Origin of the sequence: Streptomyces doebereineriae (assembly GCF_031845645.1) — a bacterium.
Taxonomy (GTDB): Bacteria; Actinomycetota; Actinomycetes; order Streptomycetales; family Streptomycetaceae; genus Streptomyces; species Streptomyces canus.
The window spans coordinates 1-57,671 of record NZ_JAVREZ010000032.1; the positions used below are offsets into that span (position 1 = coordinate 1).

The 57,671-nt window shown below is 68.9% G+C and carries 49 protein-coding genes, 9 tRNA genes and 1 other RNA gene; 35 read left to right on the plus strand and 24 right to left on the minus strand.

Annotated features, from left to right (window positions below; all coding sequences use genetic code 11):
* The 3 genes from RNB18_RS47665 to RNB18_RS47675 form a co-directional block, all read right to left on the minus strand.
* Nucleotides 1-2,317, minus strand: a 2,317-nt coding sequence (locus tag RNB18_RS47665; protein ID WP_311720433.1) for a tetratricopeptide repeat protein, incomplete at its 3' end; no start/stop codon positions are given.
* Entirely contained in the window at nt 2,314-2,739 is a 426-nt protein-coding gene (locus tag RNB18_RS47670) for a hypothetical protein (RefSeq protein WP_311720434.1), read from the minus strand. The genes RNB18_RS47670 and RNB18_RS47665, both read right to left, overlap by 4 nt.
* 301 nt (nt 2,740-3,040) lie before the next feature.
* Nucleotides 3,041-3,484, minus strand: coding sequence for a hypothetical protein (locus RNB18_RS47675; protein WP_311720435.1), 444 nt, complete (start codon nt 3,482-3,484; stop codon nt 3,041-3,043).
* Between RNB18_RS47675 and RNB18_RS47680 the strand changes: the two genes are divergently transcribed.
* The 3 genes from RNB18_RS47680 to RNB18_RS47690 all read left to right on the plus strand — a co-directional run bounded on the left by RNB18_RS47680 (nt 3,483) and on the right by RNB18_RS47690 (nt 6,802).
* On the plus strand, nt 3,483-3,860 hold the full coding sequence (locus tag RNB18_RS47680; protein WP_311720436.1) for a hypothetical protein: 378 nt from the start codon (nt 3,483-3,485) through the stop codon (nt 3,858-3,860). The two genes, RNB18_RS47675 and RNB18_RS47680, sit on opposite strands and share 2 nt — an antisense overlap.
* 49 nt (nt 3,861-3,909) lie before the next feature.
* Nucleotides 3,910-4,239: a hypothetical protein gene (locus tag RNB18_RS47685; RefSeq protein WP_311720437.1), complete on the plus strand. Its 330-nt coding sequence runs from the start codon at nt 3,910-3,912 to the stop codon at nt 4,237-4,239.
* Between the two features lie 334 nt (nt 4,240-4,573).
* Complete coding sequence (locus RNB18_RS47690) at nt 4,574-6,802, plus strand: nSTAND3 domain-containing NTPase (RefSeq protein ID WP_311720438.1); 2,229 nt, start codon at nt 4,574-4,576, stop codon at nt 6,800-6,802.
* A 292-nt stretch (nt 6,803-7,094) separates the two neighbouring features.
* On the opposite strand, the gene RNB18_RS47695 is transcribed toward RNB18_RS47690, so the two are convergent.
* The 3 genes from RNB18_RS47695 to RNB18_RS47705 are packed head-to-tail and all read right to left on the minus strand — an operon-like array spanning nt 7,095 to nt 8,399.
* Nucleotides 7,095-7,493: a hypothetical protein gene (locus RNB18_RS47695; protein WP_311720491.1), complete on the minus strand. Its 399-nt coding sequence runs from the start codon at nt 7,491-7,493 to the stop codon at nt 7,095-7,097.
* Nucleotides 7,493-7,921 (minus strand): ATP-binding protein, encoded by a 429-nt coding sequence (locus RNB18_RS47700; protein ID WP_311720440.1) that lies wholly within the window; start codon nt 7,919-7,921, stop codon nt 7,493-7,495. The genes RNB18_RS47695 and RNB18_RS47700 overlap by 1 nt, the downstream gene beginning before the upstream one ends.
* A 46-nt stretch (nt 7,922-7,967) precedes the next feature.
* Nucleotides 7,968-8,399: an NUDIX hydrolase gene (locus RNB18_RS47705; protein ID WP_311720441.1), complete on the minus strand. Its 432-nt coding sequence runs from the start codon at nt 8,397-8,399 to the stop codon at nt 7,968-7,970.
* 85 nt (nt 8,400-8,484) lie between these two features.
* Here RNB18_RS47705 and RNB18_RS47710 point away from each other — a divergent pair, with 85 nt between their 5' ends.
* The 10 genes from RNB18_RS47710 to RNB18_RS47755 all read left to right on the plus strand — a co-directional run bounded on the left by RNB18_RS47710 (nt 8,485) and on the right by RNB18_RS47755 (nt 15,745).
* Nucleotides 8,485-9,276 carry a GntR family transcriptional regulator gene (locus RNB18_RS47710; protein ID WP_311720442.1) on the plus strand — a complete coding sequence of 264 codons (792 nt, stop codon included), beginning with the start codon at nt 8,485-8,487 and terminating at the stop codon, nt 9,274-9,276.
* 169 nt (nt 9,277-9,445) lie between these two features.
* A complete protein-coding gene (locus RNB18_RS47715) occupies nt 9,446-9,790 on the plus strand; it encodes an SCO3933 family regulatory protein (RefSeq protein WP_311720443.1) in 345 nt (114 codons plus the stop codon).
* Nucleotides 9,790-11,166, plus strand: coding sequence for an FtsK/SpoIIIE domain-containing protein (locus RNB18_RS47720; RefSeq protein WP_311720444.1), 1,377 nt, complete (start codon nt 9,790-9,792; stop codon nt 11,164-11,166). The genes RNB18_RS47715 and RNB18_RS47720 overlap by 1 nt, the downstream gene beginning before the upstream one ends.
* Nucleotides 11,167-11,251: 85 nt before the next feature.
* Nucleotides 11,252-11,881 carry a DUF2637 domain-containing protein gene (locus tag RNB18_RS47725; RefSeq protein WP_311720445.1) on the plus strand — a complete coding sequence of 210 codons (630 nt, stop codon included), beginning with the start codon at nt 11,252-11,254 and terminating at the stop codon, nt 11,879-11,881.
* A 266-nt stretch (nt 11,882-12,147) separates the two neighbouring features.
* Nucleotides 12,148-12,339 carry a mobile element transfer protein gene (locus RNB18_RS47730; RefSeq protein ID WP_311720446.1) on the plus strand — a complete coding sequence of 64 codons (192 nt, stop codon included), beginning with the start codon at nt 12,148-12,150 and terminating at the stop codon, nt 12,337-12,339.
* A 16-nt stretch (nt 12,340-12,355) separates the two neighbouring features.
* Nucleotides 12,356-12,550 carry a hypothetical protein gene (locus RNB18_RS47735; protein WP_311720447.1) on the plus strand — a complete coding sequence of 65 codons (195 nt, stop codon included), beginning with the start codon at nt 12,356-12,358 and terminating at the stop codon, nt 12,548-12,550.
* A gap of 25 nt (nt 12,551-12,575) precedes the next feature.
* Nucleotides 12,576-12,824, plus strand: coding sequence for a hypothetical protein (locus RNB18_RS47740; RefSeq protein ID WP_057608715.1), 249 nt, complete (start codon nt 12,576-12,578; stop codon nt 12,822-12,824).
* 123 nt (nt 12,825-12,947) lie between these two features.
* Nucleotides 12,948-14,267 carry a replication initiator gene (locus RNB18_RS47745; RefSeq protein WP_311720448.1) on the plus strand — a complete coding sequence of 440 codons (1,320 nt, stop codon included), beginning with the start codon at nt 12,948-12,950 and terminating at the stop codon, nt 14,265-14,267.
* A complete protein-coding gene (locus RNB18_RS47750; protein ID WP_311720449.1) occupies nt 14,260-14,493 on the plus strand; it encodes an excisionase family DNA-binding protein in 234 nt (77 codons plus the stop codon). The genes RNB18_RS47745 and RNB18_RS47750 overlap by 8 nt, the downstream gene beginning before the upstream one ends.
* A gap of 10 nt (nt 14,494-14,503) precedes the next feature.
* Nucleotides 14,504-15,745, plus strand: a complete 1,242-nt coding sequence (locus RNB18_RS47755) for a tyrosine-type recombinase/integrase (protein WP_311720450.1) — start codon at nt 14,504-14,506, stop codon at nt 15,743-15,745.
* 79 nt (nt 15,746-15,824) lie between these two features.
* Here the strand turns inward: RNB18_RS47755 and RNB18_RS47760 are convergent.
* Nucleotides 15,825-15,912: transfer RNA gene (locus tag RNB18_RS47760), tRNA-Ser, on the minus strand.
* 72 nt (nt 15,913-15,984) lie between these two features.
* Here RNB18_RS47760 and ffs point away from each other — a divergent pair.
* From ffs to RNB18_RS47790, 6 genes are all read left to right on the plus strand, one after another.
* An RNA gene (ffs, locus tag RNB18_RS47765) (signal recognition particle sRNA small type) lies at nt 15,985-16,083 on the plus strand.
* A 57-nt stretch (nt 16,084-16,140) separates the two neighbouring features.
* Nucleotides 16,141-18,681 (plus strand): DNA polymerase III subunit gamma and tau, encoded by a 2,541-nt coding sequence (locus RNB18_RS47770; protein ID WP_311720451.1) that lies wholly within the window; start codon nt 16,141-16,143, stop codon nt 18,679-18,681.
* Between the two features lie 116 nt (nt 18,682-18,797).
* Nucleotides 18,798-20,051, plus strand: a complete 1,254-nt coding sequence (gene purD, locus RNB18_RS47775) for a phosphoribosylamine--glycine ligase (protein ID WP_311720452.1) — start codon at nt 18,798-18,800, stop codon at nt 20,049-20,051.
* A 300-nt stretch (nt 20,052-20,351) separates the two neighbouring features.
* Nucleotides 20,352-22,772 (plus strand): M48 family metalloprotease, encoded by a 2,421-nt coding sequence (locus RNB18_RS47780; protein ID WP_311720453.1) that lies wholly within the window; start codon nt 20,352-20,354, stop codon nt 22,770-22,772.
* A gap of 166 nt (nt 22,773-22,938) precedes the next feature.
* Complete coding sequence (locus RNB18_RS47785) at nt 22,939-24,447, plus strand: N,N-dimethylformamidase beta subunit family domain-containing protein (RefSeq protein WP_311720454.1); 1,509 nt, start codon at nt 22,939-22,941, stop codon at nt 24,445-24,447.
* Between the two features lie 105 nt (nt 24,448-24,552).
* Nucleotides 24,553-25,452 carry a phosphoribosylaminoimidazolesuccinocarboxamide synthase gene (locus RNB18_RS47790; protein WP_311720455.1) on the plus strand — a complete coding sequence of 300 codons (900 nt, stop codon included), beginning with the start codon at nt 24,553-24,555 and terminating at the stop codon, nt 25,450-25,452.
* A gap of 38 nt (nt 25,453-25,490) precedes the next feature.
* On the opposite strand, the gene RNB18_RS47795 is transcribed toward RNB18_RS47790, so the two are convergent.
* From RNB18_RS47795 to RNB18_RS47830, 8 genes are all read right to left on the minus strand, one after another.
* Nucleotides 25,491-25,566 (minus strand) — tRNA-Gly (locus RNB18_RS47795).
* Nucleotides 25,567-25,588: 22 nt separating this feature from the next.
* Nucleotides 25,589-26,197, minus strand: coding sequence for a response regulator transcription factor (locus RNB18_RS47800; RefSeq protein WP_266562792.1), 609 nt, complete (start codon nt 26,195-26,197; stop codon nt 25,589-25,591).
* A gap of 168 nt (nt 26,198-26,365) precedes the next feature.
* The gene (locus RNB18_RS47805) at nt 26,366-27,580 is read right to left on the minus strand and encodes a sensor histidine kinase (protein WP_311720456.1); all 1,215 of its coding nucleotides are present in this window, start codon (nt 27,578-27,580) and stop codon (nt 26,366-26,368) included.
* A 14-nt stretch (nt 27,581-27,594) separates the two neighbouring features.
* Complete coding sequence (locus tag RNB18_RS47810) at nt 27,595-28,368, minus strand: ABC transporter permease (protein ID WP_311720457.1); 774 nt, start codon at nt 28,366-28,368, stop codon at nt 27,595-27,597.
* Nucleotides 28,365-29,303, minus strand: a complete 939-nt coding sequence (locus RNB18_RS47815) for an ABC transporter ATP-binding protein (protein WP_311720458.1) — start codon at nt 29,301-29,303, stop codon at nt 28,365-28,367. Before RNB18_RS47815 ends, RNB18_RS47810 begins: the two co-directional genes overlap by 4 nt.
* 124 nt (nt 29,304-29,427) lie before the next feature.
* Nucleotides 29,428-29,503 (minus strand) — tRNA-Gly (locus tag RNB18_RS47820).
* Between the two features lie 80 nt (nt 29,504-29,583).
* Nucleotides 29,584-29,655, minus strand: a tRNA-Gly gene (locus tag RNB18_RS47825).
* Nucleotides 29,656-29,779: 124 nt separating this feature from the next.
* Nucleotides 29,780-30,097: a histone-like nucleoid-structuring protein Lsr2 gene (locus RNB18_RS47830; RefSeq protein ID WP_062041418.1), complete on the minus strand. Its 318-nt coding sequence runs from the start codon at nt 30,095-30,097 to the stop codon at nt 29,780-29,782.
* Nucleotides 30,098-30,366: 269 nt separating this feature from the next.
* Here RNB18_RS47830 and purS point away from each other — a divergent pair, with 269 nt between their 5' ends.
* The 7 genes from purS to purM all read left to right on the plus strand — a co-directional run bounded on the left by purS (nt 30,367) and on the right by purM (nt 38,046).
* Nucleotides 30,367-30,630 (plus strand): phosphoribosylformylglycinamidine synthase subunit PurS, encoded by a 264-nt coding sequence (gene purS, locus RNB18_RS47835; protein ID WP_007383088.1) that lies wholly within the window; start codon nt 30,367-30,369, stop codon nt 30,628-30,630.
* A complete protein-coding gene (gene purQ / locus RNB18_RS47840; protein ID WP_057609335.1) occupies nt 30,627-31,307 on the plus strand; it encodes a phosphoribosylformylglycinamidine synthase subunit PurQ in 681 nt (226 codons plus the stop codon). The genes purS and purQ overlap by 4 nt, the downstream gene beginning before the upstream one ends.
* Nucleotides 31,304-33,562, plus strand: coding sequence for a phosphoribosylformylglycinamidine synthase subunit PurL (gene purL / locus RNB18_RS47845; RefSeq protein ID WP_311720459.1), 2,259 nt, complete (start codon nt 31,304-31,306; stop codon nt 33,560-33,562). Before purQ ends, purL begins: the two co-directional genes overlap by 4 nt.
* A 104-nt stretch (nt 33,563-33,666) precedes the next feature.
* On the plus strand, nt 33,667-34,464 hold the full coding sequence (locus tag RNB18_RS47850) for a maleylpyruvate isomerase family mycothiol-dependent enzyme (RefSeq protein WP_311720460.1): 798 nt from the start codon (nt 33,667-33,669) through the stop codon (nt 34,462-34,464).
* Nucleotides 34,465-34,557: 93 nt separating this feature from the next.
* On the plus strand, nt 34,558-35,352 hold the full coding sequence (locus RNB18_RS47855; protein ID WP_311720461.1) for an META domain-containing protein: 795 nt from the start codon (nt 34,558-34,560) through the stop codon (nt 35,350-35,352).
* Between the two features lie 57 nt (nt 35,353-35,409).
* The gene (gene purF, locus RNB18_RS47860; RefSeq protein WP_057609342.1) at nt 35,410-36,936 is read left to right on the plus strand and encodes an amidophosphoribosyltransferase; all 1,527 of its coding nucleotides are present in this window, start codon (nt 35,410-35,412) and stop codon (nt 36,934-36,936) included.
* A 45-nt stretch (nt 36,937-36,981) separates the two neighbouring features.
* Entirely contained in the window at nt 36,982-38,046 is a 1,065-nt protein-coding gene (purM, locus tag RNB18_RS47865; protein ID WP_311720462.1) for a phosphoribosylformylglycinamidine cyclo-ligase, read from the plus strand.
* A gap of 74 nt (nt 38,047-38,120) precedes the next feature.
* Here the strand turns inward: purM and RNB18_RS47870 are convergent, their stop codons facing one another.
* Nucleotides 38,121-38,372: a DUF3073 domain-containing protein gene (locus tag RNB18_RS47870; protein WP_311720463.1), complete on the minus strand. Its 252-nt coding sequence runs from the start codon at nt 38,370-38,372 to the stop codon at nt 38,121-38,123.
* A gap of 281 nt (nt 38,373-38,653) precedes the next feature.
* On the minus strand, nt 38,654-39,754 hold the full coding sequence (locus RNB18_RS47875; RefSeq protein WP_311720464.1) for a Leu/Phe/Val dehydrogenase: 1,101 nt from the start codon (nt 39,752-39,754) through the stop codon (nt 38,654-38,656).
* A 222-nt stretch (nt 39,755-39,976) separates the two neighbouring features.
* Here RNB18_RS47875 and RNB18_RS47880 point away from each other — a divergent pair, with 222 nt between their 5' ends.
* Nucleotides 39,977-40,819 (plus strand): hypothetical protein, encoded by an 843-nt coding sequence (locus RNB18_RS47880; RefSeq protein WP_311720465.1) that lies wholly within the window; start codon nt 39,977-39,979, stop codon nt 40,817-40,819.
* 513 nt (nt 40,820-41,332) lie between these two features.
* Entirely contained in the window at nt 41,333-41,539 is a 207-nt protein-coding gene (gene bldC, locus RNB18_RS47885) for a developmental transcriptional regulator BldC (RefSeq protein WP_003949541.1), read from the plus strand.
* 442 nt (nt 41,540-41,981) lie between these two features.
* On the opposite strand, the gene RNB18_RS47890 is transcribed toward bldC, so the two are convergent.
* From RNB18_RS47890 to RNB18_RS47920, 7 genes are all read right to left on the minus strand, one after another.
* Nucleotides 41,982-42,173 (minus strand): DUF6274 family protein, encoded by a 192-nt coding sequence (locus RNB18_RS47890; protein WP_311720466.1) that lies wholly within the window; start codon nt 42,171-42,173, stop codon nt 41,982-41,984.
* A gap of 213 nt (nt 42,174-42,386) precedes the next feature.
* Nucleotides 42,387-42,461, minus strand: a tRNA-Asp gene (locus RNB18_RS47895).
* A 94-nt stretch (nt 42,462-42,555) separates the two neighbouring features.
* Nucleotides 42,556-46,530: an ATP-dependent RNA helicase HrpA gene (gene hrpA / locus RNB18_RS47900; RefSeq protein WP_311720467.1), complete on the minus strand. Its 3,975-nt coding sequence runs from the start codon at nt 46,528-46,530 to the stop codon at nt 42,556-42,558.
* A 113-nt stretch (nt 46,531-46,643) separates the two neighbouring features.
* A tRNA-Phe gene (locus RNB18_RS47905) sits at nt 46,644-46,717 on the minus strand.
* A gap of 24 nt (nt 46,718-46,741) precedes the next feature.
* Nucleotides 46,742-46,816: transfer RNA gene (locus RNB18_RS47910), tRNA-Asp, on the minus strand.
* A 38-nt stretch (nt 46,817-46,854) separates the two neighbouring features.
* Nucleotides 46,855-46,927: transfer RNA gene (locus RNB18_RS47915), tRNA-Glu, on the minus strand.
* Nucleotides 46,928-47,007: 80 nt separating this feature from the next.
* A complete protein-coding gene (locus RNB18_RS47920) occupies nt 47,008-48,579 on the minus strand; it encodes a metallophosphoesterase family protein (protein WP_311720468.1) in 1,572 nt (523 codons plus the stop codon).
* Between the two features lie 85 nt (nt 48,580-48,664).
* Here RNB18_RS47920 and RNB18_RS47925 point away from each other — a divergent pair, with 85 nt between their 5' ends.
* From RNB18_RS47925 to RNB18_RS47955, 7 genes are all read left to right on the plus strand, one after another.
* Nucleotides 48,665-49,015 carry a metallopeptidase family protein gene (locus RNB18_RS47925; RefSeq protein WP_280858677.1) on the plus strand — a complete coding sequence of 117 codons (351 nt, stop codon included), beginning with the start codon at nt 48,665-48,667 and terminating at the stop codon, nt 49,013-49,015.
* Between the two features lie 90 nt (nt 49,016-49,105).
* Entirely contained in the window at nt 49,106-49,618 is a 513-nt protein-coding gene (locus tag RNB18_RS47930) for a hypothetical protein (protein ID WP_311720469.1), read from the plus strand.
* 239 nt (nt 49,619-49,857) lie between these two features.
* A complete protein-coding gene (locus RNB18_RS47935) occupies nt 49,858-52,002 on the plus strand; it encodes a DEAD/DEAH box helicase (protein WP_311720470.1) in 2,145 nt (714 codons plus the stop codon).
* Nucleotides 52,003-52,210: 208 nt separating this feature from the next.
* Nucleotides 52,211-55,315 carry an FG-GAP repeat domain-containing protein gene (locus tag RNB18_RS47940; protein ID WP_311720471.1) on the plus strand — a complete coding sequence of 1,035 codons (3,105 nt, stop codon included), beginning with the start codon at nt 52,211-52,213 and terminating at the stop codon, nt 55,313-55,315.
* 63 nt (nt 55,316-55,378) lie between these two features.
* On the plus strand, nt 55,379-56,914 hold the full coding sequence (locus tag RNB18_RS47945) for an amino acid permease (protein ID WP_311720472.1): 1,536 nt from the start codon (nt 55,379-55,381) through the stop codon (nt 56,912-56,914).
* A gap of 98 nt (nt 56,915-57,012) precedes the next feature.
* A tRNA-Lys gene (locus tag RNB18_RS47950) sits at nt 57,013-57,085 on the plus strand.
* Between the two features lie 286 nt (nt 57,086-57,371).
* Complete coding sequence (locus RNB18_RS47955) at nt 57,372-57,575, plus strand: cold-shock protein (protein ID WP_023586116.1); 204 nt, start codon at nt 57,372-57,374, stop codon at nt 57,573-57,575.
* The last annotated feature ends 96 nt before the right edge of the window (nt 57,576-57,671 follow it).

Below are 57,671 nucleotides of genomic sequence, written 5' to 3' on the forward strand. Positions count from 1 at the left end.
CGAGGGTCTGGGGGTGGGTGTCGCCGAGAGTTTGCTCGCTCTGGCTAAGGGTGGCCTCGTACAGCGGGATGGCCCGCTCTAGGTCACCCGCATCCAGGTAGACATACGCGAGGTTGTTGCGGCTCGCGAGGGTGTCAGGATGGGTGTCGCCGAGCATCTGCTCGCGCTGGGCCAGGGTGGTCTCCAGCAGGTTGATGGCCGATGTCAGATCACCCGCCTCCTGGTAGGCGCCTGCGAGGTTGTTGCGGCTGGCGAGGGTCTGGGGGTGGGCGTCGCCGAGAATCTGCTCGTGCTGGTTGAGGGTGGTCTGCAGCAACTTGATGGCCCGTGTCAGATCACCCGCCTCCCGGTAGGCGCAGGCGAGGTTGTGGCGGCCATTCAGGGTTTCGGGGTGGGTTTCGCCGAGGATTCGCTCGCGCTGTCTGAGGGTGGCCTCGTACAGCGGGATGGCCCGCTCTAGGTCCCCCGCCTCCTGGTAGGCGCCCGCGAGGTGGCTGTGGCTGGCCAGGGTGTGAGGGTGGGTGTCGCCGAGGATCTGCTCGCATTGGGTGAGGGTGGCCTCGTACAGACTGATGGCGCGTCGCAGGTTGCCCGACTCCCGATAGGCGTAGGCGAGGTGAATGCGGCTGGCGAGGGTGTGGGGGTGGGTGTCGCCGAGGATCCGCTCGTACTGGGTGAGGGTCGTCTCGTACAGACTGATGGCCCGTTCCAGGTCACCAGCCTTCTGGTAGGCGCCTGCGAGGTGAATGCGGCTGGCCAGAGTCTGGGGGTGGGTTTCGCCGAGGATCCGCTCGTACTGGGGGAGGGTCGCCTCGAATAGGGGGACGGCCCGAGCCAGATTCCCCGCCTCCAGGTAGGCGTAGGCGAGGTTGCCGCGGCTGGTCAGGGTGTCGCGGTGAGTGTCGCCGATGAGCTGCTCGCGCTGGGTAAGGGTGGCCTTCAGCAGGGGGATGGTGCGGGCGGTGTGGCCTTGCTGGTGGAGACGGTTGGCAGCTGTGGTGTACGCGTCGGTGAGGGGAGCGTTGTGGCGTCCTGGCGGGGTGGTAGCCGCGAGGGTAACCAGATGGGGGATGAGGGTGTCCCACTGGTCGTCGGCGGTGGTGTCCTGGCCCGAAGATAGGGGCAAACTGCGGAGGACTGCTTGTTCGGCGCGGTCCCGTCCTTGCAGGTGCCGGGGTGGTTGGGTGTCGTCGGCAGGCCGGGGGGCGCGCAGAATGGCTTGGACCAGGCGGTGGACGGTGACGTTGGTGCCGGTGTCGCTGACCATGCTGTAGGCGGCCAGGGTGCCGATGGCTTCTGCGATGTCGTCCGGGTCGGTGCCGGGCGGGGTGAGCAGGGTGTGGGGGATGTCGTCGGGGGCGAGCCAGGCGGCGGTGTGCAGCACCTGAACGGCCAGCGGATTCGCTCGCTCCAGGTCGTGGAGAGTGACGTCCCAGATGCGGGCGATGGTGCGTTCGGCGGGGAGGCCGTGGGCGGTCTTGGTGAGTTTGGTACCCAGGCGTCGGCGGTAGGCGTCAAGGCTGATGCCACGGTTCTGGGCCAGGTAGGCGCCGGCCTGCTTGATCGCCAGAGGGTGGTGCCCCATCTCAGCGGCGAGAGCGCGGGCATCGGCCTGCTGGCGCGCAGTGGGGGCGGTGTCCTTGAACACGAGACGGCACAACAGATTCTTTGCGTCGTCCGGGTGGAGGTCGCCCAGGGTCAGGGTGGGCGCCGTGTCGGGCCAGCCCGTGGTGCGGCGGCTGGTGGCCAGGTGGTGCCCCTGGTGCAGGGCCCCGGTATAGGGGGTGAGATCGTCGGGATTGTCCAGGTTGTCGTAGACCAGCAGCCAGCCTGGGTGCCAGGCCAACCACTGCCTCGCCCACGCCACCTGCGCCCTGCGCACGGCCGTGGCGGCCCAGCCGGGAACCAGAGTCTGAGTGAGGCTGGTGAGCGACGTCTCGATCTCGTCGGGCGAGGCGGCGTTGACCCACCAGATCAGGGTGTAATCGCCGCGGTATTGGTGGGCGTAGTGCAGGGCGAGCGTGCTCTTGCCGATCCCGCCCAGACCGTACACGGTCCCGCTCTGCGTGATCGCGCCCTCGCGCTGGCCGGTCAGGGTGCGCCGCAGCCAGGTCAGCTCCTTCTGACGGCCCAGGCACAGCGGCAACGGAGGCAGGTTCGAGACGCCCGGCGCCGCAGTGACTCGCTCCGCCGCCTGCAACGCCTCGGCAGGCAGTACGACGTCACCCGTGTAGGCGCTGCCGATCTGCCGGGCTGCGATCGACCGCTCTCCGGCCGCCTCGATCCGGGACCCGGACGCAGCCTCCTCTCCGCTCACGACCGTGGCGGGGTGTGACCGTCACCGGTGATGGCGGTGCCGATGTGCTGCGCGGCGATCGACCGCTCACCCGCTGCCGTGATGGTGACCGTGCCCGCGGCCGGGGCGGGCAGTAGGGCCGACATTTCCTCCCGTAGCCCGGGATCGTCCTGCAACGCGTGCCTCAGGAGCCGGCCCAGCACAGCCGTGGAGTAGGTGTCATCCTGCTCGTCAGCGGCCTCACCCACGACCTGTTCCAGCTCCGTCCGGCCGGCCTCGTCCCTGCGCCGCCAGACCAGTTGCAGGATCCGCTGCCCCAGACCGACCGTCGCCTCGGCAGCAGCATCCTGCGCCCGGGTCAGCACTGCCGCCCCGTAAGCACCCACCGCGGCCGTCACCGCCGGGCCCGCCTGCTCGACCAACTGCGCGATCTCAGCACTCACTTGATCCCCCGGCCTAAGCGATCCGAAAGAACACCAGGGTAGAAACCCCACCCCCGTCGTGAAGCTAAAACGCCCGAAACGCCCTCAGCGGTTCCCCGCCTCGTTCTCGGCCTCCCTCGCCTAACGCCATCAGCTTGGGAAGCTGCGGGCACTCGCTGCCGGTTTTGGCACTGACCTGGGCGAACGGCTTCGCTGCGGCCTCGCCCGGCCCGGTGGCTTTCACCGTGGTTTCCCGCTACTCCCCGCTCGTTCTGGTGCGCTAGTGGTGCGGCAGTCGCTTACGGGCGTTCTAGATGCTTCCCTACGACACGGCCGCCGTGCTCGACGAACCGGTGCAGCGCTGTGCGGTACCGGTCTCGTCGGGATTGGTACCCAGCTTCTTGCGCGTTTCCTCGGCGCCAGTACGGCTAAGGAGCCGGATCTCCTTGCGCGTGAAGTACACGGTGCCAGCGTCCCGGCCGATGTTCGACCAGGCGAGCGTCTCGTCCCCGGCCCGGCTCTGTGTGTAGCCCTTCGGGCTGCGCAGGTACCTTGCTGCGGACTTCAGGGGGAGCGTCTTCACCAGGCGGGGCGCGGTGTCCTCGGGCCAGTCGCGGCCGTAGGTGGGCGCGAGGTCCGAAGCGTCGTCCAGTGCCCCCACCGCGATGCGCAGCTCGTCGTCGTCGAGGTTCCAGTCGAGGCGGCCTTTCAGCTCGTCTTCAACCCAGCTGACAGGGTGCTGATCTTCCTGAACGATGACGGCCATGAGCGACAACGTGTTCAGTCGGGAAGTGCAGCGGCGTACCAGTGAGGGGATGAGCTATGCCCAGATGGAGGCCATGACACGGAAGATAGGAGGTAAGGAGGGAACCTTGACAGCGGCATGGTGGAACAAGGTGGCCCTTGGCGAGTCGGCCCCTCCACCTGAGCCGAAGTGCATACCTGGCGTCGCCGGGGTGCTGGAAGTTCACGATCGCGACGTGGCCCTTCTCATCTGCGAGCAGTGGTATGAGGTGAGGCCAGACGATTCCATCCGAGAACTGATGGAACGGGTCGTGGACAAGGCGGAGTCCTGGCTGAGAAGCAGCATTTCTTCGCTGCGCGAACGCCACCGATCGTCGGTGAACGGAGCGGAGGGCTAACGGACGGCGGGCCCGGCTCGCTAGCCTCTTCGCTGTTGAAGGGAGAGGCATGGCACTGGTCCGCAAGGGATCACGACAGATCGTTGTCGACGGCACGGCCTACCGCTGGCGGCTGCGTGGAAGGCCGACGTACTCCCAGGGCTTGGCCTGGTCGCCGTGCACGTTCGCGGTCGAGCATGCAGACACCCCAGGCACGACGCTCGTAATCACCACCGACCAGCCGCATTCGAGCAACTGGTTCGGCCGAGAGGCTGAGCCTGTTCTGCCGTCCGGTGTTGCCGCAGCTGTTCGGCTTGCCCTGAGTGAAGGTTGGACCCCGACGGCTCCTGGCTCCACGATTCACCTCGACCAGTCCGCCGGCTTCACGCCCTCCAACTGAACAGAGCCCGGGAATCATAGATGTCTGGACCTGAGCCGACGACAGTCAACCACCGCGGCGGGTGCGTCAACCGATTAGGCGCGCGTGTGTCTCGCTGCACCCCCACCGGCCTTAGCCACGCTGCTGTGCCGTCGATTAGCGCAAGCGGTGCCAGCCGGGCTGTAGGACGACTCCGGGGGCCGGCCTCTTCGAGCTAGCTTGGGAAGCTTCGGAGTCGATCACCTCACCGAAGCCTTGGTCAAAGTGACCGACAATCGACGGCGCCGGGGTTGGGACACGAAGCGCTACGATCTCTTGCAGGCGCTTGGGCGTCTCGTCGGGACGGGGAGGTTCTGTGGATTTACTCGATCTTCAGAAATTGTCTGATTTTGATTTTGAAAGTCTCTGCAAGGATCTCTTTGAGAGGATTCTTGGCGTACGACTGGAAATCTTCACCAGCGGCCCCGACGGGGGGATTGACCTCAGGTGTATAGGTCCGGGTAGAGAGAAAGTGGTCATCCAATGCAAGCATTGGATGAAGAGCGGTAGAAGCAAGCTTGTAAAGCATCTCATCGACAAAGAGCTACCCAAGGTTCGCCGCCTTACTCCGACACGTTATATCCTCGCCACTTCGGTTGAAATGACGCCAGCCGCGAAGGCGAAGCTGGCCACGGAGTTTCAACCATACATCGTGAACGAGAGTGACATATTCGGTATCGATGAGATCACTTCTATCTTGCGGGATCACCCAGATATCATCCGCAAACACATCAGGCTGTGGCTGAACGATGCCACGATCCTCGAAGCTGCTATTTCGAGGAACATCATTCGGCGGTCACTGCATCTAGCTGACGAGGTTAAGGATACTCTGCGGACGTATGTGCCCAGCCGAAACCTTCGACAAGCGATGCAATTCATCGAGGAAAATCACGTCGTCCTCCTCTCCGGTCCGCCTGGAGTGGGGAAAACAACGCTGGCACAGGTGATCTGTGCACATTATGCGAGCAAGAGTTTTGAGCTTGTGGAAGTATCCGAGAACGTAGAAGATATCTACAAGGTCTGGGATGACAATAGTCCTCAGCTCTTTATTTATGACGACTTCCTCGGGCAGAGCTCGCTAGGCGATAAACTATACAAGAATGAGGATGGGCGCCTCCTCTCGGTGATGCGGCGGGTGCGACGAGAGCCGAACAAGCGACTGGTCTGCACAACTCGCGGGTACATCTTGGAGCAAGCGCGCCAACGTTACGAACGGCTCGATCGCGAAAACCTGGACCCCCTGACGTTTCTGGTTGACCTAGGCACCTTCACTCTCGAAGAAAAAGCACAGATTCTATACAATCACGTGCACTGGTCTGATTGGCCGACATCCGCCAAAGAGAATTTCGCGCAACCGGAAACATATCGTCCAATTATCAGGCACAGAAAATTTAACCCCAGGGCTCTCTCTAACCTATTTTCCGTTCCTTACGATCCCGAGCAAGGCACTCCCAAGTCGCAGGTCATGGCTGTTCTTGATGATCCCATGGCGGTGTGGCGGCATATTTTTGACCATCAGTTGGGAGACAATGAGAGAAGGATTCTTGTCCTGCTCTTCTCTGTGGGATCAGAATCTTCTGCGGCCTCGCTGGAGCAGGCATTCCTTGAGTACAGGGCTGGCAGTGTGGCCAATTTCCGAAATGGCCTAAAGGTGCTTGAGGGAACGTTCGTGAAGATCGCCGCAGCGCCCTACCGTCAGCAGGTAGAGTTCGCCAATCCTTCTGTAAATGATTTCATGCTAGCCAAACTGGCAAACGAACCTGATTGGCTTCAGTGGATTCTAAGCAATCCCTACTCTTTTGACCAAGTCGTCCATCTTTGGGATGCCCACACCGGACCTTGCGATGTAGAGGCTCCGGTCAAGGTGAATTTGATGCCCCACGCTGCCGGCTTGGAGAGAGCCGCTCTAGCCACACTGGATCGGCGTGAAACGGCTAGCCACGACAAGGCCGGGCGGCTGGTTGTCTGCCTTCTAATTGCGCAAGAACTAGCTCTTTCGGAGTTGGCGCAGCAGGTTGCAGACAGGTTGTCAATTCAAGGTTGTGTATACGACGCTCGCAATCTCGACGATATTCCGCACCTAATTCGACTCACGCATGAATCACGTTATGCGAGGGTTCGAGCACTCCATGAATCCGTGAAGTTGGAAGGGTTGACCGCCCTATTTAACCGGGATCGGCAAGAATGCGGGCTTTTTAAAGCGGCAACGTATGCGCTACAGCTTTCAGGCTTTGTTGACCCCTTCGTCAAGGAGGAGATAATCCAGGCGGCCGATGAGAAATTTAAGGCCGTATTGGATCGGCATCTCTTCGATTCCGATGGCCTTGATTCCTCTTTGTTGGGATATGGCCTGGACTATGTTAGACAGTACGGAAACTGGCAAGAGCGTTGGCCCATGGCTTCTGATTTTATGACCTACCCTGACTTGGAATCGGAAGACGGGGAATTCGAGGATAGCGAGGAGGCGTTCGACGTTGATCCGGAATATATTGACGGAGATGCCTATTTGATCATGAGTTCTCTGCGAATTATAAATGGCGCGTAGAGCGTGGTGATAAGTTTCTGAATGTGCGCGGAATGTTGGCAACGTGGCTTTGGGGCGGCGCTGCTTGGGTGCGAGTGATCATTGCCCCGTAGGCGTGTGCGCAAAGCCGTCGAACCGACCGCCCCAGCCGCCATGCCCCTTCTATAACGGCAAGCGGCTGATTGCTGTGTGCGCGGCGCGGGTGCCGGCCGGGCTGGAGCGGGACGGAGGCAGGAGTGCAGGCCCGGCCGGGGGCCGGGCCGCGCGCGGGGAGCGGAGCGAGCCGCCTTGAACCAGTAGAGAAAGTTGTAACTCAGTCGGCCTGCTGGGGTGCGTGAGGCTCTGTGCGCGGTTTGAAGTTGAGGGCGCAGGATGGATGTTCGAATCCTTGGCGGTGTGCCAGCGGCAGGAAGATCACGGGTCGGATCGTCCAGGTGATGCGGGTGCGGGTCTGAGTGAGCGTCACCGTGCACGGTTCGGCGCGCAGGAGAGCTTTCCTCGTTGCGATGCGGCCGTCGTACAGCCACTCCCATGCCTCCTGGGACGCGTCGGGGTCCAGTGCCGGTGAGATCGTGCGGAGTGCGACCGCTACCCATCTGTCAGCCTGCGGTGCCGAGTACGCGTCGAAGGACGCCCGGAGGACCGGCCGCGTCTCCTTGGTGAGGTCTTCGGTCCAGCACTCGCACCAGTAGCCCCGCTGCGGCTTGTCCATCAGCACGGGTGACCCCCAGTCCCGGGATCCGTGAACAGTTCCGCGGTGACCGTGTGGCCGTCGTCGCTCTCGTGGACCACGACCCGGTGAGCGATGACGCTGACCATGCCCAGGCCCCGGCCGTGCTCGGCTTCCTGGTCCTGGCGCTCGATCTTCGGGGCGGTGCCAGCGCCTCCGTCGTCCGTGACCGACAACGCGATTGCTTGTGCCGACACCGCCAGGGCCAGATGGAAGCTGCCCGAGTCCTGGCCGCTGGCTGTGTGGAGGATCGCGTTGGCGCTCAACTCGCTCACGATCAGTTCGGCGTCCTCCGCCCATGGTGATCCGCTCAGGATGTCGCGGGTCCAGCGGCGGGCTCGGCTGACCTCTTCCGGGAAACCTGGGCGAGTGAGCCCCCAGACCCGGGCAGTACTCGTATACTCGTGCATACAAGTTCCTTCATGCTGGTAGGCCGCCATGTGCAGCGGGTTCGGGCTAGACGAGTTTCACGCCGTCATGGGCGCGGATGGCAGGTGGAGACGCCGCGTCCATCGCGTCCAGGACGCGAATGGCGTACGCCTCGTCGGCAAGCTCGGAGACTTCTTCGCGGGTGGCCCAGCGCAGCGCGCGGGTCTCGTCGCCGGTGGTGGGTGTGCCGTCGGCGGCCTGGCAGCGGAAGACCAGGGAGACGATCAGGCCCGTCATGTTCTTGTAGACGCCGGTGAGGGTCGCCGGGAGAGCGATCTTGATGCCGGTTTCTTCGAGGACTTCGCGTTGCAGGGCCTCGGGGATGGTCTCCTCGCGTTCGAGGACGCCACCCGGCGGTTCCCACTTGCCGTTGTCCCGGCGCTGGATCAGGAGGGCCCGGCCCAGGTCGTCGACGACGACTCCGGCCACACTGACGGAGTGCGGGCGTTCTGTGCTCACGTTCCTCGGCCCTCTCGGATGGCTAGGCTCTCCACCGTAGCAACAACACTCGCCCACACGTCTAGATACCTAAAGGAGTGCACTCGTGACCCCTGCTCTTCCCTCCGGCCTACTCGGTGATCTCGACCCCACGAGCGATCGTGCGGTCTTCCGGCAGATCGCCGACCAGCTGCGCGAGGCCATCGACCGTGGGCGGTTCAGGGAGGGGGAGAAGCTGCCCTCCGAGGCGGAGCTTGTGGACCACTACGGGGTATCCCGGATGACCGTCCGCAACTCCTTCTCCATCCTCCAGGGGGAAGGACTCGTACATGCCGAGCACGGCAAGGGCGTGTTCGTCCGGCCTCGGCCACCCGTACGACGGCTCGCTTCTGACCGGTTCGCGCGCCGGCATCGGGAGCAGGGCAAGTCCGCGTTCATCGTCGAGGCGGACACCGTCGGCAGCCATCCCCAGGTCGACAGCCTTGAGGTCAAGGAAGAGAAGGCCAGTCAGGACATCTCCACACGGCTCGGCTCCGTGCGGCGGGTGCTCGCTCGGCGCCGGCGGTACCTCCTCGACGGTCGGCCGGTCGAGTTCGCCACCTCCTACCTGCCCCTCGACATCGCCCGCGGTACGCAGATCGCCGAACCTAACCCCGGGCCTGGCGGCATCTACGCCCGCCTCGAAGAACTCGGCCACCGCCTGGACCACTTCGAGGAGGAGATTCGGGCCCGGATGCCCTCGCCCGACGAGGTCAAGACGCTCCGGCTGGCCTCCGGCGTACCCGTCATCCACCTGATCCGCACCGCCTTCGACTCCGAGGGACGGGCCGTCGAGGTGTGCGACACGGTCATGGCGGCAGACGCCTACGTCCTGTCGTATCAGCTTCCGGCGACCTGATCGTCATGGTTTGCGGTGGTGCGCGGGAGGCTCTCTCGAACTCGTACACCTCAGCATGCATACTCGTATAGACGAGTGGGCAAGTTGTGTGGCAGGGTGATCGTCGTGAGCCCGGGAGATCGGGTTCATAGATCGCTACATGTATAGACGAGTAGATAGGGAAACTGTCTTGCGCACCATCCGTGTTGAGACCTCCGCCGCCACGATCCTCCTCACTGAGGCTCCTGAGCCCAAGGTCCGCGACCGTCAGACCGGCGAGATCGCCAAGGACGCCGTCAGCGGTGAGGCGCTGATGACGCTCGGCGTCGTCTACATCGAGGACGGCGAGTCCTCGCTGATCAAGGTCACCGTGCCGGAGGGCGGTGTCTCCGAGGGGCTGAACCTGGGCGCTCCGGTCTCGCTGCCGGGGCTTGTCGCCCGGCCGTGGGAGTCCGTGTTCAACGGCCAGCAGCGTCACGGCATCGCCTACCGCGCCGCCGCTGTCACCCCGGCCGCCATGGGGGCCACCGCCTGATGACCGACCTGACGACGCTCCTGGAGGTGGGTGGTCCCCTCGCCGCGCTCGGCGGCGGGACCGCCTACACCCGGGCCAAGTACCCGGCGGTCTACTGGTCCGCCGTCGGCGGCCCGATATCCACCGCCCGCCTGCTCAGCTCGTACAGCTCTGTCATGGAAGCGTGCGGCCTGACCGTCGCCCCGTCCCGGCTGCGGGTCCTCGCGGTCAAGGCCACCACCCGGCGGGAGGTCCGGCCGGTCCCGCCTCGCCGGGGCATCATCCGGCCGACCTCGACCGGGCTGCGTATCCGGCTGCGGCTGGCACCCGGGCAGGAACCCGCCGACGTCGCCGCCTCGGCCGAACGGTTGCGGCACGCCTGGGGAGTTCACGCCGTCTACGTCACCACCGTGAAGCCGGGTGTCGTCGAACTGCGGCTTGTCGGCTACGACGTTCTACGGCGGGTGCGCATGCCCTGTAAGACTGACTCCGGGTTCCTCAAGGTGCCGGTCGCTCTGAGGGAGGACGCCACTCCGTTCGTACGGGACTACCGGACCGTTCCCCACCAACTCACCCTCGGCGCCACCCTGTCCGGCAAGTCCATGTACCTGCGACACCTCGTTGCCGGGCTCGCCCGTCAGCCCGTTGCCCTTGTGGGAATCGACTGCAAGCGGGGCGTCGAACTAGCGCCCTTCGCCGCTCGTCTGTCGGCCCTCGCCACCGATCCGGACGAAGCCGCAGAGCTGCTACCCGTGCTGGTCAAGGAAATGGAGGACCGATACGACCTGATCAAGGAACGGCAGGGCATCGCGCCCGACACCCCGGACGAGGAGATCACCTCCGACATCTGGGGCCTGCCCGAGGCTGAACGTCCGGTGCCCGTCGTCCTGTTCGTCGACGAGGTCGCCGAACTCTTCCTCACCGCCACCCGCAGGGACGAAGAACGCCGCGACGAGATGGTCACCCAGCTCATCCGCCTCGCCCAGCTCGGCCGCGCGGCCGGCATCTACCTGGAGGTCTGCGGCCAGCGCTTCGGCGCCGAACTCGGCAAGGGCGCCACCATGCTCCGTGCCCAGCTCACCGGCCGTGTCTGCCACCGCGTCAACGACGAAGCCTCCGCCAAGATGGCCCTCGGCGACATCGCCCCGGAAGCGGTCTCCGCTGCCTGCGCCATCGCCCCCGAACTGCCCGGCCTGGCCGTCGCTGGCGACACCTCCGGCGGCTGGTCCCGCATCCGCACGCCCTACCTCTCCCTCGGCGATGCCGCCGAGATCTGCCGGGAATCGGCGCACCTGGTGCCCGACCTGCCCGCACTCAAGCCCTTCCGGCCCGACGTCCCCGTACGCCCTGTCGAGACCCCGGCCCCGGCAGTCCTGCCGCACCCGGCGACCGACTGACGCACCCCCTCCTCACCCGGTCGGCGTGACCGCCTCACGCCACGTCTCTACCCCTGCCATGCCCGAAACCGAAAGGAGCCGGACCGTGCGCGCCCATCTGGCCCGTGTCGACGCGGTGTTGGTCCAGGCGCTCATCGCCGCCGCGCTGTCCTTCGCCCACATCCACGACATCGCCATGGCGGCCGGACAGGACGGATGGAAAGCGTGGGCCTACCCGATCAGCGTTGACCTGCTGCTCGTCGCCGCCTGGCGTCGACTCCGCACCGGTACGGCCAAAGCGGCGGCCTGGTGCTGGTTCGTCATCGCACTCACCGCCTCCCTCGGCGCCAACGTCGCCACCGCCGGACTCCTCGACATGACCGACGTGCCGGCCTGGCTGCGCATCCTCGTCGCGGGCTGGCCCGCGGTTGCCTTCCTCGGCGGGACCCTTCTCGCGCACTCGGCGCCCAAGGAGACCACCGACGAGTTCGGCACAGAGGTCATGGAGGACCAGGAGGACGAGCCCGAAGCCACACCCGGCCCGTCTGTCCAACCCACCACCGAATCGACACCGCCGACCCCGTCTGTCCCGGTCCCGGTCGCCCTGGTCGACCACGCCCGCAAGGTCGCCGCCGAACACCACACCCGCACCGGAACCCGGATCGACACCCCAACCCTCCGCGCCCGCCTGGGCGTTCCCCCACCTATGGCCGAAGCCATCGCCGCCCAACTGTGAAGGCGGGCCCTGTCGGGAGGCTTTACCGCTTCCGCGTCACTCGCCGCGTTCCGATGACGGCCGAAATGATCAGTACCTCAAGGCAGCACGTGGTGATCACGGTGGCCCAGGACTCGCCCAACCACCACCTTGCCCCGACACACGCGAGCCCGAGTACCAACGCGGCCGAACCGAAGGCGGCCAGCTGCCGCGCACCTTGTGACATGCCGCCCATCTACACACCTCCGCGCGCCCCAGACAAGCGAACTAAGGAAAGGAAACCGGCTGTGCCAGCCAACCGCCGCTTCCGCAACGTCACCCGCATCGGCCCCGTCCAGGTCGCCACCTCCTACGACGGTCGCGGCCGCGAGAAGCACACCGCCGCCTGCACCGCCCCGCGCTGCAACTTCTCCGCCGACTACGACAACCGCGCCGCCGCCGAACTGGCCGCCCGCACCCACCGCTGCCCCGTCCGCTGAAAGGACCCGTCGCCCCGTGACCGTCAGCCTGCCGCTCGTCGTCGTCCTCGGCTTCTTCGCCTGGGGAGCGGTCAAGTTCCTCGGCGTCCGCACCTGGATCGTCGTCCTGATCGCCCTCTTCGGCTTCTGGCTCTCGCACACCTTCCTCGCCCCCGCCATCGAGTCCGGCACGCGCTCCGGCGTGACCGTCATAAACCGCTCACATGACTAGACGAGTAGATAAGAAGGGCTCCGTCGTGTTCCTGCCCAAGTACCCCGACAACCCCACCCCGCCGCCCTCACACACCCACACCGCAACGACCGACCCGGCACCGGCCCGCCGCTCGCTGCCCTCGGTGTCCATCGATCAGAAGACGGTCGCGGCTCTGGTCATCGGCGGAGTCGTCCTCACCGCGCTCCTGGCCGCCGTCGCCGTCACGGCCATCTCCGTCGCCGTAGCCGCCGTGGTCCTGCGCTCCCTGCTCCGCGACCAGCAGCGCCATTAGATCCCGCCCGGCCTCCGGGGCGGCGGCACACGACCAAGCATTTCGCCGCCCCGGGGCCTGTTCCTCCCGACCGAGCCAGTCAGAAGGAGAAACGTCATCTTCACCCGCACCACCCCGGCTCCCGTGCCGGAACTCGCGAACCTGGCCGCCCAGGGAACGCTCCCCGGTATCCTCCGCCAGCTCTCCAGCCTCGGCGGCTGCACCCACCCCATCCGCCTCGACGGCCACCGCACCGAGTACGACGTCGACACCGCGACCGGCGAGATCGGCAGCGTCCTCCACCACCTCGACTCGACCAGCCTCCCCGCCGGCCAACTCCTCGTCCGCTGCAACAACCGCCGCACCACCCGCTGCCCGGCCTGCGCCGAGGTCTACCGCCGCGACACCTTCCACCTGATCACCGCCGGACTGCGCGGCGGAAAGGGCACCCCGGAACAGGTCGGCACCCACCCCCGCGTGTTCGCCACCTTCACCGCCCCCGGCTTCGGCCCGGTCCACAACCGCCGCACCGACGGCCGCCCTTGCCGCTGCGGCCTCCACCACGACCAGGAGGACGAAGCACTCGGCACCCCGCTGAACCCCGACACCTACGACTACGAAGCCGCCGTTCTCTGGAACGCCCACGCGGGCGCCCTCTGGCGCCGCTTCTCGATCTACCTCCGCCGGGAAGTCGCCAAGCGCGCAGGCATCTCACAACGCCGCCTCCGCGACCACGCCCGCGTCTCCTTCGCCAAGGTCGCCGAGTACCAGAAGCGCGGAGCCGTCCACTTCCACGCGGTCATCCGCATCGACGGCCCCGGCGGAGGCAACACCCCACCGCCCGCCTGGGCCACGGCCGAACTGCTCACCGACGCCGTAGAAGCCGCCGTCTCCAAGGTCCGTGTCGACGGCCCGGTCATCGACGGCCGCACCCACACCTTCGTCTTCGGCCGCCAACTCGACGTTCGCACCATCCGATCTGCCGACTTCAACGACGGCCAGGAGCTGACCGAGCGAGCGGTAGCCGCCTACATCGCCAAGTACGCCACCAAGGGCGCTGAAACCGCGACCGGCGCCCTCGACCGCCCGCTGAAGTTCGTCGCCGAACTCGCCCAAGTCGACATCAGCGACCACGCCCGCCAACTCATCCGAACCGCCTGGACCCTCGGCGCCCGCAAAGATCTCGAACACCTCCGCCTGCGCGCTTGGGCTCACATGCTCGGCTTCCGCGGCCACTTCTCCACCAAGTCCCGCCGCTACTCCACCACCCTCGGCGCCCTCCGCAACGCCCGCGCCGAATGGCGCCGCGCCCAAGCCAAAGAGACCAATAGCCCCACCACCGACACCACGTACGTCCTCGCCCACTGGGTCTTCGCCGGCACCGGCCTCTCCGACACCGAAGCCTGGCTGTCCGCATCCCTCGAACCCGCCCCTGGAACGGAAGGAGAACCAACTCGTGGCTGAGCCCCGAGTCCCTGCCAGCAGGCCCGAGCAGCCTGACCCCTCCCTCGTCCTCCTGACCGTCGAGGAAGCAGCCCGGCGCCTCCGCATCGGCCGTACAACGTGCTTCCGCCTCGTCCTCGCCGGAGAGATCGAGTCGGTCACAGTCGGAAGACTCCGCCGAGTCCCTGCCGACGCCGTGCCCGCCTACGTCACCAAGCTCCGCCACCGACCCGCCCAAGCGGCCTGAGGGGGACGTCATGGCAGAGAAGAACACACGCACCCGACAGCCCAATGGCGCCTCCTCCATCTACCTCGGCAAAGACGGCAAGTGGCACGGCCGAGTAACGGTCGGCGTCCGCGACGACGGAAAGCCGGACCGCCGTCACATCGAGCGCAAGACCAAGGCCGAGGTCACCAGGGCCGTCCGCGAAATGGAGCGGGCCCGAGACGACAAGAAGCTCAGGAAGCCGGGCCAAAGCTGGACCCTGCAAGCCTGGCTTGAGCACTGGGTCGAGAACATCGCCAAGCCGTACGTCTCCGAGAACACGTACGACGGCTACGAGGTCGACGTACGCGTACACCTCGTCCCCGGCCTGGGCGCTCACAAGCTCGACAAGCTGGAGCCCGAACACCTGGAGCGCTTCTACCGACGGATGCAGGAGTCTGGGAGCTCCGCCGGCACCGCCCACCACGCTCACCGGACTATCCGGGTCGCCCTCGGTGAGGCCAAGCGACGCGGTCACGTCGCCACCAACGTGGCTGAGATCGCCAAGGCACCGCGTCTCGAAGAAGAGGACATCGAGCCGTTCACGATCGAGGAGGTACAGAGTCTCCTCGTCGAGGCCGCCAAGCTTCGCAATAGCGCGCGCTGGGTCGTCGCCCTGGCGCTCGGCCTCCGCCAAGGGGAAGCCCTCGGCCTTCACTGGGAAGACGTCGACCTGGACACGGGGTACGTACGCATCCGCAAGAACCGCCTTCGTCCCAAGTACGCCCACGGCTGTGGAGACAAACCATGCGGCCGGAAGGCTGGCTACTGCCCCCAGAAACAGCAGACCCGCCGAGAGCACAAGTCCACCAAGTCCCGCGCCGGACGTCGCACCATCGGTCTCCCCGACCCGCTGATCAAGCTCCTCCGCCAGCACCAGGAGCAGCAAGAGAAGGAACGGATTGAGGCCGGTACCGACTGGGAGAACAAGGGATACGTCTTCGCCTCCCCGACCGGCGGCCCCCTCAGCCCGAACACCGACTTTCACACCTGGAAGCGGCTCCTCAAGGACGCGGGCGTTCGAGACGGCCGTCTCCATGACGCTCGCCACACCGCCGCGACCGTCCTCCTGATCCTCGGTGTCCCGGACGTCGTGGTCGACGCGATCATGGGCTGGGAGCCCGGGGGAGCGGCACGCATGCGCGCCCGCTACATGCACTTCACGGGGACGCTGTTGCGGAAGGTCGCCCAGCAAGTCGGTGACGCTCTCTGGGAGCCGCCGAAGACCAACTGAGACGGAAACTGAGACGGACAACGACGAAGGGCCCCACCGCGAACGGTGGGGCCCTTCGACATCGTGCCCGGTGAGGCACTGGCGGAGGATACGAGATTCGAACTCGTGAGGGGTTGCCCCCAACACGCTTTCCAAGCGTGCGCCCTAGGCCACTAGGCGAATCCTCCGCCGCAAACAATACAAGACGTTGAGGAGTGCTCGCGAACTCGTTCCCACCCGCTGCCATCGGGTACTGTTTGGGCAGCCCCTCACGCGGCGCTATCTGACTGAACTCCCCCAGGGCCGGAAGGCAGCAAGGGTAGGTCGGCTCTGGCGGGTGCGTGGGGGGCGCTTGCGTTCCCGGCGGAGCGCACGCGCGGGCCCCGGTGTCAGTGGGCGCCTATAACCTCGTATGCGTGTCGTCTCTCGCGTTGTACCGCCGCTATCGCCCGGAGTCCTTCGCCGAGGTCATCGGGCAGGAGCATGTCACCGACCCGCTGCAGCAGGCGCTGCGGAACAACCGGGTCAATCACGCGTACCTGTTCAGCGGTCCGCGCGGATGCGGCAAGACGACCAGCGCCCGCATCCTCGCCAGGTGCCTGAACTGCGCGCAGGGTCCCACCCCCACCCCCTGCGGTGAGTGCCAGTCCTGCCAGGACCTCGCACGCAACGGCCCCGGTTCCATCGACGTCATCGAGATCGACGCCGCCTCCCACGGCGGTGTGGACGACGCCCGTGAGCTGCGCGAGAAGGCCTTCTTCGGGCCCGCGAGCAGCCGCTACAAGATCTACATCATCGACGAGGCCCACATGGTCACGTCGGCAGGGTTCAACGCGCTGCTGAAGGTCGTCGAGGAGCCCCCGGAGCACCTCAAGTTTATCTTCGCCACCACCGAGCCCGAGAAGGTCATCGGGACGATCCGGTCGCGAACCCATCACTACCCCTTCCGGCTCGTCCCGCCCGGCACCCTGCGGGACTACCTCGGCGAGGTGTGCGGCAAGGAGGACATCCCCGTCGAGGACGGCGTCCTGCCCCTCGTCGTGCGGGCAGGCCAGGGCTCCGTGCGTGACTCCATGTCCGTCATGGACCAGCTGCTCGCCGGGGCCAAGGAAGAGGGTGTGACATATGCCATGGCCACGTCCCTCCTCGGCTACACCGACGGCTCCCTCCTGGACTCCGTCGTCGAGGCCTTCGCCACCGGTGACGGCGCCGCCGCCTTCGAGGTCGTCGACCGCGTCATCGAGGGGGGCAACGACCCGCGCCGCTTCGTCACCGACCTGCTGGAGCGGCTGAGGGACCTGGTCATCCTCGCCGCCGTTCCCGAGGCCGCCGAGAAGGGGCTCATCGACGCCCCCGCCGATGTCATCGAGCGCATGCAGGCCCAGGCCGGCACCTTCGGCCCGGCCGAGCTCAGCCGCGCCGCCGACCTCGTCAACGAAGGCCTGACCGAGATGCGCGGCGCCAACTCGCCCCGCCTCCAGCTGGAACTCATCTGCGCGCGCGTGCTGCTCCCAGCGGCCTATGGGGACGAGCGCTCGGTCATGGCCCGCCTCGACCGCATCGAGCGGGGCGTGAACTTCTCGGCCGACGGCGCCCCCGCGATGGGATATGTGCCGGGGCCGGAAGCCCACGGGGGAGCGGCCCTGGGTACCCCCGGTGTCCAGGGCATCCCTGGTGCCTCGGGTGCCTCGACGGCCGCCGTCCCGCCGCCGGCACCGGTCCCGCCCGGTGGCGGCCCGGCCGCGGCGCGCGCGGCGGTCCGGGCCTCGGGCGCGGGCACGCCCGGCGGCGGAGGCTTCGGCAGCGGCGCCCCGGGGGGCGGCATGCCCGGCGCCGGAGCGCAGGGAGTCGGCGTCCCGGGTGGCGGCGTTCCGGCCGGAGCAGGTGGCACGGGCGGATTCCCCGGGGCTACGGCCGACTCGGCGCCGCCCGCCGACCGGGCCCCTGACTCGCCCGCCGGCCCGGTCCACGGTTCGTCTCCCGACCTCCACACCGGCGACCCCCAGACCGGCCCGGCGCACGGTTCGCCCGCGGCCCAGCCCCCTGGTGCTCCCTCCGGCCAACCCTCCACCGCCCACCCGGACCAGCCCCGACCGCCCCACCAGCAGCCGTCCGCCACACCGCCCCCGGCTGCGTCGGATTCCGCTCCCGCCCCCGGCGCCTGGCCCGCCGCCGCCCCCGTCGGCGGTGGCCGGCGTCCCGGTGGCTGGCCCACCGCGGCCCCGGCGGGCGGCGGCCAACCCCAGGCGCCCGCACCGCACCGGCCCGCGACCGCCCCGGCACCGGCCCAGCCCGCCCCCGCGGCCCCCGCACCAGGACCGGGCGCCTACGCCCCGCCGACCGGCGGGCCCGACCCCCGCCAGCTCTGGCCCAACATCCTGGAAGCCGTCAAGAACCGCCGCCGCTTCACATGGATCCTGCTCAGCCAGAACGCCCACGTGGCCGGCTTCGACGGCACCACCCTCCAGCTCGGCTTCGTCAACGCCGGCGCCCGCGACAACTTCGCGAGCAGCGGCAGCGAAGAGGTACTGCGGCAGGCGCTGGGCGAGCAGTTCAACGTCCAGTGGAAGATCGAGGCCGTCATCGACCCGTCGGGCGGCGGAGGTGCGCCCCCGGCATCCGGCGGCTTCAACGGCGGCGGTGGCGGGGGCTACGGCGGAGGCGGCAACACCGGCGGCTACGACACCGGAAGCACGGCAGGCTACGGCGCCCCGGCCCCCCAGGCCCCGTCCTCCCCCCAGCCGACGCCCGCCCCGGCGGCCAGGCCCACGCCGAGGTCGGCCCCCGCACCGGCCCCTGCCCCGCAGCGGTCCGCGCCGGAACCCCCGCCGGTCTCCATCGAGGACGACATCCCCGAGGACGACGACCCCGATCTCAACGAGGCCGCCCTCTCGGGTCGCGAACTGATCGTGCGCGAGCTCGGAGCGACCGTGGTGGAGGAGATCACCAACGAATGAAGCAAATAAGGGGGCGACGGAGGGACACCCGAGAGAGGTCATCTTGGAGGAACCTACGACTCTCCTCCCTCCACCCCTTAGGAACCCCCCACAAGAACCCCGTTAGGCTGACCCCCGTGAAGGTCCTCGTCATCGGTAACGGCGCCCGCGAACACGCCCTGTGCCGCTCCCTGTCCCTCGACCCCGACGTCAGTGCCCTGCACTGCGCCCCCGGCAACGCCGGCATCGCCGAGGTCGCCGAGCTGCACCCGGTCGACGCCCTCGACGGCGCGGCGGTGGCCGCGCTCGCGCAGCGGCTCGGTGCCGACCTGGTCGTCGTCGGCCCGGAGGCCCCGCTCGTCGCGGGGGTCTCCGACGCCGTGCGCGAGGTGGGCATCCCGGTCTTCGGCCCGTCCGGGGAGGCCGCGCAGCTCGAGGGCTCGAAGGCCTTCGCCAAGGAGGTCATGGCCGCGGCCGAAGTCCCGACCGCCCGCTCCTACGTCTGCACGACCCCCGAGGAGGTCGCCGAGGCCCTCGACGCCTTCGGCGCCCCGTACGTCGTCAAGGACGACGGTCTCGCCGCGGGCAAGGGCGTCGTCGTGACCAGCGACATCGAGGCCGCGGCAGCGCACGCCAACGCCTGCGACCGGGTTGTCATCGAGGAGTTCCTGGACGGCCCCGAGGTCTCCCTCTTCGCCATCACCGACGGCGACACCGTTCTGCCCCTCCAGCCGGCCCAGGACTTCAAGCGCGCCCTCGACGGCGACGAAGGCCCGAACACCGGCGGCATGGGCGCCTACTCCCCGTTGCCCTGGGCCGACCCCAAGCTGGTCGACGAGGTCATGCAGACGGTCCTGCAGCCGACGGTCGACGAGATGCGCCGCCGCGGCACCCCCTTCTCCGGCCTGCTCTACGCCGGTCTCGCGATCACTTCGCGAGGCGTGCGGGTCATCGAGTTCAACGCCCGCTTCGGCGACCCCGAGACCCAGGTCGTCCTGGCCCGCCTCGAGACCCCGCTGGCCGGCATCCTGCTCGCCGCGGCCACCGGCAACCTGGCCGACCTGGAGCCGCTGCGCTGGAGCGAGGACGCCGCGGTCACCGTGGTCGTCGCCTCGCACAACTACCCCGCCACCCCGCGCACCGGCGACCCGATCACCGGCCTCGACGAGGTGGCCGCCGAGGACGCCCCCCACACGTACGTCCTGCACGCCGGCACCAAGCGGGACGGCGACGCCGTCGTCAGCGCCGGCGGCCGCGTCCTGTCGATCACGGCGTCCGGAAAGGACCTCACCGAGGCCCGCGAGCGCGCGTACCGGGCGGTGGCCCGCATCCGGCTCGACGGTTCCCAGCACCGGACGGACATCGCGGCGAAGGCGGCGTCCGGAGCCTGAGAAGCTCGAAAACCGGGGCGAAACCCCCGCTGCCGAACAACCTGACCGGCCCCGGATCCGTCTAAGGATTCGGGGCCTGATCTTTGCTGTACGTCATCCACCTCTCCCCAAAGCCATTCCATCGAGTGACCGGGGCTCCATACGGCTGACGGGGGCCCGGGGCCCAACTAGGGTGCGGCGCAAGCGGTCCGGCACTTGGCCCACCGGCATTGCGATGTCAGTGACGGGTGCCACAGTGGGAGTGAGCAACGCCAGGACAGCTGGGCATTCAGGACGGCAGGGAGGGGGTGAGGTCGGGTCATGACCGGTATCGGTGTCGAGGCAGCCGCGCAGGCCGCGCGCTCCCGGGCCCTCGCCGTGCTGCGCATCCGCAGCCGTGCGCTGGCCGTGGCGCTGCTGCCCGCGGCGGTGGCCGTGGTGCTGCTCGCCGGAGGTTCCACCAGTCATCTCGTGGGCGGGTTCTGGGACACCGCCCGCCTGGCCATGACCGTTCTCGGGGCCGTGGTGCTGCTCGCCGCAGGAGGGGTGGCCCTGGTCGTCGCCCGCGCCCACCCCGCCGTCAGTCCGACCGTCGCGATCGCCGAGGAGTCCGCGCCCGACCTGTACCGCATGGTGCGCGACCTCGCCGACCGCCTGGACGTCCCCGCCCCCTCCGCGATAGCGCTCACCCCGGACTGCGACAGCTGGCTGGAGGACCGCACCCACCCCGCCCACGGTCCGCCCCCACGGCAGGGCCGGGACGACGAGATCGCGGGCGTCCGCGGCTCCCACCGTCGTGTCCCGGCCGCACCGGTGCTGGTGATCGGCTCGCCGTTCCTGTGGTGGATGCGCGTCGGCGAACTGCGCGCGGTCCTCGCCCCGGTCGTCGCCGGTACGGGCCCTTCGGCCCACCCCGACATAGCGGCGGCCCGCCGTTTCGTGCGGGGTCTGGACGCGGCCGTGGCCGTCGGCTCCGTCCCGGGCCGCTGTCCGCTCACCCGTGTGATGTGCGCGGGTGTCGCCTGGGTGGCCCGCCTCCTCCTGCGCAGCTGCCGGGAGCACGCGACCCAGATGGAGCGCGGCGTCGCGGCCGCGGCCTCCGAGCGTGCACAGGCTGTGGACTACGGCCTCCGGATCGTGGCCCAGGAACAGGTGGGCCTGGCGTACGCGGGCTGGGACCGGCTGCTGACCCGGGTAGCGCTCCCCGCCTGGCGGATGGGCCGCTGGCCGTCCCGCCTGGATGCGGGCGTGGTGGCGGCCCTCACCGAACTGTCCCGCCGCGACCGCCTGGCCGAGGGTTTCGCCTCCCGCCTGGGTGAGCGCCCCGCCTGCGACCTGCTCGAAGAGCCCGGCGCGATCGACGAGGCCGCCTCCCTCCTCGCCGCCCGTCTCTTCCACGGCGGGCCTGCGGAGACCGGCCAGGACTGGTCCCCGGTGGGCTGGCAGGAGTACCCGGAAGAGGTCGTGGACCGAAAGTGGCGCCTGGACGCGGCCCGCCTCCACCGAGTCCTCGACGCCCAGGGCGTGAGCCGCACCCCGGGAGCCGCCCCGCCGGAATCCCACGGCCCCACCCTCTCCCGAGTCCTGGCCCACCTGTCGGCTCCCGGGCCCACTCCACCGGCCAACAGCGCGGCGACGGCCGGTGGACTGACCTCGGCGGACTCCGTCGGCGCCGTCGAGCTCGGCCGCGAGCAGGGGTCGACTCGACCGGACGGGGACGGTCTCGCGCCCGCCGAGCCCGCAGCACCCCCGCAGGACACCGCTTCCGCAGACCTCGCGGCGGCGGCCGGTGCACTGACCTCGGCGGAGGAGGCAGGCGCCGTCGAGCAAGGGTGTGAGCAGGGGCAGGCTCGGGCGGAGGCGGACGGTCTCGCGCCCGCCGAGCCCGCAGCACCCCCGCAGGACACCGCTTCCGCAGACCTCGCCCCTGCTCCGCCGACCGATGGCGTGGCGACGACCGGTGGACCCGCCTCTCCGGAAGGCGCCGGAGCCGCGCAGCACGAATCGGCGCAGTCGGACGCACTCGCGACCGCCGCCTCCGCACCCACCCGGCACGACCGGGCTCCCGCCGCCCCCGTATCGGCGCCACCGGAAGGCGCCATGGCGGCGGACCCGGACCGTGAACCGGCCTCGGCTGACGCCCCGGCGGCAGCCCAGCACGCCCCGGCCTCGGCTGACGCGGCGGCAGCCCAGCACGCCCCGCCCCCGGCTGACGCCCTCGCGGCCGGACAGCACAACCCCGACCCACCGGACGAGCCCGAAGCAGCCGCCGACCGCGAGACCGCCCCCCTAGGGCTCCCCGCAGCCGATGACGAAGGTGACGAGGATGGCGCGGCTGCCGAGGGCGTAAGCACAGACGGCGAAGCCGAGACCCTCGCTGCGGCGCTCACCGCCGAGCTCGCCCGGGAGGAAGCCGCCGCCCCCCAGTCCCGCAGCACGCCCGACATCACCCCCTGGGACGACACCGCCCTCCCCCTCTTCCCGCTCCAGCCACCCCGCAGCGCCCGAGAACTCCTCACCGACCACGTCACCGCGATGGTCTGCTGCGCCGCGATCGACACCGCCGGCGCCGCCCCGGGCCTGGACTGGCTCGACGGCCCGTCCCTTCTCATCAACGGTGAACGCGCCGCGGACCTCGCCCCCCGCGTCCTCAGCCTCGTGGAGGACGGCGACCCGGCCCCTCTGCGCGCCTGGCTGGTCAAGTCGGGGATACGCCCCGAGAAGCCGGTCCGCCTCGTCTGACGGATCCGGAGTACCTGCTTCCACTTTCGGCCAATTCGCAACGAATAGTGACAGTCTGAGTGCGGAATGTGATGTGCTGAGACCGATCGCGCACATGGCAAGGGCTTGTGCCGACGCAAAGCATCGCGCAGGACGAACAACGGGGGCACGAGGGAGGGGAGCGACCATGGGCCCAGGACCGGAGCACATCCGCCGCTGGGAGTCGGGAGCACTCGCGCACGCCGTGACGGACCCCTTCGGTCAGGGCCCCGTCCCCTGGCTGCGCGGCAGTGAGACGTACTTCGACGACACCGGCCAGGTGGTCCCGTGGTACGTCGAGACGGACCCCGCCCACACCCCGAAGGAGGGCGCCCCCCGCATCCCCTCCCCCCGCACCGCCCCCGGCGGCGGCCCCCGCTCCGCCGACGACGTCCGCCGTCAGATCAAGGGCTTCACCTCGACCGGCGCGGTCGCCCCCGGCGAGGCCGTCGACTTCCACATCACCGTCGACCCGCCGCAGGAGTTCGGCGTCGACATCTACCGCATCGGCCACTACGGCGGCGACGGCGCGGCGAAGATCACCACCAGCCCCCGCCTCTCCGGCATCGTCCAGCCCTCGCCGCTGACCGCGGACCGCACGGTCTCCTGCCACCACTGGTGGCTGTCCTGGCGGCTGCAGATCCCGTCCTACTGGAGCGTCGGCGCCTACGTCGCTGTCCTCACGACCGCCGACGGTTACCGCTCCCACATCCCCTTCACGGTCCGCGAGAACCATCCCGCGGACTTACTGCTCCTCCTGCCCGACGTCACCTGGCAGGCGTACAACCTCTATCCCGAGGACGGCCGCACCGGCGCCAGCCTCTACCACGCCTGGGACGAGCAGGGCCGGCTCCTCGGCGAGGCCGACGCCGCGACCACGGTCTCCTTCGACCGGCCGTACGCGGGCGCGGGCCTGCCGATGCACGTCGGCCACGCCTACGACTTCATCCGCTTCGCCGAGCGCTACGGCTACGACCTCGCCTACGCCGACGCCCGCGACCTGCACGCCGGCCACCTCGACCCCACCCGGTACCGAGGCCTGGTCTTCCCCGGCCACGACGAGTACTGGTCGACAGCCATGCGCCGCACGGTCGAGCGAGCCCGCGACAGCGGCACCTCTCTGGTCTTCCTGTCCGCCAACACCATGTACTGGCAGGTCGAGTTGGGCCCCTCGCCGTCCGGTGTCCCCGACCGTCTGCTGACCTGCCGCAAACGCAGGGGCCCGGGCAAACCGGCGCTCTGGCGCGAAGTCGACCGCCCCGAACAGCAGTTGGTCGGCATCCAGTACGCGGGAAGGGTGCCCGAGCCCCACCCCCTGATCGTCCGTAACGCCGAGCACTGGCTGTGGGAGGCGACCGGTGCGCAGGAGGGCGATGAACTCGCCGGCCTGGTCGCGGGCGAGGCCGACCGCTACTTCCCGCGCACCCCACTGCCGGAGCACGACAACCGCATCCTGCTCGCCCACTCGCCGTACGCCGACAGCGAGGGCGCCCTCCGCCACCAGGAGACGTCCCTCTACCGTGCCCCCTCCGGCGCCCTGGTCTTCGCCGCCGGCACCTTCGCCTGGTCCCCGGCACTGGACCGCCCGGGCCACGTCGACACCCGCGTCCAGCGCGCCACCGCCAACCTCCTGGACCGCATCTGCAAGCGTGACTGAGTTCACTCAGCAGCACACCCACCGCTTTCTCAGCGCACCCCAAGTCCAAGGTCAGCGCCCCGTACGGGACAATCGACCCGTTGGACATACTCACGGGGAGGAACCGTGTCCGGATTCGTAGAAAAGCCCGAGCCGCTCCAGGTTCCGGGCCTGGTGCACCTGCACACCGGCAAGGTGCGCGAGCTGTACCAGAACGAGGCGGGCGACCTCGTGATGGTCGCCAGTGACCGTATCTCCGCCTTCGACTGGGTGCTGCCGAGCGAGATCCCCGACAAGGGCCGCGTCCTCACCCAGCTGTCTCTGTGGTGGTTCGACCAGATCGCCGACCTGTTGCCGAACCACGTCCTGAGTACGGCCGTACCGGAAGGCGCCCCCGCCGACTGGGCGGGCCGCACCCTGGTCTGCAAGTCGCTCCAGATGGTCCCCGTGGAAGCCGTCGCCCGCGGCTACCTCACCGGCTCCGGGCTGCTCGAGTACAACGAGTCCCGGACGGTCTGCGGCCTCGCCCTCCCCGAGGGCCTGGTCGACGGCAGCGAGCTCCCCGCCCCGATCTTCACCCCGGCCACCAAGGCCGCCGTCGGCGAGCACGACGAGAACGTCTCCTACGAGGAGGTCGCCCGCCGGGTCGGCGCCGACACCGCGGCCCAGCTGCGCCAGGCGACCCTCGCGGTGTACTCGCGCGGCCGGGACATCGCCCGGGACCGCGGGATCATCCTCGCGGACACCAAGTTCGAGTTCGGCTTCGACGGGGAGACCCTCGTCGTCGCGGACGAGGTCCTCACCCCGGACTCCTCCCGCTTCTGGCCGGCCGATCAGTGGGAGCCGGGGCACGCGCAGCCGTCGTACGACAAGCAGTTCGTGCGGGACTGGCTGACCTCGGCGGAGTCCGGCTGGGACAGGAAGAGCGAGCAGCCCCCGCCGCCGCTGCCGCAGGAGGTCGTGGACCGCACCCGCGCCAAGTACATCGAGGCGTACGAGCGTCTGACGGGCACGAGCTGGTCGTAACGGAAAAGCCCCCCGGTGAAAACCGGGGGGCTTCTCAATGGAGCGAACGACGAGGTTCGAACTCGCGACCTCAACCTTGGCAAGGTTGCGCTCTACCAACTGAGCTACGTTCGCATGCGCCGTGGCGCGAGAACCACTATACCCAACCTCGCTCGCGCGCGAGCCGCACGGCCGTGTGACGGTTCTCCGCCCCCAGCTTGGAGACGGCCGACGACAGATAGTTCCGTACGGTCCCCTGCGACAGCGCGGCCCGTTCGGCGATCTCCGCGACGGGCGCCCCGTCGGCGGCGAGTTCCAGCACCTCGGCCTCCCGCACGGTCAGGGGGGAGTCCCCGGCGGAGATCGCGTCGGCGGCCAACTCGGGGTCGACGTAGCGGTTCCCCTCGTGCACCGTGCGGATGATCTCAGCGAGCCGCTGCGCGCTCACGGTCTTCGGAACGAACCCCCGCACACCGGCCTCCAGCGCCCGCTTGAGGTGCCCGGGCCGCCCGTGACTGGTGACGATCAGCACCTTGCACGAGGGCAGTTCGGTCCGCAGGGATGTGGCCACCTTCACACCGTCCGCGCCGGGCATCTGGAGATCGAGTACGGCCACGTCGGGCTCGTGCGCCCGGGCCATCGCCAGCGCCTCGGGACCGGTCGCCGCCTCCGCGACGATCGCGAGGTCGTCCTCCAGGGAGAGCAGCGCGGCGAGCGCGCCCCGAATCAGATGCTCGTCATCGGCGAGCAACACCCGCACACTCACGAGCCCACCTCCGCCGACACCACACGTACGGTCACGAGCCCATCCCCTCCCACACCACACCCACGGTCACGAGCCCTCCGGCACATCACGCGCACGGCCACGAGCCCATCCCCTCCAACACCCACGCGCACGATCACAAGCCCATCCCCTCCACCGCCCCGCGCACAGTCACGAGCCCCCCTCCGTAGCCACCACCGGCACCTCCGCCACCAGCCGGAACACACCCTCTCGGACAGGCCCCGTCTCCAGCGTCCCGGCCACGGCCGCGAGCCGTTCCCGCAGTCCGGCGAGTCCGGACCCGCCGGTGCCCGGCGACCGCGAGGCCCCGTCGTTCTCCACGGTCAGCACCACCCGCTCCCCCTCGCTCCGCAGAGCCACCACGCACAGCTTGGCGTCCCCGTGCCGCAGGACGTTCGTGGTGGCCTCCCGCACCACCCAGCCGAGCGCCGACTGCACCTCGGCGGGCAACCCGTTCGGCTCCCCGGTGACCACGCAGGTGATGCCCGCGGCGGTCAACACCCCTTGCGCTCCCGTGAGTTCGGTCCCGAGATCGGCCTCCCGGTATCCCCGTACGACATCCCGCACCTCGCGCTGCGTCTCGTGCGCGATCCGCTGCACCTCGGTCATCTGGTCCACGGCCTCGCCCCGTCCCCGACGCGCCAGCTGCACGGCCAGTTCGCTCTTCAGCGCGATCACGGCCAGGTTCCGCCCCATCACGTCGTGCAGGTCCCGCCCGAACCGCAGCCGTTCCTCGGCGACGGCGAGCCGCGCGCGGGTCTCGCGGGCCGTGTCGAGTTCGTAGACGGCGTTCAGGAGCCAGACGGAGAAGACGGAGGTGAAGGCGAGGAATCCGGCGGCGACCAGCACCACTATCCCGGTGACCAGTGACTCCGGGACGCCGTAACCCAGGGGAAAGCCACCGAGAGCGGCGCCCGCAGCGAAGCCGCCCACCAGCGCGAGCACACGCCGTCGCCTGCGGACGCCGAGCGCGCCGATCCCGGCCGCGAAGGTCAGCACGCCCACGAACACCGAGACCGCCGCCCTGTCGAGACCGTCGTCGTCCGGACCCCGCTCGGCGATGCCGATCACCGCGACGGAGATGACGAGCGTGACCGCCCCGAGCACCCAGAGCATCCGCACCGGCTGCTCGCGCCGCCCACGCGTCCAGTCGAGCGCCAGCGACGCGGTCACGGCACACACCACGGCATGCGCGCACACCAGCAGCACCAACCAGACCGCGAGCTGCCCCGTCACCTGCCCGAAGACCGGCAGACCGACCGAGGCGACGTAGATCAGCGCGAAGAAGTGGAACGACCAGCGCGTGTACGTCTCCACCTTCGCCGGCGTGCTCTTCCGCCGCCACCAGCCCCCTGCCTCGCGCATGCTCTCCCCGTACGTCAGCGCCTCGGCTCCCACCGGAACCACCGCTGTACAGCAAACACGGCCAGCACGGTCCAGGCCACCGCGGTCCCGATGGCGCCCAGGGCCTCGTACGCCGAGAGAGTGCCCGCCCAGCCGCCGCGGACCAGGGTGATCACGGGCGACAGCGGCAGCAGCTCGCACACCGACGCGAACTTGTCGGGCAGCAGTTCGAGGGGTACGGCGACGCCCGAGAGGACCATCGAGATCATCACGAACGGCAGCGTGGTGACCTGCGCGCTCTCCACGGTCCGGGTCACGGCCGCCGTCACGGCCGCGAGCGCGGCGCACAGCACCAGACCCAGCAGCAGTCCCAGGGCGGCGAGATGGGGTGCGTGCGGCGCGGGAACGTCGAGCAGGGCCGTGCTCGCGGCCACCAGCACCAGGGACTGCGTGAGCCCGGTCGCGCCGATCGGCAGCGCGGTGCCGCAGAGGATCTCGACGTCCCGCAGCTCCCCGGTGCGCAGCCGCTTGAGCACCAGTTCCTCGCGCCGGGAGGTGTAGATCCCGACGAGGGCGCCGTACACACCGAACAACAGGGCGAAGCCGACCGCGGCCGGCAGCAGTACCAGGCCGACGCTCAGCCCGGCCTCCTCGACGTCCATGTCGTCCACGACGGACCGCAGGCTGAACGGCAGTGCGAGGGGCACCAGCACGGCCGCGACGAGCGTGGCCTTGCTGCGTCCGAGCAGCGTGAACTCGGCGCGGGCGAGGGCGCCCAGCCTGCTCGCGGGAGTGGTGACCGTGCTCATGCCGCGACCTCCTCGCGCGCCGCTATCCCCAGGAACGCCTCCTCCAGCGAGGCCGACCGCACATCGAGCCGCCGCAGTTCGACCCCGGCCCTGTCGGCCCACACCAGCAGTTCGGTGGCCGTCCGCTGCAGCTCCCGCGTCCGCAGCCGTACGACGCTGCCGTCGACCTCGTGCCCGCTCACCCCCAGTTCCCCGAGCGGTGGCAGGTCTCCCACGAAGTACCCCTCCGGCAGCTCGAACGAGATCCGCGCCGGCTGCGCGGCGGTCACCTCGGCAGGTGTCCCGGTGGCGGCGATCCGTCCCTCGTGGAGGATCGCCAGCCGGTCGGCGAGATCCTCGGCCTCCTCCAGGTAGTGCGTGGTGAGCAGCACGGTCGTCCCGCGGTCCCGCAGCGCTCGCACCAATTCCCAGGTGTCCCGGCGTCCTTCGGCGTCGAGGCCGGTCGTCGGCTCGTCGAGGAACAGCACCTCGGGGTCGCCGAGCAGCGCGAGCGCCAGGTCGAGGCGTCGTCGCTCGCCCCCGGACAGCTGCTTGACCCGTACGTCGGTCCGGCGCGCGAGCCCGACGAGATCCAGCACCTCCAGCGGCGGCCGGGCCCCGCTGACGCAGCCCGCCCACATCCGCGCGGTCTCGTCGACGGTCAGCTCGGACGGGAAGCCGCCCTCCTGGAGCATCACCCCGGTACGCGGGCGCACGGCGGCCCGCTCTGTGTACGGATCATGGCCCAGGACGCGGATCCGCCCGTCGGTCGGCGGGGCGAGCCCCTCGAGGAGTTCGACGGTGGAGGTCTTGCCGGCGCCGTTGGTGCCGAGCAGGGCGAAGACCTCGCCGCGGTCCACGGTGAAGCTGATCCCGCGCACGGCCTCGAACCCGCCCCCGTACACACGCCGCAGGCCGGTGACCTCAATCACGTGTTCGTGTTCGTCGGTGTTCATGAAGCCAGCGTCCCGGCGGACGGGATGCGACAGCAGTGCGCGCTGTCACCACTCCGTATGACAAATGTCAGACGGAGCACCGGACATGAAAAAGACCCCGGTCGCGATGACCGGGGTCTTTTCATGGAGCGGACGACCAGGTTCGAACTGGCGACCTCAACCTTGGCAAGGTTGCGCTCTACCAACTGAGCTACGTCCGCATTGCCTCCGACCGGCTCTCACCGATCGGCGCGAGCACCATCCTACCCGATCCACCAGAGTGGTCCGGACGGCGATGCAGAGCGGGTGACAGGAATTGCACACTGCGCCTTCCCCCTGGAAGGGGGATGTTCTACTACTGAACTACACCCGCGTGTACTCCGTGAGCTGGGCCTTTTCGGCCTCGCCCCTCGGCGTGCTCCAGACTCTAGCTGACCAGGTGGGGTGCAACGCAAGTCGGTTGGTCCGAGGGGCGGGTGACCCGGCGTCGACAGGCTCTACTGCGCCTCGGCGAACGCCTCGTAGACCTTCTTGGGGATCCGTCCGCGGGCGGGGACGTCCATTTTGTTGGCCTGGGCCCAGGCCCGGACCGCCGCCGGGTCGGGAGCGACCTCGGTCTGCCGGTACGCCTTGCCGGACCTGGACCGCTTGCGGCCGGCCTCCACGTAGGGCTCGAGCGCCTTACGCAGTTTCTTGGCATTGGCTTGATTCAGGTCGATCTCGTACGACTTGCCGTCGAGTCCGAAGGCGATCGTTTCCGCCGCTTCCGAGCCGTCGATGTCGTCAAAGAGAGTGACCACGACCTTCTGCGCCACGAATATCGGTCCCTTCGTGCGGCACGTTGTCAATTCATTTGTACAGTGCCCGACAATGCATTGTGAAGCTCGACTAAATCCTTCCGCGTGTCCGAGCGCAATAGGTATCGGGTGTCGATCTGAGATCTTTCCGGGAAATTTTCACGGACGTCCGCCTCCGTGCTGGGCCGTGATGGCCGTCACGTAGATTCCTACAACTCAACGCGCGTAGAAATTTTGTGCGGGTAGTCTGAAGGAACCTGCTCAGCACCACACCACCGGGAGTGCCAGTGGCACGCGTCGTAGTCGACGTCATGCTCAAGCCGGAGATCCTCGACCCCCAGGGCCAGGCGGTGCAGCGTGCACTGCCGCGACTGGGTTTCGACGGCATCTCCGACGTACGTCAGGGAAAGCGATTCGAACTGGAAGTTGACGGACCGGTCGACGAGGCCGCGCTCGCCCGCATCCACGATCTTGCGGAATCCTTCCTCGCCAACACCGTGATCGAGGACTTCACCGTCAAGGTGGAGGAAGTCGCGGAGGCCGCGAAGTGACCGCTCGTATTGGCGTCGTCACTTTCCCCGGCAGCCTCGACGACCGCGACACCCAGCGCGCGATCCGCCTCGCGGGCGCCGAGCCGGTCGCTCTCTGGCACAAGGACAAGGACCTCCACCAGGTCGACGCCGTGGTGCTGTGCGGTGGTTTCTCCTATGGCGACTATCTGCGCGCCGGTGCCATCGCGCGCTTCTCGCCGGTGATGGAGCCCCTCATCGAGCAGGCGAAGGCCGGCCTCCCGGTCCTCGGCATCTGCAACGGCTTCCAGATCCTCACCGAGGCCCACCTGCTCCCGGGCGGGATGCTCGGCAACGACCACCTCCACTTCATCTGCCGCGACCAGAAGCTGCGGGTGGAGAACGCGGACACCGCCTGGACGACCGACTACTCGGCCGGCCAGGAGATCAACATCCCGCTGAAGAACATGGACGGCCGGTACGTCGCCGACGAGTACACCCTCGACAAGCTGGAGGCCGAGGGCCGGGTCGCGTTCCGGTACCTCGACTTCAACCCGAACGGCTCGCTGCGCGACATCGCCGGCATCACCAACGAGGCGGGCAACGTCGTAGGCCTGATGCCGCACCCGGAGCACGCCGTGGAGCCGCTCATCGGCACCGGCCGCACCGACGGCCTCCCCTTCTTCACCTCGATCCTCAAGAAGCTGGTCAACGCATGAGCCGGACGCCTCTGGACACGGTCGAGCACGCGGCCGCGACCCCCGACGTCGAGCTGCCCTGGGCCGAACTCGGCCTGAAGAAGGACGAGTACGAGCGGGTCGTGGAGATCCTCGGCCGCCGGCCCACCGGTGCCGAGCTCGCCATGTACTCGGTCATGTGGTCCGAGCACTGCTCGTACAAGTCGTCGAAGGTGCACCTGCGCCAGTTCGGCGAGAAGGCCCCGCAGAGCGACGCCCTGCTCGTCGGTATCGGCGAGAACGCGGGCGTCGTGGACGTCGGCCAGGGTTACGCGGTCACCTTCAAGGTCGAGTCGCACAACCACCCCTCCTACGTCGAGCCCTACCAGGGAGCGGCCACGGGTGTCGGCGGCATCGTCCGCGACATCATCGCGATGGGCGCGCGGCCGGTGGCCGTGGTCGACCCCCTGCGCTTCGGCGCTGCCGACCACCCGGACACCAAGCGCGTGCTCCCCGGCGTCGTCGCCGGCATCGGCGGCTACGGCAACTGCCTGGGCCTGCCGAACATCGGCGGCGAGGTCGTCTTCGACGCCTGCTACCAGGGCAACCCGCTGGTCAACGCCGGTGCGATCGGCGTCATGCGGCACGAGGACATCCACCTGGCGAAGGCCTCCGGCGCGGGCAACAAGGTCATCCTGTACGGGGCCCGCACGGGCGGTGACGGCATCGGCGGTGCGTCGATCCTGGCCTCGGAGACCTTCGACGACGCCAAGCCGTCGAAGCGTCCGGCCGTGCAGGTCGGCGACCCCTTCCAGGAGAAGCTCCTCATCGAGTGCACCCTTGAGGCCTTCGCGGAGAAGCTGGTCGTCGGCATCCAGGACCTGGGCGCGGCGGGCCTGTCCTGCGCCACCTCCGAGCTGGCGTCGAACGGCTCCGGCGGCATGCGCGTGACCCTGGACGACGTACCGCTGCGCGACTCCACGCTCTCGCCCGAGGAAATCCTCATGAGCGAGTCGCAGGAACGCATGTGCGCGGTCGTCGAGCCGGAGAAGGTCGACCGGTTCCTGGAGATCTGCGACAAGTGGGACGTCATCGCCACCGTCATCGGTGAGGTCACCGACGGCGACCGCCTGGAGATCTACTGGCACGGCGGCAAGATCGTCGACGTCGACCCGCGCACGGTCGCGCACGACGGCCCGGTCTACGAGCGCCCCTACGCCCGCCCGTCCTGGCAGGACGAGCTCCAGGCGGACGACGCGAACAAGCTGCCGCGGCCGGCTTCGAGTGAGGAGCTGAAGGACCAGGTCCTGAAGCTGGTGTCCTCCCCGAACCAGGCCTCCAAGAAGTGGATCACCTCGCAGTACGACCACTTCGTGCAGGGCAACACCGTGCTGGCCCAGCCGGAGGACTCCGGCATGATCCGCATCGACGAGTCGACGGGTCTGGGCGTGGCGATCGCGACGGACGGCAACGGCCGTTACGCGAAGCTGGACCCGTACACCGGCGCGCAGCTGGCGCTGGCGGAGGCGTACCGCAACGTGGCGACGACCGGCGCCAAGCCGCTCGCCGTTTCGGACTGCCTGAACTTCGGCTCCCCCGAGGACCCGGCCGTGATGTGGCAGTTCGCGGAGGCGATCCGTGGACTGGCCGACGGCTGCCTGCAGTTGGGCACGCCGGTCACGGGCGGCAACGTGTCCTTGTACAACCAGACGGGCGAGGTCGCCATCCACCCGACCCCCGTGGTCGCGGTCCTGGGTGTCATCGACGACGTCGCCCGCCGTACGCCGGTCGCCTTCCAGGAGGAGGGCCAGCTGATCTACCTCCTCGGCGACACGCGTGAGGAGTTCGGCGGCTCGGCCTGGTCGCAGGTCGTCCACGACCACCTCGGCGGGCTGCCCCCGCAGGTGGACCTCGAGCGCGAGCGGCTGCTCGCCGAGATCCTGATCTCCGCCTCCCGCGACGGCATGATCGACTCCGCGCACGACCTCTCCGACGGCGGCCTGATCCAGGCGGTCGTGGAGTCGGCGCTGCTCGGCGGCAAGGGCGCGCGCCTGGTCGTACCGGACGGGCTGGACGCCTTCACCCTCCTCTTCTCCGAGTCGGCGGGTCGCGCGGTCGTCGCCGTACCGCGCTCGGAGGAGCTCCGCTTCAACGACATGTGCGGTGCGCGGGGCCTGCCGGTCACCCGTATCGGAGTCGTGGACGGGGACACCGTCGAGCTTCAGGGCGAGTTCGAACTGACCCTGGAGGAGCTGCGCCGGGCGCACGAGGACACGATCCCGGCCCTGCTGAAGTAGGCCGTGGCCGTACGACTCCGAAGGCCCCGCCCGTCGTTCTGACGGGCGCGGCCTTCGCGGGGCTCCCCCCTTGTCCGACTTCCGCGCCGACTAGGCTCACCGTCATGCCCACGGCCAGGAAGCGCGCCCGCGCCTACGACCCCGCCAAGATCCGCACGGCCGTCCAGGCCCAGCTCGGGAACGTACGGGAAGCCGTACGCACGCTGACCCCCGAGCAACTGGCGCTGCGGACGCGGCTGGGGGAGTGGACCGTACGGGAGCTGGTCGCGCACATCGGGATGGCGGTCACCGCCGTCCACCGGGCCCTGGACCGGCCCGCGCCCGTGCGGCAGGACGCGGTGCTGCTCGACTGGCCGTTCGCCACCTCCGCCAGTTCCGCGGCCATCGCCGACTTCACCCGGGGCCTGGCCCAGCAGCACCCCGACCTCGACGCCTACCTCACCGACGTCGACCGGACTCTGACCGAGCTGCTGGACACCCACCCCGGCACCCGGCTCCTGGAGACCAACGCCGGCGCGCTGCCCCTCGCCGACTACCTGGTCACCCGCACCGTCGAACTCGTCGTCCACACCGACGACCTGAGCGCCGCCGTCCCCGGCCTCGACATCCCCTACGACCGTCAGGCCCTCGCCGCCTGCACGCGCCTCCTCGCCGACGCCCTAGCCGCGAAGGCGCCCGGCGGTTCGACCGAGGTGCGGGTGCCGCCGTACGCCGTCGTGCAGTGCGTCGAGGGGCCGAAGCACACCCGCGGCACCCCGCCGAACGTCGTCGAGACCGACCCGCTGACCTGGATCCGGCTCGCCACCGGGCGGCTGACCTGGAAGGACGCTCTCGACGCGGCCAAGGTCAGCGCGAGCGGGGAACGGGCGGACCTTGGCGGACTGCTGCCGGTCATGAGCTGACCCCACGGGCGCGTACGGACATACTGACGGCGAACATGACAACAGACTGATAACGGCACCGAACCCACCGCCCGCCTCATGCGTCAAAGAGTCATGAAGCGGACGACATGCGCCAAGTACGCGGCCGCAGCCCTGGCCGGGACCACCGTCCTGGCCGCCTGTGGCACGGAGACCGTGGGGACCAGGACCGAGGACGTCTCCACCATCGCGGACACTTCCTGGGTGCCCCGGAAGGTCACCGTCGACGGCAAGGACTACGTCCTGCCCGAGAAGGGTGCTCGCAGGCACGCTCACATCGACTTCGAGCCCGGCGCCGCCGAACCGGACGTCGGCGGCGGGAAGTCCGGTGGTTCGGTGGGCTGCAACAGCATCGGTGCCGATGTGGACATCCAGGGCGACACCGTGAAGGTCTCCGACCTCGCCAGGACACTCATCGGCTGCCCGGGGGCGGTGGGGACGTTCGAGGAGGAGTTCGTCGGCGTCTTCGACAACGACCTCAAGGCCGATCTGAAGGGGCCGTCAGGCGCCAGGACCCTCACGCTGACCAGCCCGCAGAACGACACCATCACCCTGCGCGAGGAGAAGGCCCCCGCCCTCAAGGGCACTCGCTGGTCCCTCGGCGAGACCGCCTACCTCACTCTCACCAAGAACAACACCGTCACCGGCAGCCTCGGCTGCAACACCTTCAACGGCAGGGCCACCGTCAAGGACGGCACCATCGAGTTCGGGCGCTTCGCCACCACGCGCATGATGTGTGAGGGCCCGGTGATGAAGGCCGAGCGTGAGCTCGCCGAAATCCTCTCCGGCAAGGTCTCCTACCAGCAGAAACAGGATTCCCTGAAGATCACCGACGCCTCCGGCGACAGCGTTACGGCCCACGTGGAGTAAGAAAGCCCACTCTCCGCGAATTCGGACCAGTGGTCGATCTCGCCTACACTCGGAGCCGTGCCACGTGGTGACGGACGACTCAACCACGACCTGCTCCCCGGTGAGAAGGGCCCCCAGGACGCTTGCGGCGTCTTCGGTGTCTGGGCTCCGGGCGAAGAGGTCGCCAAGCTCACGTACTTCGGGCTCTACGCCCTCCAGCATCGGGGCCAGGAATCCGCGGGAATCGCGGTCAGCAACGGCTCCCAGATCCTCGTCTTCAAGGACATGGGCCTCGTTTCCCAGGTCTTCGACGAGACCTCTCTCGGTTCGCTCCAGGGTCACCTTGCGGTCGGTCACGCCCGCTACTCGACCACCGGCGCCTCCACCTGGGAGAACGCCCAGCCGACATTCCGTGCCACCGCGCACGGTTCCATCGCGCTCGGCCACAACGGCAACCTGGTCAACACGGCGCAGCTCGCCGAGATGGTCGCCGACCTGCCCAAGCAGGAGGGCCGTAGCCCGCGTGTGGCCGCCACCAACGACACCGACCTGCTCACCGCGCTCCTCGCGGCCCAGGTCGACGAGGACGGCAAGCCCCTGACCATCGAGGAGGCGGCCCACTCCGTCCTCCCGAAGGTGCGCGGTGCCTTCTCCCTCGTCTTCATGGACGAGCACACCCTCTACGCCGCCCGCGACCCGCAGGGCATCCGCCCGCTGGTCCTCGGCCGCCTGGAGCGAGGCTGGGTCGTCGCCTCCGAGTCCGCCGCCCTCGACATCTGCGGGGCGAGCTACGTCCGCGAGATCGAGCCGGGCGAGTTCGTCGCCATCGACGAGAACGGCCTGCGCACCTCCCGATTCGCGGAAGCGAAGCCCAAGGGCTGTGTCTTCGAGTACGTCTATCTGGCGCGCCCCGACACCGACATCGCCGGCCGGAACGTGTACCTCTCCCGCGTGGAGATGGGCCGCAAGCTCGCCAAGGAAGCGCCCGTCGACGCCGACCTGGTCATAGCGACCCCGGAATCCGGCACCCCGGCGGCCATCGGCTACGCGGAAGCCTCCGGCATCCCCTTCGGTGCGGGCCTGGTGAAGAACGCCTACGTCGGCCGTACGTTCATCCAGCCCTCCCAGACCATTCGCCAGCTCGGCATCCGCCTGAAGCTGAACCCGCTCAAGGAAGTCATCAAGGGCAAGCGTCTGGTCGTCGTCGACGACTCGATCGTCCGCGGCAACACCCAGCGCGCCCTGGTCCGCATGCTCCGCGAGGCGGGTGCCGCCGAGGTCCACATCCGGATCTCCTCGCCCCCCGTGAAGTGGCCCTGCTTCTTCGGCATCGACTTCGCCACCCGCGCCGAGCTCATCGCCAACGGCATGACCATCGACGAGATCGGCACCTCGCTCGGCGCCGACTCCCTGGCGTACATCTCCATCGACGGCATGATCGAGGCGACCACCATCGCCAAGCCGAACCTCTGCCGCGCCTGCTTCGACGGCGAGTACCCGATGGAGCTCCCGGACCCCGAGCTGCTCGGCAAGCAGCTCCTGGAGACCGAGCTGGCCGCAGGGCCCGCCGCCACGGCCGCGGCCGACGCGATCCGTCGCCCGTAGGCAGCCCGTCATACCTGCCGTACGACACGAAGGTTCTCACTAGCCATGTCTGAGACAACTGGTGCCAGCTACGCAGCCGCGGGCGTCGACATCGAGGCGGGCGACCGCGCCGTAGAACTGATGAAGGAGTGGGTGAAGAAGACCCAGCGCCCCGAGGTCCTCGGTGGCCTCGGCGGATTCGCCGGACTCTTCGACGCCTCCGCCCTCAAGCGCTTCGAGCGTCCCCTGCTCGCCTCCGCCACCGACGGCGTCGGCACCAAGGTCGACATCGCGCGCCAGCTGGGCGTCTACGACACCATCGGCCACGACCTGGTCGCGATGGTCATGGACGACATCGTGGTGTGCGGTGCCGAGCCGCTGTTCATGACCGACTACATCTGTGTCGGCAAGGTCCACCCCGAGCGGGTCGCCGCGATCGTCAAGGGCATCGCCGAGGGCTGTGTGCTCGCCGGCTGCGCCTTGGTGGGCGGCGAGACGGCCGAGCACCCGGGGCTGCTCGGCCCGGACGACTTCGATGTCGCCGGCGCCGGTACGGGCGTCGTGGAGGCCGACCGGCTGCTCGGCGCGGATCGCATCCGTAAGGGTGACGCGGTCATCGCCATGGCGGCCTCGGGTCTTCACTCGAACGGGTACTCGCTCGTGCGGCATGTGCTCCTGAACCAGGCGGGCCTCGCCCTGGACGCCCGGATCGACGAGCTCGGCCGCACCCTCGGTGAGGAGCTCCTGGAGCCCACCAAGATCTACTCACTGGACTGCCTGGCCCTGATCCGCACGGCCCAGGTGCACGCCTTCTCGCACGTCACCGGCGGCGGTCTGGCGGCCAACCTGGCCCGTGTGATCCCCGACGGCCTGCACGCCGTGGTGGACCGCACCACGTGGACGCCGGGCCCGGTCTTCGACCTCGTCGGCAAGACGGGTCAGGTCGAGCGCCTGGAGCTGGAGAAGACCCTGAACATGGGCGTCGGCATGATCGCGATCGTCCCCGAGGAGTCGGCGGACGTCGCCCTGGCCACCCTGGCCGACCGCGGGGTCGAGTCATGGGTCGCGGGCGAGATCACAGACCGCGGTGACCACACCACGGGTGCCGAACTCGTCGGTGACTACGCCTAAGGAACCGACAGGCAGCGCAAAACCCGGTCCGGTGGTGTGGACCACCCCGGACCGGGTTACGCACAGCTGGGTCGTCAAGCTCCGCGGCGTTGAGACGCAGGACCGGACTCGTCGTCCTCGTCCTCGTCGTCGTTGTAGAGATCCGCGTACTGGGCGTACGGGTCATCTTCCTCGTCGTCGTCCTCGAACGGCTCGCCATTCGGCGGCTGATTCGAAGTCGAAGCGCCCAGCTCATTGGCCAGACGCGAGAGGTCAGTCCCGCCGCTGCTGTACTTCAGCTGGCGGGCGACCTTCGTCTGCTTGGCCTTTGCCCGGCCGCGCCCCATGGCTCGACCCCCTCGAATACGGGGCTCGGTGGCCCCAGAGTCTTGACACGCGTTCATGATCTAGAACGGACTCTCCGCAGAGAGACCGGTCCGTAGGGCTTCCACGGTACCTGAGCCCACGCCCATACGGTACGTCGCCCGCAGCACGTGCCCTGGCCCAGAACCCTCGGGGAGCCCCGTCCCCGCTGGTCAACCGCGATTTTAACCACTTCTTCGGAGCCGACCCGCCGACGAACGTGAGAGTTCTCTCTAAGTGTGCGCCGACGGGTACCGGTCAAACGTCAGCGCACCGGTTTCCTGGCCGCCTCGTGCATCCGCTGCTCGGCGATCCGGTCGGCCGCGGCGGCCGGCGGAATCCCGTCTTCCTTCGCACGTGCGAAGATCGCCAGAGTGGTGTCGAAGATCTTCGCGGCCTTCGCCCGGCACCGTTCGAAGTCGAACCCGTGCAGTTCGTCGGCGACCTGGATGACCCCGCCGGCGTTCACCACGTAGTCCGGCGCGTAGAGGATCCCCAGGTCGGCGAGGTCCTTCTCCACGCCCGGGTGCTCGAGCTGGTTGTTGGCGGCGCCGCACACGATCCTCGCGGTCAGCGCGGGCACGGAGACGTCGTTCAGGGCTCCGCCGAGCGCGCAGGGGGCGTAGATGTCGAGACCCTCGGTCCGGATCAGCGCGTCGGTGTCGGCGACGGGGGAGACGGAGGGGTGCCGGCCGGCGATCCGCTCCACGGCCTCCTGGCGTACGTCCGTGATCAGGACCTCGGCGCCCTCCTCGACGAGGTGCTCCACCAGGTGGTGCCCGACCTTGCCGACGCCCGCGACGCCGATCCTGCGGTCACGCAGCGAGGGGTCGCCCCACAGGTGCTGTGCGCTGGCCCGCATGCCCTGGTAGACGCCGAAGGCGGTGAGGACGGAGGAGTCGCCGGCCCCGCCGTTCTCGGGGGAGCGGCCGGTGGTCCAGCGGCATTCGCGTGCGACGACGTCCATGTCGGCGACGTACGTGCCGACGTCGCACGCGGTGACGTAGCGCCCACCGAGCGAGGCCACGAAGCGGCCGTAGGCGAGAAGCAGGTCCTCGCTCTTGTCGCGCTCCGGGTCGCCGATGATCACGGCCTTGCCGCCGCCGTGGCCGAGCCCGGCCATGGCGTTCTTGTACGACATCCCGCGCGCGAGGTTCAGCGCGTCGGCGACGGCCTCCTGCTCGCTCGCGTACGGGTAGAAGCGGGTCCCGCCGAGGGCGGGGCCGAGCGCGGTGGAGTGGAGGGCGATGACGGCTTTGAGGCCGCTCCTGCGGTCCTGGCAGAGCACGACCTGCTCATGGCCGCCCTGGTCCGAGTGGAACAGGGTGTGCAGCACGTCGGCGGCGGCGCCGGTTACGTCGGTCACTGTGGTGACTCCTGGGTACATTGCGGCGATGGGACACAGGCGCCCGTAAGGGTGGCGGGACCTGTGAGCACGAGATTAGGGCTTGTGGCGGCCCATGACCGTGCAGTGCTCAGGATCACCTCCTCCCGGGGGACGGGCGTGCGACGATTTGCATAGTTTTCCCGCACGTTTGTGTGCGGGTTTCGCAGGTTTTCCCGGCAGGCGGCGGGGGAGAGAGCAGGCGTGCCCAAGGTGTCCTCGGTGATCGTCCCGTACGCGACCTATCTGCGCGTGTACGAACCGCTGGCCGCCTTCCCCGAGCCCGAGCGCAGTCACTGGGCCCGTTACGCCCGCCGCCCGGACCGTCCGTCGTACCAGGACGAACTGCGTCGCTCCCTGGCCGACCTGCTGCCCATCCCGCCGGTCCCGGTGCCGGTGCACGAGAGCAGCGACGCCTTCGTGCTCGACGTGGACGGCGTGGTGTGCGTGTGCCCGTGGCGCACCCGGCTGCGTGGCTGGCTGGCCCTGGAGGAGCTCGGGGAGGAGCTGCCGGGGCCGGTCCTGGACGCGGTGCTGCCCGAGGTCGTACGCCGCCAGAGCGCCCAGGACTACGAGCGCTGGCTCGCCCGGAACCCGGACGCCCGGCCCTGGATCCGCACCGCGACCTGGCAGGTGCCGCTGAACTGGTTCGTGCTCGTCTCCGACGAGGAGCGGCGCTTCGACAAGGGTTCCGGCGAGATCCCGCCGATGCTGCGCTACCGCACGCCCATGGTGCAGGCCCGGCGGCGCGTGGCGCGGGCTCTGCGGGCCCTCAAGGACGCCATCGACGAGGGACCGCTCATCGACGGTCTGATCGACGTGGGGCGCTGGCTGGAGGAGTTCCACCCGCGCTCACTGGTCGAGCTCGACTACGGCGGTCTGGTGCATGTGCTGCCGCCCGGCGAGCTGGAGGACGACCACTCGGCGGCGGACGTGGCCGAGGGCATCGAGGCGCTGAGGCACGGCGACGGGGCCGCGGCGGGCGAGGCCTACGGGCGGCTCGTGGAGCGCTGGCGGGGCATCAGGGACCGGCGCTCGGCGAACTGAATGTGCGCCATGTCACGAACTGACGTTTGACCTGACGCCCGTTTTGGGGTTTCGTCCTCGCTCAAGGTGTCAGCTTCCCCTGAAGTCTCACCGACAAGGGACGTAGGTCCCGATCCGGGCGTACACCTCACGGAGTGTCAAGCGTGACGGACCGCACGTACCCGGCTCTTGCATCTCTTGCCCCTCCTCATGCCAAAATAGGACAAGGGGCCCGGGGGAGGTTCCGCTTTGGGGGGTCTGGTGACTCCTGATCGCCCTGTGACTGATCGTCACAGTGGCGTGACTGTCCGCTATGGCATGGTCCATCGGCTTCCGTCGCCGATGAACACCTGGGGGGCAATTCCATCGGTTTGGCCGACGCGGCTGGACGGATGGTGTAGTTGTAGTGCCGAGGACAAGCCGTTCGTCCTATAACCGACTCGACCCGCATCCGCCATTTCGGGCAACGCGGGTCAAGGTGCAGAATTTAGAGGAAAGAACCGAGAACGATCGGTTCTCCCGAGGAGGCCGCTCATGACCGCTCGCACCCCTGATGCCGAGCCGCTGCTGACCCCGGCTGAGGTCGCCACGATGTTCCGCGTGGACCCGAAGACGGTCACGCGGTGGGCGAAGGCCGGCAAGCTCACGTCGATCCGTACGCTCGGCGGGCACCGCCGTTACCGCGAGGCCGAGGTCCGCGCTCTGCTCGCGGGCATCCCGCAGCAGCGCAGCGAGGCCTGAACAACTGAATAACCGGGCAAACCGGCTGGCCCCCCAGTTGGCCGCGCCGCCCGAACCCTGGCTCCAAGCGACGCGGGTCCTGCCCCAACAGGGCCCATTCTGAACCTCGTCGTCGATCGCGCTGGACTCCGCCGAGTCCAGCGCGATCTTTTTTGTGCGTGGAGGGTGGGTGGCCGGCGGCCCTGTGAGCGGGCTTGTCGGAGTCTGGGGAGGGGTGTCGGATCTCCTGTGAGGGGCCCCTGGTGGGTGTGCGAACAGGAGTGCAATTGCACATATTAAATTGACCTGTTGTAGGAGAGGGGTAAGTTCCACGGTTTCAAAAACTCATGCGGTGACTCCCGTCACATGCCAGAGTCCTTGTTGCCCCCGGCTCCTGTGCGCTAAAGGAGACACGCGTCCCCGGACTCCCCTCGGTGGGGCGGGGGTTGGGACGGGTCGACAGTCACGCCGTGGAGGGGCTTTCGCCCTCGACGGCCTCGCCCGGGGCCGGCACGGTCCGTGGGGCGGAGTCCATCGCCAACCGCAACAGGCGGTGGCAGATCGGGCAGTGGCGGGTCAGATGCCGGTACGACGACGCAGCCGCCAGGTGTGCGCGCAACAGTGCCCGCGTCTCGTGCCTGGCCGTTGCCGCCATACGCCACCTCCGGGCTCCGCTGGGAACGGGGGCCTGGTTTCTGGGTACCGGTGCGATGCGACGCCGTCAAGATGGCGTGGACGCCGTCGGCGCCTCACAAACGGCCTCGTCCTGAAGCGTCGGACGGTCTGAGATGGCCTGGACCCGGTGTACACACACGAAGAAGGCCCGCTCCCCGTTCCCGGGTTGCGGGCCTGACTTCCACTCCAACTGCGGTCCTGACGGGATTTGAACCCGCGGCCTCCACCTTGACAGGGTGGCGAGCACTCCAAACTGCTCCACAGGACCAGGTTTTGCGGCGCTTACTGCTGCGTTGCGCTGCGAGAAGGACTGTACATGAGCAGGGAGGTCCTGGTCGAACTCACCCTGTGTGCGGGAGCCGTCACGGTGCCAGCGTGTCGATCGTCTTCACGATCCGCTTGTCGGAGATCGGGTACGCCGTGCCGAGCGCGTGGGCGAAATAGCTGACCCGCAGCTCCTCGATCATCCAGCGGACGTCCAGAACCTGCTGAGGCACCGGCCGGCCCTGCGGAAGCTGTTCCAGGAGCCAGGCGTACTCGTCCTGCATCTCGTGGACCTTCTCCATACGGGTCGTGTCCCGCTGGACGTTCGTCGGCATCTGCTGGAGACGGCGGTCCGCCGCGACCAGATACCGCATCAGGTCGGGCAGCCGGCGCAACCCCGTCGCCGTCACGAACCCCGGCTTCACCAGAGCGTCCAGCTGCGCCCGTACGTCCGCCAGGTTCGCCAGCAGCGCCGGGCTCCGTACGGCCTTCAGGCGCCGCTCACAGGCCTGCCAGGCGGCGAGCACCTGCTGCACCTGCCCGACCGTACGGACCGTGGTGTCGACGATCTCGGCGCGCACCTTGTCGTACAGCTTCCGGTACGACTCCTCGTCCCACGCCGGCCCCCCGAAGTCCCCGATCAGCTTGTCCGCCGCAGCGGTCGCGCAGTCGTCGAACAGCGCCTGGATCGAACCGTGCGGATTCGACGACAGGGCGAGCTTCTGGGGGTTCGTCAGCTTCTCGGACGCGAACTTCGCCGGGCTCACCGGGATGTTGCGCACGATCAGCCGCCGCGTGCCCTTCCACATCGCCTCGGCCTGCTCCGCCTCCGTGTCGAAGAGCCGGACCGAGACGGTGTCGCCGTCGTCCACCAGCGCCGGGTACGCCTTCACCGGCTGGCCCGCGCGACGGGTCTCGAAGACCCGCGTGAGGGAGCCGATCGTCCAGTCCGTCAGGCCCTTGCGCTCCAGGGACTCACCGCCCTCGCGGGACGCGGTCGCGGCCGCCGCCTGGGACAGGGCCTGGCGCGCCTTCGGCCTGAGCTTCAGCCGCAACGCCTCCAGATCCTTGTCCTCGGCCAGATTCCGGCGCCGCTCGTCGACGATCCGGAAGGTGATCCGCAGATGCTCCGGGACCCGCGTCCAGTCGAAGTCCTCCGCGTCGAACGGAACGCCGACCATGCGCTTCAGTTCGCGGGCCATCGTGACCGTCAAAGGCTCCTGGAGGGGGACGGCCGTATCCAGGAAGCGCTGGGCGAAGTTCGGCGCCGGTACGTAGTTGCGGCGGATCGGCTTGGGCAGGGAACGGATCAGCTCCGTCACCAACTCCTGCCTCAGACCCGGGATCTGCCAGTCGAAGCCGTCGTCCGTCACCTGGTTCAGGACCTGGAGCGGGATGTGGACCGTCACACCGTCCGCGTCCGCGCCCGGCTCGAACTGGTACGTCACCCGGAACTTCAGAGGTCCCTGCCGCCACGAGTCGGGGTAGTCGGCCTTCGTGACCGCCTCCGCCGACTCCCGGATGAGCATCGCGCGCTCGAAGTCGAGGTAGTCCTCCTGCTCGTGCCGCTTCCGCTTCCACCACGAGTCGAAGTGCGCCCCGGACACCACGTGTTCGGGCACCCGCTGGTCGTAGAAGTCGAACAGCGTGTCGTCGTCGACCACGATGTCCCGGCGCCGCGCCCGGTGCTCCAACTCCTCGACCTCGCTGAGGAGTTTGCGGTTGTCGGCGAAGAACTTGTGGTGGGTGCGCCAGTCACCCTCGACGAGGGCGTTGCGGATGAAGAGCTCACGGCTCGACTCCGGGTCGATACGGCCGTAGTTCACCTTCCGCTGGGCGACGATCGGCACGCCGTACAGCGTGACCTTCTCGTACGCCATCACCGCGGCCTGGTCCTTCTCCCAGTGCGGTTCGGAGTACGTCCGCTTCAACAGGTGCTCGGCGAGCGGCTCGACCCACTCCGGCTCGACCTTCGCGTTGACGCGCGCCCAGAGACGTGAGGTCTCCACCAGCTCCGCCGACATGACGAACCGCGGCTGCTTCTTGAAGAGCGCCGAGCCCGGGAAGATCGCGAACTTGGCGCTCCGGGCGCCGAGATACTCGTTCTTGTTGCCGTCCTTCACGTCCTTCATGCCGATGTGCGAGAGCAGACCGGCGAGGAGCGAGACGTGGACGCTCTGGTCGGGCGCGTCGTCCTCGTTGAGATGGATGCCCATCTGCTTGGCGACCGTGCGCAGTTGGGAGTAGATGTCCTGCCACTCACGGATGCGCAGGAAGTTCAGGTACTCCTGCTTGCACATCCGGCGGAAGGACGACGAGCCGCGCTCCTTCTGCTGCTCGCGGACATAGCGCCACAGGTTGAGGTAGGCGAGGAAGTCGCTGGTCTCGTCCTTGAAGCGGGCGTGCTGCTGGTCGGCCTGGGTCTGCTTGTCGGCCGGGCGCTCACGCGGGTCCTGGATGGAGAGCGCGGCCGCTATGACCATGACCTCGCGCACACAGCCGTTCTTGTCGGCCTCCAGGACCATACGGGCCAGGCGGGGGTCGACGGGCAGCTGGGCGAGCTTGCGGCCGGTGTCGGTGAGCCGCTTGCGCGCGTCCTTCTGCGCCGGATCAAGGGCGTTGAGCTCCTGCAGCAGCTGCACGCCGTCGCGGATGTTGCGGTGGTCCGGCGGGTCGATGAACGGGAACTTCTCGATGTCGCCGAGGCCGGCCGCGGTCATCTGGAGGATGACGGAGGCGAGGTTCGTCCGCAGGATCTCGGCGTCCGTGAACTCCGGCCTGCCGGTGAAGTCCTCTTCGCTGTACAGGCGGATGCAGATGCCGTCCGACGTACGGCCGCAGCGGCCCTTGCGCTGGTTGGCGCTGGCCTGCGAGACCGGCTCGATGGGCAGCCGCTGGACCTTGGTGCGGTGGCTGTAGCGGCTGATCCGGGCGAAGCCGGGGTCGATGACGTACTTGATGCCCGGGACGGTGAGGGAGGTCTCGGCGACGTTCGTCGCCAGAACGATCCTGCGCCCGGTGTGCTGCTGGAACACACGGTGCTGCTCGGCGTGCGAGAGGCGGGCGTACAGAGGCAGGACCTCGGTGAAGCGGTAGTTCTTCTTCACCAGGGCGTCCGCGGTGTCGCGGATCTCCCGCTCGCCGGAGAGGAAGACGAGGATGTCGCCCTTGCCCTCGCCCTGGAGTTCCTCGACGGCGTCGCAGATCGCGGTGATCTGGTCGCGGTCGGAGTCGTCGCCCCCAGAATCAGACTCAGCCTCTTCGAGGAGCGGGCGGTACCGCACCTCCACGGGATACGTACGCCCGCTGACCTCGACGATCGGGGCGTCGCCGAAGTGCCGGGAGAACCGCTCGGGGTCGATGGTCGCCGACGTGATGACGACCTTGAGGTCGGGGCGCTTCGGCAGCAGCTGGGCCAGATACCCGAGCAGGAAGTCGATGTTGAGGGACCGCTCGTGGGCCTCGTCGATGATGATCGTGTCGTAGGCGCGCAGCTCGCGGTCGGTCTGGATCTCGGCGAGCAGGATGCCGTCCGTCATCAGCTTCACGAAGGTCGCGTCCTGGTTCACCTGGTCGGTGAACCGCACCTTCCAGCCGACGGCCTCACCGAGCGGGGTGTCCAACTCCTCGGCGACCCGCTCGGCGACCGTGCGGGCGGCGATACGACGGGGCTGGGTGTGCCCGATCATGCCCTTCACGCCCCGGCCGAGCTCCAAGCAGATCTTCGGGATCTGGGTGGTCTTGCCGGAGCCCGTCTCACCGGCGACGATCACGACCTGGTGATCACGGATGGCGGCCGCGATGTCGTCCTTCTTCTGGCTGACCGGGAGCTGCTCGGGATAGGACACGGCGGGCACGCGCGCATGGCGCGCACGCACGCGCTCCTCGCCCTTGCCGACCTCCGCCTCGATCTCGGACAGCACGGCGGCCCGCGCCTCCGGCTTGCGGATTTTGCGCGCGCCTTCGAGCCTGCGCCCGAGCCGGTGCGCGTCGCGCAGGGACAGCTCGGTCAGGCGGGCGGCGAGATCCCCGAGGGCGGGGGAGCCGGGGGCGGGGGCAGGGTGCGTAGACATACGCGATCCAGGATCTCATCCCCGGGAAATTACTGGCGAACGGTTTTGTCCCGCGCCCGGTCTGTCACGACACATACAACAAGACCCCGATCCGGAGATCGGGGTCTGTGCTGTGGCTGGGGCCGGGGTCGAACCGGCGACCTACCGCTTTTCAGGCGGTCGCTCGTACCAACTGAGCTACCCAGCCGCGAGGCTTCCGGAGAAACCTCAGCGGTCCTGACGGGATTTGAACCCGCGGCCTCCACCTTGACAGGGTGGCGAGCACTCCAAACTGCTCCACAGGACCAAGCGTTGTGCACGAACAGTGTCGCACACGGTGATGCGTGCCCCCAACGGGATTCGAACCCGTGCTACCGCCTTGAAAGGGCGGCGTCCTAGGCCGCTAGACGATGAGGGCTATCGGCCCGCCTGGGCGCTTCTCAGCGCGTCGGGGACGTGAGAAGCATATGGGATGCCGGGAGGTATCGCCAAAACCGTTTAGGGGGTGCCCGTGGGTGAGCCGGTGGGCGAGGGTGTCGCTCCCGGCTGGTTGTCCTCCGGGAGATGGCGGCTGACCTCCGCCGTCGTGAGCCCGAGGCCGCCGAGTTTGATCTCGTCCCAGGCCTGCAGACGGCGGGTGTCGCGGTCCATGTAGAGGATCGATGCCTCGATGGGGTCGGGGTACTTGCCCTCGACGGCCCGTAGCCCGCTGCCGCCCGTGGAGCCCTCCACCCGCAGCCGCGTGCCCTTCTTCATGACCTCCATCTCCTGGTGGTGGAGATGGCCCGACAGGATCATCGGGACCTCGCCGTCGACCTCGCGGGCCGCCGAGGGCTCGTGGGCGATCGCGAGGTCGACCGGGGTGCCCGCGGCCCGCTGCTCGCGCAGAGCCGCGGCCAGGCGGTCGCCCGCCGCCTCCTGGGACTCGTCGGCACCGGGATTCGTGGAGCGGTCGGGAGTGAACTGGGGGTCGCCCATGCCCGCGAACCGCAGTCCGGCGATCGTCTCCGCCTTGCCGTTGTCCAGGACGTGGACCCGCTTCAGGCCCTCCATGTAGCGCTGGGTGGTGAGGGAGTCGTGGTTGCCGCGGACCCAGACGTAGGGCGCGCCGAGGTCGGGGATCGGGTCCAGGAAGCCGTTCTCCGCCGCCGTGCCGTGGTCCATGGTGTCGCCGGAGTCGACGATCACGTTGACCTTGTACTGCTCCACCAGCGAGGCGATGATCTTCCAGCTCGCGGGGTTCAGATGGATGTCGGAGACGTGCAGGACCCGGATGGTGGTGGGGTCCGGCTGGTAGGCGGGGAGAGTGGACGTGACGTCGTAGAGCTTCGTCACGTTCGTCACCAGGCGGGCCAACTCCTTCTGGTAGACGTCGAATTCGGTGACGATGCTGCGCGCGTTGCCCACCAGGGAAGGGGCGGAGGAGAGCAGTCCCGAGAACTTCGGCTCCAGGACGGATTCCGGGTTCCAGGTGGCGTACGCCGTGCCGCCGCAGGCCGCCAGGAGGGTCAGGGCGAGGCCGCCGGCCGCGAGGGCCCGGCGCGGTCGGCGGTAGACGGCGAGGCCGAGGGCCGTGGCGCCCGACACCACGGCGACGACGGAGCGGACGGCCAGGTCGAGGGTGCCGTGCTCGACGTCCGTCGCGACCTCGTCCTGGAGGCCGGAGAGGCGCTCGGGGTGGTCGACGAGGGCCTGGGAGCGTTCCGGGTCGAGCTGGTCGACGTTGACGTCGAGGCGGACGGGCGCATGGTGGCTGTCCAGCTGGAGCGCGCCGAGCGGGGACACGTTGATCTTCGTGCCGCCGGAGAGGGACGGGCGCAGGGTCATCGTCGTGTTCATGGGGCCGACCGGGACCCGGACGTTGCCGACGATCAGCAGACCGAGCCATGCGCCCAGAAGGACGACGGTGACCAGGCCGAGGGCGCGGGTCCAGGGGTGCGGCTGGTGGACGAGCTCGACGGACGGGTGGGATCGACGCCTGCCGTACTGGCGGGCGAGGGCTCGCGGGGGCTTGCGTAGGACGTTCAGGATGCTCCGGGCGTTCAGGACTGCGGCGGGGACGCGGGCCATTGGTCCCGTATGCCCAAGTCCGCTCGTGGATATGCGGGCGTGCTCATGACTCTCGTACGGATGAGTCGTACCGGAGAATGGGCGTGTGCTGGAGATGACGCGCGAGGAGTTCGAGGAACTGGTCGCCGAGGCCCTGGACCGGATTCCGCCGGAGTTGACGCGGCTGATGGACAACGTCGCGGTGTTCGTCGAGGACGAACCGCCGACGGACGATCCCGAGCTGCTCGGGCTGTACGAGGGCACTCCGCTGACCGACCGGGGCGAGTGGTACGCCGGCGTGCTGCCGGACCGCATCACGATCTACCGGGGGCCGACGCTGCGGATGTGCGATTCCCGGGAGGACGTCGTCGCGGAGACCGAGGTGACGGTCGTGCACGAGATCGCCCATCACTTCGGGATCGACGACGCGCGGCTGCACGCGCTCGGGTACGGCTGAGTCCGTTTCGAACGGGGCGCGTGTCCTCTTGTGGGCGGCGGGAGTTGGGCAGGTTGACTTTTTGACGACCGCCCTCGGAGGTGGCTGCTCGTGCGCCCCTTGTACGTACCCGTCCGTCTGGCCACCACGGTCATGGCCGTCGCCGCCGCCGCGGGCTGCATGAGCGTGGGCGGGGACGGCGGAGACGACAGCGCGAAGCCGTCGCACTCCGCCGGTGAGCGGGGCGATGAGGCGCCGGACGGGGGATCCGCGGGCTCGGGCGGTTCCGTGGGGCTCGGCGGGGCGGGCCCGGACGGCAAGCGCGGCAAGCACAAGGGGAAGGGCGGGGAGGAGCCGGCGTCCCCGTCGGCGTCGGCCTCGGCGCGTGCGTCGGCCTCCGCGGGGGCGAAGCCGGGGACGTCGGCCCAGCCGGTGCCGTCGGCGACGAGGAGCGACCCGGCACCCACACATACGCCCGATCCGGAGCCGCCGCCGTCCAGCGAGCCGCCCGCGTCGCCCACGCCGTCGCCGCCGCCCGCCGAACCGTCGTCGTCGGCGCAGCCGGAGACGGGCCCGCAACTGAGCGGGCGGGAGCCGGCGCCCACCGCCGGGTCGCCGGTGTGACGGACCCCTTAAAAGGCCCCGAGTGACCTCGGATACATACGAGGGGATCGGTTTGCCTTCGGGGGCGATGGGTGCGTATGGTTATAGATCGTTTGATCATTTGCCCGGCGCCAAAGCAGAAGAGCGCCGTGTGGCGCGTTCTCTCCCTTGCCGTGGCTGACCGCATAGAGGCGGTCGTATTGCGAATCACGGAGTTGACGGGCGCGTGCCGACGAGACTCCGGAAGGTTTCGCATACGCATGTCCATTTCCAGTACTGATCACGTCGTCGTGCCCGAGAACGAGGGCACGGAGGAGACTGTCGAGGTCACCTTCGCGGACCTCGGTCTCCCCGAGGGCGTTGTGCGCAAGCTCGCCCAGAACGGCGTGACCACCCCCTTCCCGATCCAGGCCGCGACCATCCCGGACGCCCTGGCCGGCAAGGACATCCTCGGCCGTGGCCGCACCGGCTCCGGCAAGACCCTCTCCTTCGGTCTGCCGACCCTGGCCCGCCTCTCCGGCGGCCGCACCGAGAAGCACCGGCCGCGCGCCGTCATCCTCACCCCGACGCGTGAGCTCGCGATGCAGGTCGCGGACGCGCTGCAGCCCTACGGCGACGTCCTGGGCCTGAAGATGAAGGTCGTCTGCGGCGGTACGTCCATGAGCAACCAGATCTACGCCCTGGAGCGCGGTGTCGACGTGCTCGTCGCCACTCCGGGCCGGCTGCGTGACCTCATCAACCGCGGCGCCTGCTCCCTGCAGGACATCGAGGTCGCCGTCATCGACGAGGCCGACCAGATGTCCGACCTGGGCTTCCTGCCCGAGGTCACCGAGCTGCTCGACCAGGTCCCGGCCGGCGGCCAGCGGATGCTGTTCTCGGCCACGATGGAGAACGAGATCTCCACGCTGGTCAAGCGCTACCTGAGCAACCCGGTCACGCACGAGGTCGACAGCGCCCAGGGCAACGTCACGACCATGTCGCACCACATCCTGATCGTGAAGCCCAAGGACAAGGCGCCGGTCACCGCGGCCATCGCCTCCCGCAAGGGCCGCACCATCATCTTCGTCCGCACCCAGCTGGGCGCCGACCGCATCGCCGAGCAGCTGTGCGACTCCGGTGTGAAGGCCGACGCGCTGCACGGCGGTATGACGCAGGGCGCGCGCACCCGGGTGCTGGAGGACTTCAAGAAGGGCTACGTCAACGCGCTCGTCGCGACCGACGTCGCCGCCCGTGGCATCCACGTCGACGGCATCGACCTCGTCCTGAACGTCGACCCCGCCGGTGACCACAAGGACTACCTGCACCGTGCAGGGCGTACCGCTCGCGCGGGCCGCACCGGCACGGTCGTGTCCCTGTCGCTGCCGCACCAGCGCCGGCAGATCTTCCGGCTGATGGAGGACGCGGGCGTCGACGCCGGGCGTCACATCATCAACTCCGGTACGGCCTTCGAGCCCGAGGTCGCCGAGATCACCGGCGCCCGTTCGATGACCGAGGTCCAGTCCGAGTCCGCGGCCAACGCGGCTCAGCAGGCCGAGCGCGAGGTCGCCCAGCTCACCAAGGAGCTGGAGCGGGCGCAGCGGCGCGCGACCGAACTGCGCGAGGAGGCCGACCGCCTGGTCGCCCGGGCCGCCCGCGAGCGCGGTGAGGACCCGGAGACGGCGGTCGCCGAGGCGCAGGCCGTGGTGGCCGAGGCCGTGGAGGCGGCTGCTGAGGCCGTGGTCGCCGAGCAGTCCGCCGAGCGTCCCGCGTACGAGCAGCCGCGTCAGCGCCGTGACGAGCGGGGCAACTACGAGCGTCGTGACGACCGTCGGGACGACCGTGGTGGCCGTTCCTTCGAGCGTCGTGACGACCGTGGCGGCTTCAACCGCGACCGCCGGGACGGCGAGCGGGGCGGGTTCCGCCGTGACGACCGTCGGGACGACCGTGGTGGCCGTTCCTTCGAGCGTCGTGACGACCGTCCCTCGGGTGGCGGCTTCAACCGCGACCGCCGTGACGACCGCCCCACCGGCGGTGGTTTCAACCGTGACCGTCGTGACGAGCGTCCCTCGGGCGGCTTCCGCCGTGACGACCGTCCCTCGGGCGGTTTCAACCGTGACCGTCAGGGCGACCGCCCCACCGGCGGCGGCTTCAACCGTGACCGTCGTGACGAGCGTCCCTCGGGCGGCTTCCGCCGTGACGACCGTCCCTCGGGTGGCGGCTTCAACCGTGACCGTCGTGACGAGCGTCCGTCCACCCACCGGGGCAGCGACCGTCCCTTCAACCGTGACCGTCAGGGCGATCGCCCCACCGGCGGAGGTTTCCGCTCCGGCGGCCACGACCGCCCGCACAGCCGTCGTGACGACCGCCCGGCCGGCTCCTCCTTCGGCCGCCGCGACGACAAGCCGCGCTGGAAGCGCAACGGCTGACGCCTCTGAGAAGTGAACGCCGTGGCCCCCCGTCGTACCTGACGGGGGGCCACGGCGTTTGTCGTGTCACCCCGTGTGGACCCCGACAGAAAGGGCTCTCCGTCAAGGTGAAGAGAAGGTAAGATCAGCCCACTTATGAGACGGGTGTGATGGCCGGGGGGCCAGGGACACCGCGCACCGGTGGGCCATCCGTCTCCTTCTTAGGGGAGTGTCTTCCTTGGCTCGTCATGCCGCCGTACGTCTACGCCTCGTCGCCGCTTCCGCCGTACTGGCGGCAGGACTGAGCCCGCTGCTGCCGTCGTCCGCCGTCGCGGACACCGCGCAGGAGACGGTGGTACCGGCGACGTTCCGGGACGCGTACACCGTCGCGACCGTCTCCTACTCCGACACCACCTACGGGGGCGAAGGCGCGGGCGGCCAGGGCGTCTTCCACCGTATGGAGGGCCGCTCGGGACTGCTGTGGACGCGGTACGCGGACGGTACGTCCGTCGCAGTGCCGGCGGCCGGCAGCGGCCTGGCGATCGACAACGGCACCGGCACCGACGTCCTGGCGCGCCGCTACCAGGACGGCCGCGTCGAGCTGTTCGACGCCGCCGACGGCACGACCCGCACGATCCAGGTGCCCACGGGATACGCCGGTGTGTACGCCGGTGTGTACGGCAGCACGGTCGTCGCCTACGAGAACGTCACCGGCGAGGACGGGATCACCACCAAGGTCAGGCATCTGCTGAGCCCGGGACCCGATGGCGGTACCCGGGACCTGACGATCACCGGCCTGCCCTCGGGCATGCAGATCGGGGCGCCGATGCGGGGCGACGCCTCCGGCATCGTCTTCCGTGCGTCCCTCGACGGCAGCATCCGGTCGGTGCTCGTCGACCCCGAGACCGGCCGGGTCCAGAGCTGGACCCCGGCGCTGTCCGGCGGCAACTCCACTGTTCTGTCGCCCGATTACCTGGTCCAGTACGCGGGCAACTCCGCCTCGAAGGCGTACGTCTACTCCCGCGCCGACCTCTCGGCACCGCCCGTCGAGGTGGCTCTGGACGGCGCCGACTTCGTGGACCCCGCCGACGAGCTCTCCGTGGTGGGCGACTGGCTCGTCCACAGCCCGGCCGGCGGCAACAAGGTGACCGCCGTACCGATCGCGGGCGGCGCCCCGGTCACCCTGCTCGCCTCCTCCAATGGCGAAGTCTCCGCCTCGGCGGACGGTGACGCCGTTGCCGTGGGCCGCACCGGCGCCGACGACTGGGGCATTCAGCGCATCCATCCCGACGCGGACGGCAAGCCCGTGGTGAGCATGGTCAAGGCGCTGCCGAAGCCGCCGTACAAGATCCAGGGTCTGGCACTGGAGCAGGGGCGGCTGCTGGTCGCCGACGACAGCTGGAGCAGCACCCGGGGCGTCTACCTGCGGACCGTCGCCGCCACGGGGGCGCCCACCTACGGGGCGCGTTCCGACTACGACGGCACCGAGTCGCTGCTCCACTCCTGCCCGGCCGCGGAGGGCGGCTGTGCCGTGTTCGGCACGGCCGACAATCGTGTGGTCTGGCTGATGCGGGACAACGGCACCAATGACCGGATCACGGCCAATGGGCCCGAGGCGTACGACTTCTCGGAGCACTACGTCCCGGCCGGCGGGCGGATCACCGACGTCTCCGGCCAGTACGTGATCCACACGACCGCGACCCAGCAGATCGTCCTCAAGCTCGGCGACAGCGCCGGTCCCAAGGTCACCCGCGCCCCGGGCGCCGCCGCCCTCGACGGCGAGATCCTCTGGACGGCCGGGGCGAACGCCGGCGAGGTCACGGCGTACAACCTGACGACGAAGAAGACCGTCGAGACGGTGACGACGGACGCCGGCTGTGTGCCCACCGAGCTCCAGGCGCTCGGCCGCTACCTGTACTGGACGTGCGGGGACAAGGCCGGTGTCTACGACCGTACGGCGAAGAAGTCCGTGGCCGTACCGACGGGTGAGGCCAAGCTCGGCGACGGGTTCGTCGTCACGCACGACAAGCGGGCCGGGAAGCTGACGCTGACGACGTTCGCCGAAGGCACGGCCGCGAGCCGGGTCATCGGTGATCTGCCCGACACCGGGACCTCGCAGCGGGACGTGCGCTGGACCGTCGACGAGTCCGGCGCGAACGCGGCCTACGTCGACGAGCAGGAGCAGGTGCACCTCGTGCCGTCCGGCGTGCCGCAGCAGCCGCTGCGGCTGCTCGCCCCGGTCACCAAGGCGTCGTCCGTCGAGGCACACACGTACGACACGATCCCCGACACCCTGACCACCCTGCTGCTGTCGAAGCCGACCTCCGGCTGGGACGTCACCGTGCGCAACCGCGCGACCGGCAAGGTCTACGGCGACCCTGTGGACGGCACGGCCGCGCGGGGTGAGCTGAACGTCGGCTGGAGCGGTCTCGACCCCAAGGGGACCGGGGACGCGTACCTGCCGAACGGTTCCTACGACTGGACCGTCACCGTCACCCCGGCGGACGGCGTCGGCGCCCCGCTGACGGTGACCGGCACGGTCAAGCTGGTGAAAGGCACGGCGGTCCGTCGCGACCACGTGGGCGACGACGGCTTCGGTGAGCTCCTCACCCTCAACTCCTCCGGCGCGCTGACCTTCCAGCAGAGCAACGGCAAGGGCACGTTCTCCGGGAAGGTGAGCGGCGGCGGCTGGGCGACCTCGGTCAAGGCGGTGCCGTTCGGGGACCTCAGCGGGGACCGGTGCAACGACGTCCTGGTGCGGCTGAGCAGCGGCGCCCTGCGCGCCTACAAGCCGGGGTGCGGTGCCGCGCTGAAGTCGTCGACGCCGTACACCTCGCTGGGCACATCCGGCTGGAACCAGTACGACGTGCTGACCGCGCCCGGTGACGTGACCAAGGACGGCCGCCCGGACCTGATCGCGCGGAACACCTCCACCGGGGCCGTGTACCTCTACAAGGGGACGAGCACGGGCAAGCTCTCCGCGCGCGTGAAGCTGTACGACAACTGGAAGACGTACAAGAAGGTCGTGGGCGCCGGGGACCTCAACGGCGACGGCATCGGCGATCTGCTCGCCCAGGACAGGTCGAACAACTTGTACCGGTACTACGGCAAGGGCAACGGCACGTTCTCGGCGCGGGTGAAGCTGTTCACGAACTGGGGCGGCTCCTACAACGTGATCGTCGGCGTCGGTGACATCACCGGGGACGGCAAGGCCGACCTGGTCTCCCGGGACAGTGGCGGGAACGTCTGGCGCAACAACGGGGACGGCAAGGGGTCGTTCGGGGCGCGGGTGAAGATCGCGAGCGGCTGGCAGGGCTACAAGGGCCTTTTCTAGAGAGGCACTTCTCGGCCAAGTTGTGACGTGTGTCACGCCCCCGGGATGGGAATCGCTGGGGGCATGACAGATGACGGCATAGCGAGTGGGCTCTCTGACGAAGAACGGCTTGCCCAGCTCGGCTACACGCAGGTCCTGGCCCGCCGCATGTCGGCGTTCTCCAACTACGCGGTCTCCTTCACGATCATCTCGGTCCTCTCGGGCTGCCTGACCCTCTATCTCTTCGGGATGAACACGGGCGGTCCGGCCGTGATCACCTGGGGCTGGGTCGCCGTAGGCCTGATGACCCTGTTCGTCGGCCTGTCGATGGCCGAGATCTGTTCGGCGTACCCGACGTCCGCGGGCCTGTACTTCTGGGCCCACCGCCTGGCGCCGCCCCGGACCGCGGCCGCCTGGGCGTGGTTCACGGGCTGGTTCAACGTGCTCGGTCAGGTGGCGGTGACGGCGGGCATCGACTTCGGCGCCGCGTCCTTCCTCGGGGCCTATCTGAACCTGCAGTTCGACTTCGAGGTGACGCCCGGCCGGACCGTGCTGCTGTTCGCCGCGATCCTGATCCTGCACGGCCTGCTGAACACCTTCGGCGTACGGATCGTGGCCCTGCTGAACAGCGTGAGCGTGTGGTGGCACGTGGTCGGCGTTGCGGTGATCGTCGGAGCCCTCACCTTCGCCCCCGACCACCACCAGTCGGCGTCCTTCGTCTTCGGCGAGTTCGTGAACAACACGGGCTGGGGCAGCGGCTTCTACGTGGTCCTGCTCGGCCTCCTGATGGCGCAGTACACCTTCACCGGCTACGACGCCTCGGCCCACATGACCGAGGAGACCCACGACGCGTCGACGGCCGGCCCGAAGGGCATCGTCCAGTCGATCTGGACGTCGTGGATAGCGGGCTTCGTCCTGTTGCTGGGCTTCACGTTCGCGATCCAGTCCTACGACGGGGCGTTGTCTTCGCCGACGGGCGCGCCGCCGGCCCAGATCCTCCTCGACGCGCTCGGCGCCACGGCCGGCAAACTCCTGCTCCTGGTCGTCATCGGCGCCCAGTTGTTCTGCGGGATGGCCTCGGTGACCGCCAACAGCCGCATGATCTACGCCTTCTCGCGGGACGGCGCGCTGCCGTTCTCGCACGTGTGGCACACGGTGAGCCCCCGCACCCGGACCCCGGTGGCGGCGGTGTGGCTGGCGGCGGGCGGAGCGCTGGTGCTGGGTCTGCCGTACCTGATCAATGTGACCGCGTACGCGGCGGTGACGTCCATCGCCGTCATCGGCCTCTACATCGCCTACGTCATCCCGACGTTGCTGCGGCTGCGCAAGGGTGACGCCTTCGACCGTGGGCCGTGGCACCTGGGCCGCTGGTCGCGTGCGATCGGCATGGTCTCGGTGGCGTGGGTCGCCGTCATCACGGTGCTGTTCATGCTTCCGCAGGTCTCCCCGGTCACCTGGGAGACCTTCAACTACGCTCCGGTCGCCGTCCTGGTCGTCGTCGGCTTCGCCTGGACCTGGTGGGTGGCCTCGGCCCGCCACTGGTTCCTGAACCCCGATCACGAACGCACCAGGGCCCGCGAGGCCGCTCGCGCGAACGCCCCCGAACCGGTAGATCCCTGACCTTCCACCCCGTTCCGACGCCCCGACGTGGCCGTGTCCCCGATACCCGATCGGAGACACGGCCACGTCCCGCTATGCTCGGGGAGGCAACATCGCCTGGGCCCTTAGCTCAATTGGCAGAGCAGTGGACTTTTAATCCATTGGTTGTGGGTTCGAGTCCCACAGGGCCTACCGGTGGTGGGCGGAGGTGTCCCCTCCGGCCTGCCGCGCAGCGCTCGGGTCGGCTTCGGTCGGTTCGGGCGCTGCGTCGTTCCCGGGCCTGTGTGGGAGCGGGTCCGCCGTCGGGCGGCTGAGCGTGGCGGAGCCGGCTCCGAATTATTCAATAGCTGTGCCCGTGAGATGAGATTTCAACCGAACACGCGGACAGATTCTCTGACGTAAAAAGCAGAGTGGAACTTCTTACCGCACACAGACCGTTGCGGCGTGCTACTGTCGATCTCGGCAAAGGAGATATGACATGGCTGCCGGTACTGTGAAATGGTTCAACGCGGAAAAGGGCTTCGGCTTCATCGAGCAGGACGGTGGCGGCGCTGACGTGTTCGCCCACTACTCGAACATCGCCGCCCAAGGCTTCCGGGAGCTGCTCGAAGGCCAGAAGGTGACCTTCGACATCGCGCAGGGCCAGAAGGGCCCGACGGCCGAGAACATCGTTCCCGCCTGACGCGCACACGCACTTGCAGCTGGGGCCCGCATCCTTCGGGGTGCGGGCCCCAGCTGCTCGCATTTCCGGCGTTTCCCGCAGTGTTTTCCCGTGCCC

Coding starts and splice junctions, on each gene's coding strand:
- RNB18_RS47870 (WP_311720463.1), bottom strand. CDS start 38,372: ATGGGGCGCGGCCGGGCAAAGGCCAAGCAGACGAAGGTCGCCCGCCAG.
- hrpA (WP_311720467.1), bottom strand. CDS start 46,530: ATGTCTACGCACCCTGCCCCCGCCCCCGGCTCCCCCGCCCTCGGGGAT.
- RNB18_RS47780 (WP_311720453.1), top strand. CDS start 20,352: ATGACCGGTATCGGTGTCGAGGCAGCCGCGCAGGCCGCGCGCTCCCGG.
- RNB18_RS47720 (WP_311720444.1), top strand. CDS start 9,790: ATGACCGACCTGACGACGCTCCTGGAGGTGGGTGGTCCCCTCGCCGCG.
- RNB18_RS47805 (WP_311720456.1), bottom strand. CDS start 27,580: ATGCGCGAGGCAGGGGGCTGGTGGCGGCGGAAGAGCACGCCGGCGAAG.
- RNB18_RS47935 (WP_311720470.1), top strand. CDS start 49,858: ATGTCCATTTCCAGTACTGATCACGTCGTCGTGCCCGAGAACGAGGGC.
- RNB18_RS47695 (WP_311720491.1), bottom strand. CDS start 7,493: ATGGACAAGCCGCAGCGGGGCTACTGGTGCGAGTGCTGGACCGAAGAC.
- RNB18_RS47850 (WP_311720460.1), top strand. CDS start 33,667: ATGCCCACGGCCAGGAAGCGCGCCCGCGCCTACGACCCCGCCAAGATC.
- RNB18_RS47815 (WP_311720458.1), bottom strand. CDS start 29,303: ATGAACACCGACGAACACGAACACGTGATTGAGGTCACCGGCCTGCGG.
- bldC (WP_003949541.1), top strand. CDS start 41,333: ATGACCGCTCGCACCCCTGATGCCGAGCCGCTGCTGACCCCGGCTGAG.
- RNB18_RS47890 (WP_311720466.1), bottom strand. CDS start 42,173: ATGGCGGCAACGGCCAGGCACGAGACGCGGGCACTGTTGCGCGCACAC.
- RNB18_RS47675 (WP_311720435.1), bottom strand. CDS start 3,484: ATGGCCGTCATCGTTCAGGAAGATCAGCACCCTGTCAGCTGGGTTGAA.
- RNB18_RS47755 (WP_311720450.1), top strand. CDS start 14,504: ATGGCAGAGAAGAACACACGCACCCGACAGCCCAATGGCGCCTCCTCC.
- purM (WP_311720462.1), top strand. CDS start 36,982: ATGTCTGAGACAACTGGTGCCAGCTACGCAGCCGCGGGCGTCGACATC.
- RNB18_RS47700 (WP_311720440.1), bottom strand. CDS start 7,921: ATGCACGAGTATACGAGTACTGCCCGGGTCTGGGGGCTCACTCGCCCA.
- RNB18_RS47785 (WP_311720454.1), top strand. CDS start 22,939: ATGGGCCCAGGACCGGAGCACATCCGCCGCTGGGAGTCGGGAGCACTC.
- RNB18_RS47855 (WP_311720461.1), top strand. CDS start 34,558: ATGAAGCGGACGACATGCGCCAAGTACGCGGCCGCAGCCCTGGCCGGG.
- RNB18_RS47920 (WP_311720468.1), bottom strand. CDS start 48,579: ATGGCCCGCGTCCCCGCCGCAGTCCTGAACGCCCGGAGCATCCTGAAC.
- RNB18_RS47945 (WP_311720472.1), top strand. CDS start 55,379: ATGACAGATGACGGCATAGCGAGTGGGCTCTCTGACGAAGAACGGCTT.
- RNB18_RS47680 (WP_311720436.1), top strand. CDS start 3,483: ATGAGCGACAACGTGTTCAGTCGGGAAGTGCAGCGGCGTACCAGTGAG.
- RNB18_RS47955 (WP_023586116.1), top strand. CDS start 57,372: ATGGCTGCCGGTACTGTGAAATGGTTCAACGCGGAAAAGGGCTTCGGC.
- RNB18_RS47810 (WP_311720457.1), bottom strand. CDS start 28,368: ATGAGCACGGTCACCACTCCCGCGAGCAGGCTGGGCGCCCTCGCCCGC.
- RNB18_RS47685 (WP_311720437.1), top strand. CDS start 3,910: ATGGCACTGGTCCGCAAGGGATCACGACAGATCGTTGTCGACGGCACG.
- purL (WP_311720459.1), top strand. CDS start 31,304: ATGAGCCGGACGCCTCTGGACACGGTCGAGCACGCGGCCGCGACCCCC.